47 protein-coding genes, 1 tRNA gene and 1 pseudogene (2 of these 49 only partly in view) are annotated in these 57671 nt (G+C 41.2%); 17 read left to right on the forward strand and 32 right to left on the reverse strand.

Going from position 1 to position 57671, the window contains the following annotated elements:
- From CJ305_RS01605 to CJ305_RS01620, 4 genes are all read right to left on the reverse strand, one after another.
- Positions 1-381, reverse strand: partial view of a ligase-associated DNA damage response DEXH box helicase gene (locus CJ305_RS01605; RefSeq protein ID WP_099644485.1) — the beginning only. 2088 nt of this gene lie to the left of the window's left edge; only the first 381 of its 2469 coding nucleotides appear in the window; the start codon lies at positions 379-381; its stop codon lies beyond the left edge, outside the window.
- 122 nt (positions 382-503) lie between these two features.
- Positions 504-869: an endonuclease domain-containing protein gene (locus tag CJ305_RS01610; RefSeq protein ID WP_099644486.1), complete on the reverse strand. Its 366-nt coding sequence runs from the start codon at positions 867-869 to the stop codon at positions 504-506.
- Positions 870-1020: 151 nt separating this feature from the next.
- A complete protein-coding gene (locus CJ305_RS01615; protein WP_099644487.1) occupies positions 1021-2631 on the reverse strand; it encodes an ATP-dependent DNA ligase in 1611 nt (536 codons plus the stop codon).
- 51 nt (positions 2632-2682) lie between these two features.
- Positions 2683-3708, reverse strand: coding sequence for a ligase-associated DNA damage response exonuclease (locus tag CJ305_RS01620; protein ID WP_099644488.1), 1026 nt, complete (start codon positions 3706-3708; stop codon positions 2683-2685).
- Positions 3709-4239: 531 nt separating this feature from the next.
- Here CJ305_RS01620 and CJ305_RS01625 point away from each other — a divergent pair.
- From CJ305_RS01625 to CJ305_RS01640, 4 genes are all read left to right on the forward strand, one after another.
- Complete coding sequence (locus CJ305_RS01625) at positions 4240-4665, forward strand: tellurite resistance TerB family protein (RefSeq protein ID WP_099644489.1); 426 nt, start codon at positions 4240-4242, stop codon at positions 4663-4665.
- A 113-nt stretch (positions 4666-4778) separates the two neighbouring features.
- Entirely contained in the window at positions 4779-5267 is a 489-nt protein-coding gene (locus CJ305_RS01630; protein WP_099644490.1) for a GNAT family N-acetyltransferase, read from the forward strand.
- A gap of 3 nt (positions 5268-5270) precedes the next feature.
- Positions 5271-6524, forward strand: a complete 1254-nt coding sequence (locus CJ305_RS01635; protein ID WP_099644491.1) for an aspartate kinase — start codon at positions 5271-5273, stop codon at positions 6522-6524.
- A 133-nt stretch (positions 6525-6657) separates the two neighbouring features.
- On the forward strand, positions 6658-8490 hold the full coding sequence (locus CJ305_RS01640; protein ID WP_099644492.1) for a GNAT family N-acyltransferase: 1833 nt from the start codon (positions 6658-6660) through the stop codon (positions 8488-8490).
- Here the strand turns inward: CJ305_RS01640 and CJ305_RS01645 are convergent.
- The 16 genes from CJ305_RS01645 to CJ305_RS01720 all read right to left on the reverse strand — a co-directional run bounded on the left by CJ305_RS01645 (position 8477) and on the right by CJ305_RS01720 (position 23035).
- Positions 8477-8968, reverse strand: coding sequence for a GNAT family N-acetyltransferase (locus CJ305_RS01645; protein ID WP_099644493.1), 492 nt, complete (start codon positions 8966-8968; stop codon positions 8477-8479). The genes CJ305_RS01640 and CJ305_RS01645 overlap by 14 nt on opposite strands.
- A 38-nt stretch (positions 8969-9006) precedes the next feature.
- A complete protein-coding gene (locus tag CJ305_RS01650) occupies positions 9007-9612 on the reverse strand; it encodes a MarR family winged helix-turn-helix transcriptional regulator (RefSeq protein ID WP_099644494.1) in 606 nt (201 codons plus the stop codon).
- An 80-nt stretch (positions 9613-9692) separates the two neighbouring features.
- Positions 9693-10631, reverse strand: coding sequence for a 2-hydroxyacid dehydrogenase (locus tag CJ305_RS01655; protein WP_099644495.1), 939 nt, complete (start codon positions 10629-10631; stop codon positions 9693-9695).
- A 9-nt stretch (positions 10632-10640) separates the two neighbouring features.
- Positions 10641-11048, reverse strand: coding sequence for an acyl-CoA thioesterase (locus tag CJ305_RS01660; protein WP_099644496.1), 408 nt, complete (start codon positions 11046-11048; stop codon positions 10641-10643).
- A gap of 70 nt (positions 11049-11118) precedes the next feature.
- Entirely contained in the window at positions 11119-11409 is a 291-nt protein-coding gene (locus CJ305_RS01665) for a type II toxin-antitoxin system RelE/ParE family toxin (RefSeq protein ID WP_189319358.1), read from the reverse strand.
- Complete coding sequence (locus CJ305_RS01670) at positions 11402-11668, reverse strand: type II toxin-antitoxin system ParD family antitoxin (RefSeq protein ID WP_099644498.1); 267 nt, start codon at positions 11666-11668, stop codon at positions 11402-11404. Before CJ305_RS01670 ends, CJ305_RS01665 begins: the two co-directional genes overlap by 8 nt.
- 114 nt (positions 11669-11782) lie before the next feature.
- On the reverse strand, positions 11783-13132 hold the full coding sequence (gene mgtE / locus CJ305_RS01675; RefSeq protein ID WP_099644499.1) for a magnesium transporter: 1350 nt from the start codon (positions 13130-13132) through the stop codon (positions 11783-11785).
- Positions 13133-13291: 159 nt separating this feature from the next.
- On the reverse strand, positions 13292-14146 hold the full coding sequence (gene rsmA / locus CJ305_RS01680; RefSeq protein WP_099644500.1) for a 16S rRNA (adenine(1518)-N(6)/adenine(1519)-N(6))-dimethyltransferase RsmA: 855 nt from the start codon (positions 14144-14146) through the stop codon (positions 13292-13294).
- 48 nt (positions 14147-14194) lie between these two features.
- Positions 14195-14521, reverse strand: coding sequence for a DUF4286 family protein (locus tag CJ305_RS01685; protein ID WP_099644501.1), 327 nt, complete (start codon positions 14519-14521; stop codon positions 14195-14197).
- 18 nt (positions 14522-14539) lie between these two features.
- Positions 14540-16324, reverse strand: coding sequence for a tetratricopeptide repeat protein (locus CJ305_RS01690; RefSeq protein ID WP_223248774.1), 1785 nt, complete (start codon positions 16322-16324; stop codon positions 14540-14542).
- 142 nt (positions 16325-16466) lie between these two features.
- Positions 16467-17738, reverse strand: a complete 1272-nt coding sequence (gene serS / locus CJ305_RS01695) for a serine--tRNA ligase (protein WP_099644502.1) — start codon at positions 17736-17738, stop codon at positions 16467-16469.
- Between the two features lie 86 nt (positions 17739-17824).
- The gene (locus CJ305_RS01700) at positions 17825-19174 is read right to left on the reverse strand and encodes an HTTM domain-containing protein (RefSeq protein ID WP_099644503.1); all 1350 of its coding nucleotides are present in this window, start codon (positions 19172-19174) and stop codon (positions 17825-17827) included.
- Positions 19167-20102, reverse strand: a complete 936-nt coding sequence (locus CJ305_RS01705) for a bifunctional riboflavin kinase/FAD synthetase (protein WP_099644504.1) — start codon at positions 20100-20102, stop codon at positions 19167-19169. Before CJ305_RS01705 ends, CJ305_RS01700 begins: the two co-directional genes overlap by 8 nt.
- A gap of 1 nt (position 20103) precedes the next feature.
- Positions 20104-20724: an aminoacyl-tRNA hydrolase gene (gene pth, locus CJ305_RS01710; RefSeq protein ID WP_099644505.1), complete on the reverse strand. Its 621-nt coding sequence runs from the start codon at positions 20722-20724 to the stop codon at positions 20104-20106.
- Positions 20725-21428: 704 nt separating this feature from the next.
- Positions 21429-22067, reverse strand: a complete 639-nt coding sequence (locus CJ305_RS01715; protein ID WP_099644506.1) for a 50S ribosomal protein L25/general stress protein Ctc — start codon at positions 22065-22067, stop codon at positions 21429-21431.
- Between the two features lie 26 nt (positions 22068-22093).
- On the reverse strand, positions 22094-23035 hold the full coding sequence (locus CJ305_RS01720) for a ribose-phosphate pyrophosphokinase (protein WP_099644507.1): 942 nt from the start codon (positions 23033-23035) through the stop codon (positions 22094-22096).
- A gap of 193 nt (positions 23036-23228) precedes the next feature.
- On the opposite strand from CJ305_RS01720, the gene CJ305_RS01725 reads away from it, so the two are divergent.
- Positions 23229-23308 (forward strand) — tRNA-Leu (locus tag CJ305_RS01725).
- A 312-nt stretch (positions 23309-23620) separates the two neighbouring features.
- Here the strand turns inward: CJ305_RS01725 and CJ305_RS01730 are convergent.
- From CJ305_RS01730 to CJ305_RS01755, 7 genes are all read right to left on the reverse strand, one after another.
- Entirely contained in the window at positions 23621-23926 is a 306-nt protein-coding gene (locus CJ305_RS01730; protein WP_099644508.1) for a hypothetical protein, read from the reverse strand.
- Complete coding sequence (locus CJ305_RS01735) at positions 23913-24773, reverse strand: hypothetical protein (RefSeq protein ID WP_099644509.1); 861 nt, start codon at positions 24771-24773, stop codon at positions 23913-23915. The genes CJ305_RS01730 and CJ305_RS01735 overlap by 14 nt, the downstream gene beginning before the upstream one ends.
- Before the next feature lie 19 nt (positions 24774-24792).
- Complete coding sequence (locus tag CJ305_RS01740; protein WP_099644510.1) at positions 24793-25602, reverse strand: DUF2971 domain-containing protein; 810 nt, start codon at positions 25600-25602, stop codon at positions 24793-24795.
- Positions 25603-25759: 157 nt separating this feature from the next.
- Positions 25760-26197, reverse strand: coding sequence for a hypothetical protein (locus CJ305_RS01745; protein ID WP_099644511.1), 438 nt, complete (start codon positions 26195-26197; stop codon positions 25760-25762).
- A gap of 26 nt (positions 26198-26223) precedes the next feature.
- Positions 26224-26541 carry a hypothetical protein gene (locus CJ305_RS01750; RefSeq protein ID WP_143469333.1) on the reverse strand — a complete coding sequence of 106 codons (318 nt, stop codon included), beginning with the start codon at positions 26539-26541 and terminating at the stop codon, positions 26224-26226.
- Positions 26542-26623: 82 nt separating this feature from the next.
- Positions 26624-26779 carry a hypothetical protein gene (locus CJ305_RS19375; RefSeq protein WP_189319359.1) on the reverse strand — a complete coding sequence of 52 codons (156 nt, stop codon included), beginning with the start codon at positions 26777-26779 and terminating at the stop codon, positions 26624-26626.
- 390 nt (positions 26780-27169) lie between these two features.
- Positions 27170-27583 (reverse strand): helix-turn-helix domain-containing protein, encoded by a 414-nt coding sequence (locus CJ305_RS01755; RefSeq protein ID WP_099644513.1) that lies wholly within the window; start codon positions 27581-27583, stop codon positions 27170-27172.
- A gap of 226 nt (positions 27584-27809) precedes the next feature.
- Here CJ305_RS01755 and CJ305_RS01760 point away from each other — a divergent pair, with 226 nt between their 5' ends.
- A complete protein-coding gene (locus CJ305_RS01760; RefSeq protein ID WP_099644514.1) occupies positions 27810-29030 on the forward strand; it encodes a HEPN domain-containing protein in 1221 nt (406 codons plus the stop codon).
- Between the two features lie 721 nt (positions 29031-29751).
- Here the strand turns inward: CJ305_RS01760 and CJ305_RS01765 are convergent.
- A complete protein-coding gene (locus CJ305_RS01765) occupies positions 29752-30501 on the reverse strand; it encodes a hypothetical protein (protein WP_099644515.1) in 750 nt (249 codons plus the stop codon).
- A gap of 136 nt (positions 30502-30637) precedes the next feature.
- On the opposite strand from CJ305_RS01765, the gene CJ305_RS01770 reads away from it, so the two are divergent.
- From CJ305_RS01770 to CJ305_RS01805, 8 genes are all read left to right on the forward strand, one after another.
- Positions 30638-31884 (forward strand): IS3 family transposase gene (locus tag CJ305_RS01770; RefSeq protein ID WP_394340037.1). Its coding sequence is split into 2 segments (ribosomal slippage): positions 30638-30977 and positions 30977-31884, totalling 1248 coding nucleotides; the frame shifts between segments, so codons are not numbered across the junction.
- 65 nt (positions 31885-31949) lie between these two features.
- Positions 31950-33626, forward strand: coding sequence for a DUF6377 domain-containing protein (locus tag CJ305_RS01775; RefSeq protein ID WP_099644516.1), 1677 nt, complete (start codon positions 31950-31952; stop codon positions 33624-33626).
- Positions 33627-33935: 309 nt separating this feature from the next.
- Positions 33936-36878, forward strand: coding sequence for a SusC/RagA family TonB-linked outer membrane protein (locus CJ305_RS01780; RefSeq protein WP_223248776.1), 2943 nt, complete (start codon positions 33936-33938; stop codon positions 36876-36878).
- Positions 36879-36885: 7 nt separating this feature from the next.
- Positions 36886-38511, forward strand: a complete 1626-nt coding sequence (locus CJ305_RS01785; protein ID WP_099644881.1) for a RagB/SusD family nutrient uptake outer membrane protein — start codon at positions 36886-36888, stop codon at positions 38509-38511.
- A 16-nt stretch (positions 38512-38527) separates the two neighbouring features.
- Positions 38528-39673, forward strand: coding sequence for a SusE domain-containing protein (locus CJ305_RS01790; protein ID WP_099644517.1), 1146 nt, complete (start codon positions 38528-38530; stop codon positions 39671-39673).
- Positions 39674-39715: 42 nt separating this feature from the next.
- On the forward strand, positions 39716-41158 hold the full coding sequence (locus CJ305_RS01795) for an alpha-amylase (protein ID WP_099644518.1): 1443 nt from the start codon (positions 39716-39718) through the stop codon (positions 41156-41158).
- An 84-nt stretch (positions 41159-41242) separates the two neighbouring features.
- Positions 41243-43093 carry a glycoside hydrolase family 13 protein gene (locus CJ305_RS01800; protein WP_099644519.1) on the forward strand — a complete coding sequence of 617 codons (1851 nt, stop codon included), beginning with the start codon at positions 41243-41245 and terminating at the stop codon, positions 43091-43093.
- Between the two features lie 10 nt (positions 43094-43103).
- Positions 43104-45221 (forward strand): TIM-barrel domain-containing protein, encoded by a 2118-nt coding sequence (locus CJ305_RS01805; RefSeq protein WP_099644520.1) that lies wholly within the window; start codon positions 43104-43106, stop codon positions 45219-45221.
- Between the two features lie 131 nt (positions 45222-45352).
- On the opposite strand, the gene CJ305_RS01810 is transcribed toward CJ305_RS01805, so the two are convergent.
- The gene (locus tag CJ305_RS01810; protein ID WP_099644521.1) at positions 45353-45985 is read right to left on the reverse strand and encodes a helix-turn-helix transcriptional regulator; all 633 of its coding nucleotides are present in this window, start codon (positions 45983-45985) and stop codon (positions 45353-45355) included.
- Positions 45986-46070: 85 nt separating this feature from the next.
- Here CJ305_RS01810 and CJ305_RS01815 point away from each other — a divergent pair, with 85 nt between their 5' ends.
- Positions 46071-46679, forward strand: a complete 609-nt coding sequence (locus tag CJ305_RS01815) for a superoxide dismutase (protein ID WP_099644522.1) — start codon at positions 46071-46073, stop codon at positions 46677-46679.
- Positions 46680-46853: 174 nt separating this feature from the next.
- On the opposite strand, the gene CJ305_RS01820 is transcribed toward CJ305_RS01815, so the two are convergent.
- Positions 46854-47423: a transporter gene (locus CJ305_RS01820; protein ID WP_143469335.1), complete on the reverse strand. Its 570-nt coding sequence runs from the start codon at positions 47421-47423 to the stop codon at positions 46854-46856.
- A gap of 50 nt (positions 47424-47473) precedes the next feature.
- On the opposite strand from CJ305_RS01820, the pseudogene CJ305_RS01825 reads away from it, so the two are divergent.
- Positions 47474-47689: pseudogene (locus tag CJ305_RS01825) on the forward strand (SDR family oxidoreductase); the annotation flags it as partial.
- Positions 47690-47765: 76 nt separating this feature from the next.
- Here CJ305_RS01825 and CJ305_RS19575 read toward each other — a convergent pair.
- A complete protein-coding gene (locus CJ305_RS19575; protein WP_099644524.1) occupies positions 47766-51791 on the reverse strand; it encodes a catalase in 4026 nt (1341 codons plus the stop codon).
- Between the two features lie 385 nt (positions 51792-52176).
- A complete protein-coding gene (locus CJ305_RS01835; protein WP_099644525.1) occupies positions 52177-54786 on the reverse strand; it encodes a cellulase family glycosylhydrolase in 2610 nt (869 codons plus the stop codon).
- Between the two features lie 133 nt (positions 54787-54919).
- Between CJ305_RS01835 and CJ305_RS01840 the strand changes: the two genes are divergently transcribed.
- On the forward strand, positions 54920-57671 hold the 5' portion of the coding sequence (locus CJ305_RS01840) for a hybrid sensor histidine kinase/response regulator transcription factor (RefSeq protein ID WP_099644526.1). It continues 1325 nt past the right edge of the window; only the first 2752 of its 4077 coding nucleotides appear in the window; its start codon is at positions 54920-54922; the stop codon falls past the right edge of the window.

Here is a 57671-nt window from a genome sequence, read left to right on the forward strand (position 1 = left end):
GGGCATTTTGCGTTTTTGCTTTGCCCGTTCCGTCTGAGGCGTGTCACCGGTTCGTATGCCTACCGTTAGTTGGGTTTCCAAACCATCTGCAAAACGCGCTGCCGCCTGCGCAATTTCCACCGAAAGTGCCCGCAAAGGCGTAATCCAAATTGCTTTAAGTCCCGGTTTATGTTTGGTTTTATAATCAGGATTGTTTTTGATGTAATCCAAAACAAATGCTACCCAAAGGGCGTAGGTTTTACCGCTTCCTGTAGGCGCGTTAAGCAGACCATTTTTACCTTCCAAAAACGCTCCCCAGGTCTCTTCCTGAAACGCAAAGGGTTTCCATCCCTGATTTTTAAACCAGGATTGCGCGAGTTTATGGAGTTGGTTTTTTGTCATATGGGGCTACGAATCCTTCCGTTTTTGCCTTCGGCAAAACCACCTTCCCTTATCAAGGGAAGGAGCTTAAAAGCTCCCCTCTTAGTATAGGAGGGGTGTCCCGATTTTCGGGACGGGGTGGTTTACTCCTTTTTAAAATTATCTTCAATCTCATTCAATACACTGGGTAAAAAGTCAAACACCATTTTGTTTTCAAAACGTATGACGTTAAAGCCCAGTTCATTTAATTTTTCAGTTCTGTACGCATCATATTCTGCAACGTCCGGATTTTGATGATAATGACCGTCTAACTCTACAATCAGTTTTTCTGAAGGACAGTAAAAGTCAACAATAAAGTAGGTGATGCTGTGTTGTCTTCTAAACTTTCTACCCGCAAGTTGAGATTTTTGTAAGTGTCTCCATAAAAAAGCTTCGGCAGGAGTTAGATGCGACCGCAAATACTTCCTTCTGCTCTCCAGTATTTTTAAGTTGTGTATTTGTTTTTTCATAAACTAGCGGGATCACGAACCACCTCTTTCTTTGCCTTCGCCAAATTCATTCTCCTCCTTAAAAAGGAGGAGAGCTTTTTAGAGCTTTTGATTTCAGTCCAATTTACAAATAGTACCTTAATCAACATTTAGCTTGCATCATAAGATTCCTTCAGCCGGCTCTGCCCGGCTTCGGAATCAATTGCTTAAGATCTTCTAAAGTGTTGGCATCTTCAATCTTTTTGTCTTTACGCCAGCGGAGCATACGCGGGAAACGGGTGGCGACACCGCTTTTGTGACGCTTGCTGAGGGCGATTCCCTCGAAGGCGATTTCAAAAACGTGATGCGGTGTCACGCTGCGCACGGGCCCAAAGCGTTCCAAAGTATTCTTCTTAATCCATGCATCCAGACTGCGAAACTCGGCGTCTGTTAGGCCGGAGTAGGCTTTGGCAAAAGTTACGAGTTCCTCTTTGTTGTCATCCCAAAGTCCAAAAGTATAATCGGTAAACAGATTGCTACGGCGGCCGTGACCGCGCATCGCATAGGTGAGCACCGCATCAATAGTGAGCGGGTCAACCTTCCATTTCCACCAGTCGCCTTTTTTACGACCTACCAGATACGGCGAATCTTTCCGCTTGAGCATCAAACCTTCAGACATCACCTCGCGGCTGCGTTCCCGTTCTGCGGCAGCTTCTTCCCAATTTGAAAACGCGATAGTTTCAGAAAGGTGTAGCGGTAACTCATCCGTCTTAACCTCAGTATATAATTTTTCTAATAGTTTCCGCCTTTCGGCGAAAGCCAGATCCCGAATATCCTTGCCTTCCCATTCCAGAATATCGTAGGCTTTGAGAATCACGGGTGTTTTTTTCAGTTGGGCTTTGGTGATATTTTTACGCCCGATGCGGGTTTGCAAATCGTTGAAAGTACCAATCATCCCTTTCTTAAACGGAAGGATTTCACCATCGAGCACCGTCCCGTTTGGGATAGCCTCCACGAAGGCTTCAAACTCCGGGTATTTATCGGTCACCAGTTCTTCACCTCGGCTCCAGACAAACAGCTCGTCTTCGCGAATGATGACCTGTGAGCGGATGCCGTCCCACTTATGCTCGGCAAACCATTCGTTGACATCGCCCAGATCTTCCGGAGTGTCTTCAATGGCATAAGCCAGATAAAAAGGATAGGGCTTGCTTAGGAAATCGGCTTTATTTTCTTCTAAAATGAGTGTTTGAAAACTGATGGTTTTGGGATCCCAATCGCCCATCAGTTTGTAGGCCAGCACGTCAACATCAATATCTGTAGCCTTTGCCAGCGCACGGGTCATCAATTTTTGACTTACGCCAATGCGAAAACTACCGGTGATGAGTTTGCTGAACACAAAACGCTCGTAATAGTTAAGGCGCGTCCAGTTCTCATGCAGGTATTCACGTTTTTCGTCTTCGGGCTTTTTTTTGAGGGCGATAATTTCTTCACAGAATTGCGTAAGGCTTTTATCGGTATGTTCTTCGGAAGCGGGAATAATCAGCGCAATGGTTTCTGCCAGATCGCCTACAATGTGATAGCTTTCTTCAAACAGCCACAAGGGAATCTGAGCCAGTTCGGTAGCCCAGGTTCTTAATAAGGTAGTATTGACCGGCCGAGGCGGACGGCGATGCGACAAAATCGCAATCGTCCAGACCTTGTCTTTGGGTGGCGCTTCGCGAAAGTATTGCGTAAGCGCATCAACCTTGATGTTAGTCTTGTTTGTACTGTCAATTTTCCGAATAAGTTCTGCAAAGGCCCTCATCGCTCTCTATCTTTCGTACATCTTTCTCCTAGGGAGAGAATGCCTTGATTTCTATTCGTTTTCATTTGCCTCTTCTTTTTTATTTTCTTCTCCGAGTTCGCCCTCGTATTGGGTGGCTTCGGTGCGGGCGTCGTAGCCTTGCTCCAGTAAAAAGCGGGTAAAAATATCGGTATAGCCGTGGGTGCTGATTATTTTTTCGGCGCCGGTGGCTTTGATGCTTTCTAGAAGTCCCTGCCAGTCGCAGTGATCGCTCAGCACAAAACCTTTGTCTATGGCGCGTCTTCTGCGCGCTCCGCGAAAGGTCATCCAGCCGCTTGCCGAAGCGGTCACATACGGCACCATTTTGCGAATCCAGGTGCTGCCGTGGGCGCTGGGCGGCGCAACAACAATATTGCCTTTGAGTTCTTCTTTTTTGGTTTCGCGGGTTACCCGGGTGGTTTCGGGCATTGGGGTGAGTGGCCTGATGACTTCGGTCATATTTTCGATGGCGCCATGGGTGTAAATCTTACCAATGTCGGTATCGAGATAGCGCAGCAAGCGTTGGGCTTTGCCCAGAGAATATCCAAAAATCACCGAGGTTTTACCTTCGGCTTTATTTTCTGCCCACCAGTTGTTGATATCGGTAAATACTTCGCTTTGCGGACGCCATTTAAAAGCCGGAAGCCCAAAAGTACATTCGGTGATAAAGGTGTGGCATTTTACGGGTTCGTAGGGAACGGCGATGCCATCATCTTCGGTTTTATAATCGCCGGTAAATACCCAGACTTCGCCTTTGTGCCCTACGCGTATCTGCGAACTGCCAATGATATGTCCGGCGGGATGCAGGCTGAATTTGACGTTGTTGATTACAAACGTCTCACCCCATTCTTTACCGGTAACGTTGATGTCTCCCAGCCGGTGCCTGATGATGGGGATATTGGTATGATGGGTGATGTAGGCCTTGTGTCCCCAACGGCTGTGATCTGCATGACCGTGTGAAATGATGGCTTTGTCTACCGGTCTCCACGGATCGAGATATACGTCTGCAGCGGCACAATAAATACCTTTGTCGTTGAATTGTAAAAGTGGTTCTGCGATGATTGTAGCGTTTTCCTCGATAATCGAGATTTAACAGATTTAGGACTTTTCCAAATTGAAAATTTCAGAGAAGACCTTTTGCTTATGATTAAAATTACAAAGGGTGATAGAATGTGGTTGGGTGATTAAGAAAACATTAGCTTCGGTACAGTTTTTTGGCAGAGCCAAAAAATCACTCACCTTCCTTTTGGAAGTAAGTAGTCTCAGTGGGTAGTCGTCCAAATTTGAGATTCAATGTTGAACATTCAAGATTTGGATAGAAAACATCTTCTCTTCTTTTCCTCTTCGATTCCATCGCAAACCGTAAACGGAAAACAAAAAACCTACTCTTTACTGAAAACTGCTACTGCCAACTTGCTGCTGCCCAATGAGAACTGGAAACGGGATAGGGATAGGAGCGGGCTACCGTGTAGCGCGGATAGCCCGGTGCCTGTGCGGCCTTGTTGCCGCGCAGGCAATCCCCCAAATTATTGTTATTCTTTTTTGTTAAGATATAGGAAATAGTATCTTTGACGACTTAAAATTACAACCATGTCTTTTACAGATTTATTTGATAGCGGCGAGCACAGACGCAACCTTGGGCACTTCGCAGCAATCGCAAATATGGCCACCGTTGACGGTGAATTGAATGCCGAAGAAATCAAACTTTTAAAGCGCTTTGCAGTTAAACTGGATATAGACCAGGATGAGTACGTTGATATCGTAGAAAATGCACGCAGATACCCGATCAATCCGCCAAATACTTCAGAAAAGCGTTTAGAGCGTTTGCACGATTTGTTTAAAATGATTTTCATCGATCACGAGATTGATGATCACGAGCGTTTTCTGATTGAGAAATATGCGATAGGACTTGGTTTTAGTGCTGAGCAGTCTAAGAAGTTGATTGAGCGTTCTATCCAGATTTTTCAGGGTGGCGTTGACTTTGAAGATTATGTTTATCTTTTAAATAAAAAGTAAAAAACCAAAGCGATATAAATTAACCCACTGCCGCCGGTAGTGGGTTTTTTGTTTTTAGGATGCCAACTTATGCATTCTGAAAACTGTATATTTAGCAAGGAAAATACGCATTTATGAACGCAACAATACGAAAAGCTGATGCCAATGATATGGCTCAGGTTTTACGCCTTATCAAAGAACTGGCTGCTTACGAGAAAGAGCCTGATGCGGTTGAGGTTACTGTAGATGACCTGATCGCTTACGGAACCGGTGACGACGCTCAGTTTACCTGTTTTGTGGCCGACCGGGATGGTGAAATTTTGGGCATCGCCCTGGTTTATTACCGCTTTTCTACGTGGAAAGGGCGTACCATTCACCTGGAAGATCTTATTGTGCGCCAGCAGTACCGCGGCCAGGGTCTTGGGATGGCATTATATACCGAAGTGATCAAATACACACACGAGTTGGGTCTAAAAAGACTGGAATGGGTGGTGCTAGACTGGAACAAATCTGCTGTTGATTTTTATGAAGCATCAGGCGCCAACGTGATGACCGAATGGAACACGGTACAGATGGATGCTGCGGCGATGAAAGCTTTTCTTGCTCAAAAAGGCCTGCTGTAGCCTATGGGATTTAAAGTCTATAAATTTGGCGGGGCTTCGGTTAAAGATGCCGAAGGAGTGCGCAACGTGGTACGAGTAATTCAGGAAACTCAAACGACAGATGCGGTAATTGTGGTCTCGGCAATGGGTAAAATGACCAATGCTTTTGAGGCACTCGTTAAGGCGTATTTTGAAGATCGAAGCATTACCGAGGCATTAGAACCTATAGCGGCATATCATCACACGATAGCCCTTGATCTTTTTGGGGATCTGCAGCATCCCGTTTTTAAGGCATTACGCGCTCTTTTCAATGAGATTGACGGCTTTTTAAAGCGCAACAAGTCGCCAGACTATGATTTTGTCTACGACCAGTTGGTGGTTTACGGCGAGTTACTGAGTACAACCCTGGTTAGTAACTACTTTAATGAAGCAGGTCTTGCCAACACCTGGCATGATGTGCGTAATGTTATTAAAACCAACACGCGTTATCGAGAGGGGAAAGTAGAATGGGAGCTTACGATGCGCAATATCAACCGGACAATTCCCAAAAAAGGATTGCAAATCACTCAGGGTTTTATAGGTTCTGACCCTAACGGATTCAGCACCACTCTGGGAAGAGAAGGTAGTGATTATACCGCAGCGATTATCGCGTATTGTCTCAATGCAGAAAGCGTTACCATCTGGAAAGACGTTCCCGGAGTGATGAGTGGCGATCCGCGTTATTTTGAAAATGTTGTTCTTCTAACAAGCGTATCGTATACCGAAGCGGTAGAACTTGCCTTTTACGGGGCTTCGGTCATACACCCCAAAACCCTGCAGCCTTTGCAGCGTAAAGAGATACCGCTTTATGTGAAATCCTTTTTAAATCCGGCTGATGCGGGGACGCAGGTTTGTCTTGGTGAAGCCATTCAGCCTAAAGTTCCCTGCTATATTTTAAAACGGGATCAGGTATTGCTTTCGTTGTCTTCGCTTGATTTTTCATTTATGGATGAGGATAATATCGGGGAGATTTTTAAACTTTTGGGTCAGTATAAACTCAAGGTTGACCTCATACAAAACTCGGCGATCAGCTTTTCGGTTTGTGTAGAAGATAAATACCGAAATCTTCAAAAACTGGTATCGCGCCTAAAAGCAGATTATAAGGTGACTGTCTATGAGCAGGTTTCCCTCTATACCCTTAGGCATCCTGATCAGAAAGCGGTAAATCAGTTAGAAGAAAATAAAGAAATCCTGTTAAAGCAGGTGACCCAAAATACGGTGCAGCTGGTAAGCCTGTAAGCACCTCAAGTCGTTTTTTGCTATATTTGCCGGTATACACCATCGATTTTTTGACCAGATTAAAATCGATTTTTTGATATCAAACCCAGATTGGCCTGCCTTCTCGTAGCTCAATCGCTTTATTTCAATATTCATGGGATTAGTTACAGCAAAAGAAGTTGCGCGGGCAATAAAAGTTGATAAGTATGGCTTTGCGGGTACTTTTTTAGGTTGGTCCCTGATGAAGGTTCTCAAAATTTCGAAAGCAAACGAGATCTACGACCGCAACAAGCACCTGAGTGATCTGGAGTTTTTAAACGCGATTTTGGGTGAGTTTCAAATCAATTTTGAAATCCCCGAAGAGGATTTAAAGCGTCTGCCTAAAACCGGGAGTTACATTACCATAAGCAATCATCCGCTGGGCGGAATAGACGGGATTTTGTTGCTGAAACTGATGATTGAGCAGCGACCTGATTTTAAAATCATCGCAAACTTTCTGTTGCATCGTATAGAGCCGCTAAAGCCTTATGTGATGCCGGTTAACCCGTTTGAGGAGCATAAAGACGCCAAGTCTAGCATTGCCGGGTTCAAACAGGCGATACGGCATATTCGAGACGGGCATCCGCTTGGGATATTTCCGGCGGGTGAAGTTTCTACTTACAAAGACGATAAGCTCATCATAGACAAACCCTGGGAAGAGGCGGCTATGAAGCTCATTAAAAAGGCTGAAGTTCCCGTAGTACCTATTTATTTCCACGCAAAAAACAGCAGGTTATTTTACCAGCTTTCGCGTATAAGTGACACTTTGCGAACGGCCAAACTGCCTTCGGAATTGCTCACGCAAAAGAACCGCGTCATTCACGTGCGGATAGGTAATCCTATCAGTGTTAACGCCCAAAAAGAGCATGAAAGCCTCGAGGACTTCACCGATTTCCTACGGAAAAAAACCTATATGCTCGCCAAGACTTTCGAGAAAAAGTCGATTTTGAGCACCATTCCGCAGTCTTTAAAAGTGCCTAAGGAACCCAAGAAAATAGTCAAGGAAATTAAAGGCGAACTCATTGAGCAGGAAGTGGACAAGCTTCGGGAAAATGACCGGCGTCTGTTGCAAAGTAAAAACTATGAGGTGTTTTTGGCTTCCGCCGAAAACATTCCAAATATCCTAAAAGAAATAGGGCGCTTACGCGAAATTACCTTCCGCGAGGTAGGTGAGGGAACTAATGAGCCAACTGATTTAGATCCTTATGATCATCATTATCATCATCTCTTCTTGTGGGATGAGGATACCAAAAAAATTGCCGGGGCCTACCGTATGGGACTGGGCTCGCATATTATGCCCGAGCACGGTATTAATGGGTTTTACCTGCAAAGTCTGTTTCGCTTTGAGCCCGAATTGCATAAAATGATGGGCGAAAGCATCGAGATGGGAAGGGCTTTTGTGATTAAAGAATACCAGCAAAAACCAATGCCGCTGTTTTTACTGTGGCGCGGTATTGTACACACCACGCTGCGTTTTCCGGAGCATAAATACCTTATTGGCGGGGTAAGCATCAGCAACCAGTTTTCCAATTTTTCCAAATCGCTGATGATCGAGTTTATGAAGTCGCATTATTACGATCCTTATGTAGCGCAATACGTGAGGCCGAAGAAGGAGTTTAAGGTTAAACTGAAGGATGCCGATAAGGAATTTGTATTTGATGAGACCGAAGCAGACCTGAATAAGTTTGATAAAATCATCGAAGAAATGGAAACCGGAAACCTGCGTCTCCCGGTTTTGATCAAAAAATACATCAAGCAAAATGCGAAAGTGGTCGCGTTCAATGTAGATCCGTTATTCAACAATGCGGTAGACGGACTCATGTATATCAAAATTGCAGACCTTCCGGAAAGTACGGTAAAACCCGTGATGGAAGAATTTCAGGCGGAGCTGGAGCTCAAACTCGAGCAGTCTAAACGGGAGGAAGAAGATGCAGCTAATAGATCTTAGCACTTCGGCGCTCTAGAAAGGTATTGTCCTGCCAGTTGCCATTGCGCCTGGCGATTTTTTCGTGTACCCCCAGAATGCGGAAACCCAACTTTTGATGCAAGGCCAGGCTCGCTTTATTCTGCGGAAAAATATGCGCCGTCAGCGTCCAGAAACCTGCGTCTTCGCTGGCATCAATAAGTGCCGAAAGCAACCGAAAGCCAACTTGTTTGCCCTGATGAAGCGGCGAGACGTAAAGCGTAACTTCTGCCACTCCGCTATACACTTGTCGCTTAGAAACCGGACTCAGTGCAGCCCAACCAATAACCTTGTTGTCTAAAACCGCGACCAGTCTGCAGGATTTATGAAACCTCAAATCCCAGTCGCCATAAGTAGGAGCCTGTACTTCAAATGTCGCAATACCGGTATCAATACCCTGCTGGTAAATCACCGCAACCTCGGGATAATCTGATTCCTGAAACGGGCGTACACTGATATTCATACGGGTTGAAGTTTTGAAGATTAAAGGGTTTTAGAGTATTATTTTTTCGGAATGTACTCCGGGCAATCAAGCCTTCGGTTTTCAGGAGGCAATTGTACGCGTAATTGCATACAAAAGGCATAATTCAGCGGGTCTGAGCGGTATGCCTGGCAATCGAGACACGAGCGGTTTAGCGTGGCGAGTTGAGGTTGATTGAGGCGACCCAGCAAATTATACAGCGATTTGTATAGCTCCTTGAGGTTCTCTTCAGAATCTTGCGCTAAAGCCTTTTGCAGAGGTTCAGAAAAGTCGGTTAAGCCCTTTAGCTTTTCTTCGCCCTGAGCGGTAAGCTCAATGTAAAACCTGCGGTTGTCTTTGTGATTGAGCTGTTTGCTGAGCCATTTTTTGGAAACCAAAGTGCTGATGCAGTCGCTCACGGTAGCTTTAGTAAGGTTAAATTCCTGAACCAGGTTGCTTACTGTGTTTTCTTCCGGTTTATGGCTGGCTACAAAAATTAAAAGCTTTTGCTGTAACGGCGAAAGCTGATGTTCTTTTTGACTTTCCCAAAGCAGTGTTTTAAAAACGTCTGCCAGTTTATCGAGCGCAGCGGTTGTGCGCAAGGCGAGACTTTGATTTTGGTAAGCAGGATCGTAGAGGTGTTGCATATCTGGGTCTTAGGTTCTTCTAAAATACTAAAAACCTTGCAAATAGGCATCTCCTTCCCTAAAGTCAGGAAACCGAAGTATCAGGGCATCGCTAAAATTTTATCTACAATAGTTTGCGCCAGCTTGATTTTGCTTTCTACCGTCCACCCTGCGATATGTGGGGTGAGCACCACATTTTCAGCAGTGATCAGGTATTTAAGAGGTTCGGGCATTTGTGTAGTATCTGTGAAGAGGTTTTCAAACGAAAGCTTCTCATACTCCAAAACATCGAGACCCGCGCCCAGAATTTTTTCGCTTTTTAGGGCTTCAACCAGATCAGCGGTAACAACGCTTTTTCCCCGGGCAGTATTGATAAGCCAAAACGACTTTTTAAAGCCCTTTATAAAATCGGCATCAACCATCTTATCGGTGAGTGGTGTCCAGGGTGTGTGCAGGCTTAAAACATCTGATTTTTCCTGTAATTCTTCGAGCGATACCTGGCGTGCGTTGGCATTACCCAGATTAGGTCTGATGTCGTAACAAAGTACCTCACAATCAAAACCCTGTAATTTTTTCGCGAATGCATTACCCATATTGCCATAACCTATAAGTCCTACCGTTTTGCCCTCGAGTTCCAAACCTCTGTTTTTCTCGCGGTTCCACTGGCCGTTACGTACCTCGGCATCTGCCTGTTTCAGTTTATTGAATAACATCAGCAGCATTCCCAGAGCGTGCTCGCCTACGGCATTTCTGTTTCCTTCGGGAGCGGCGATGAGGTGTACGCCTGTTGATTCGGCGTACGGGATGTCAATACTTTCGAGCCCGGCACCTACGCGGGCGATGAACCTGAGGTTTGTTGCAGCATCCAGAAATTGCCTGTCAATCTTAAACCTGCTGCGAATGACCACACCCTCATAATCGGCGATTTTTGCTTCGATCTCCTCTTTGGTAGAAGTATAATCCTCGTGATTGATATGACCTGCAGCGGCCAGTTGTTCAATCATGAGTTCGTGGTTGCTGTCGATGTGGAGTATTTTCATTAGAATAGTTTATTGGTTCACTTCTTCGTAATACGCGGTAAAGGATGCCGGTACACGCAGGGGTTTTCGGGTTTGCATATCGAGCAGGCACCAGTTTGTTACCGCTGTGGCCAGCACTTTCTCATCTGCCGGTCTGTGAATTTTAGTATGCCGAATAGAACGTACGCCTTCAAACTTCTCAACCCAGGTTTCAACTATAATCTGTTCGCCCTCAAAAGCAGGCGCGTGGTATTTTATGGTGTGTTCCAAAGCAACCCAGGCGTATTGTTTTAGCATTTTTGGGGTTGAATTGTGCTGCCAGTGTGCTTCGGCCACGTCCTGCACCCATTGCAGATAGATGACATTGTTTACGTGACCCAAACCGTCAATGGCTTCGGCGGGAATGGTAACATCAAGGGTAAAAGTTTTCGCATTCATTTTTCAAAAATAGGAAACAAAAATGGCGAAGCGGATAGAAGACCGGATTTTGAGAATTATTTGGGAAGGTCTAGAGGTGTGCTTCAAAATCCATTTGCTGACCCAATATGCGTACGATGAGAATCGATTTCTTTTTGGGAATAAAAAAGAGGTAGTGCGATTTAAACGGAAACATTCTTAAATCATTCTGAATTACTGACATGTCCTGACCTATTAATGGATTTTTTGCCAATAAATTAAGGCAGGAAAGGAGATCGTTCAGGTATTTTTCAGCTTGTCGCTCACCCCATTCCAGATGCGTGTAAAAGGAAATGTCCTCAAGGTCACTTTCAGCTTCACGTGAAATCTGAATGCTAAGCATTTTCACGCTTCTGATTTTCCTCAAAGCGCTTTTTACCCGCATTCCAGATTTCTTCAACGGTTTTAGAGCTTAAACCACTTTCCAAACCTTTGTCTATCTTCGACTTTAAATTTAAAAATTGCGAATTATTGCGCTGTTCACGGCGAATGAGCGATCTGATGTACTCACTTTCATTGGTAAAATCACCTTTGCTGATTTGCTCCTTAATCCAGTCGTCCTGCTTTTCAGTAACGGTAATGGTTTTGCGTACGGTACCCATAATTAACGTCAATTATCATACTATTGATGTAAATATAGTTCAATTCCGCTTACATTTAATTGAGGTGTAAGGAGTTTATGAGAACAGATACTTGGGATTGGGAAATAAAGGTTTTTAAAACCCTAAAATAAGTTTCGCCAGGCTGAAGTAGATAAGAATACCAAAAATATCGTTGCTGGTGGTGATAAAAGGTCCGGTTGCAATAGCCGGGTCAATCCCGCGCCAGTCTAGTAAAATAGGCACAAAGGTACCTACCAGCGCTGCTACAATAATTACGGAAAGCATCGCTACCGCTACGGTTGAACTCAGCAGCCATCCAAAACCAAAAATAACTCCAAAGCTTACTACCAAAATACCGAGCGCCAAGCCGTTTATAAGCCCAATGCTTATTTCTTTAAGCAGACGCAGCCACATACTGCCGGTCACATTGTCGTTCGCAAGACCCTGCACGATAATCGCGCTTGACTGTACCCCTACATTACCGGCAACCGCGGCAACCAGTGGCGTGAAGAAAAACAGTTCGGGGTGTACTGAAAGTGCTCCTTCAAAGCTTTTCATAATATTCACTGCACCAAGACTTCCCACAAGACCCAAAACCAGCCAGGGCAAGCGGGCACGTGTAAGTTCCCATACCGTATCATCGGCCTCAACGCCCTGCGAAAGACCGGCGGCCATACGGTAGTCTTCATCAGCCTCATCTCTAATGAAATCGAGAATGTCATCAACGGTAATTCGGCCGAGCAGTATCCCCGAATCGTTGACTACCGGCACGGCTTCCAGATCGTACTTTTGCATCAGTCGGGCGACATCTTCTGCGGTGTCGTGCACGTTAACCGAGTCTACATTGGGAATATAAATGTCAGAAATTTTCGATTTGGCATCAGCAGTAAGCAGGTCTTTGAGTGAAAGCCGGCCTATCAACCTATCGGTGCGATCTACCACATAAACCGAATGTACCCGGGTCACATTTTGGGCCTGCGCCCGCATTTTGCGCACACAGCCTGCAACCGTCCAGGTTTCGCGAACGCGCACCAATTCTTTTGCCATAAGCCCCCCGGCAGAATTGTCGTCATACCGAAGCATCTCAACAATATCCCGGGCGTGGTCCTCGTCTTCAATGGCGTCGATTACCTGCCGCTGAATTTCTTCATCCAGTTCTGACAAGAAATCTACTGCGTCATCGGTGTCGAGTTCGTTAAGTTCGTCTGCAATTTCCTGTGGAGAGAGGTTGTCCAGAATTTCTTCCCGATAGTCCTCGTCAAGCTCCATAAGGGCTTCCGAGGTTTTTTCACTATCTAAAAGCTTAACCAGATAGGTGGCCTCTTCGGTAGTGACCTCGTCCAGAATCTCGGCGATATCAGCGTGGTGCACATCTTCAAGAAGATTAAGTATGCTTTGATTGTCGCCTACCTCGATCAGGTTCTCAATTTGCTCTATCAGGTCTTCGGTAAGTTCAAAAGCCATGGTCGCTACTGTATCGGGGTTTGTACTCGTTTAAGGTCGTGCAAATATAATCAAACTAGGCCTTGCGCTCTGTCGCTTTAGCATAGATTTACAGAGGGGCGGGATCTCATAGCTCTAAGTAAGGGGCAAACAAGTTAGGTTTCAGTATTTGCAAGTCTTTTACTTCACTTGAAGATCATTCTGAATCGCTCGGGTAAGCTCTATAAAGCGGTTAACGCTGAGTTGTTCAGGTCTAAGGTTGAAAATTTCGCTTTCGCGAAAGGCTTCACTGAGTTCAAGTTGTTTCAGGCTGTTGCGCAGGGTTTTACGTCGCTGCTGAAAGGCCATTTTGACCACCTTGTAAAGCGCTTCAGGGCTGCAGGCCAGATCTTTATAGTTTTCTTTTCGCGTAAGCCGTAAAACGCCGCTGTCTACTTTTGGCGGTGGATTAAAGACCGAAGGAGGTACGGTAAACAGGTATTCGGCATCGTAAAACGCCTGGGCTAAAACCGAAAGAATTCCGTAGGCCTTACTGCCTTCGGGCTCACAGATGCGCTGGGCAACTTCCTTCTGAAACATCCCGGTAAACTCGGGCACCTGATCGCGCCACTCGAGCATTTTAAAAACGATTTGAGTCGAAATATTATACGGGAAGTTTCCCGTGATTGCAAAAGGTTTGTCGCCAAAAAAGGTGCTGAGGTCTACTTTGAGAAAATCGGCTTCCACCACCTCGAGCTTGCAGCCTTCCATTTGCTCAGCATACTCCAGCGGAAAGCTGTGGTTGAGGTACACGATAGACTCGCTGTCGAGGTCCATCGCGGTGATGTTGATGTCTTTCCGCAGTAAATATTTGGTGAGCACTCCCGTACCCGGGCCAATTTCCAAAATATCGGAATAGCCACTGTAAGAAAGCGTTTCAGCAATTTTACGGGCGATGTTTTCGTCCTTTAAAAAGTGCTGCCCCAGATGTTTTTTAGCTTTTACGGGATCATCAGCCCGGTGTTGATTTTCGGTCTTTTTAAACTTTTTCTTCATTACCCGTAAAATAGCGATTTGAGAAAAACTAAAGCTTCCGGCTTCGGTTTAATGCGGATTAAATTCGGTTTGTTCGGTAACGATTTCCAATTCGGTTTTGAAAAACAACACCTTATCGCCGTACTTTCCGGCCTCGCCGTCCAGACGATTTGCATCTTCCTTATAAAAACGCGCCAGGGCATCTTTACTTTTGGCCGTGTATTGTATGGAATAGCTTTGCCCGCCCATTTCTTCCTCTACGAGTACTTTGGTCATCAAGGCTTTAATAAATTTTCCGGTTGCGAGCATCTCGGGGATGTGCTCATTGCGTATCCAGTACAACCAGTCGCTGTGTACGCTGTCGTCTACATTTACGGTGACGTTATAAATTATCATAGGCAATTTTGTTAGTGATTAGTTGATGGAATCTCCCCGCAATCTGCGGTATTTTTGCTGGGCGTCTACATAAAAAATGCTGTCTGCAAAGTTAAATAGGATTTGCTCGTACTGCTCTTTTGCCTTTTCGGGCTGGTTGAGTTGAGCGGCATAGAGGTTTGCAAGCCGGTAATGGGCATCATCTGCGAGAATATCGCTACCATGGCTTTCCAATATTTTCAGGTAATTGTCTGCTGCTTTTTGATATTCTTTTTTGTCCTCAAAAAGCAGGGCTTGAGCCAGTAGGGCTTCGTCTTCAATTTTTTCGCCCGCGAAATCCTTTAAAACCCGGTCGTAGATGGCAATAGCATCTTCATCGCGATTCTGGTAGCTGCGTAAATCGGCCTGCGCGTAGGTTTTTAAAGCGATTTGGGTCGAATCGTTAACGGTATTGTCTGTGATAAGCAGGTACAAATCCTGAGCATCGTTTGCAATAAGTTGTTCTGCGGAAGATTTAAGAACCTTCAACTGGGTTTTGGCCCATTCAAAATCGCCTTTATAGTAACTGGTTTTGGCCACTTTAAAACGAGCTTCCTGAGCAATGACGTTGTCTTTCAGCTTTTTCTGAATTTGCGAATAGTAAATCAGCGCGGCATTAAAACGCTCTTCAAGTACGAGAATATCGGCCAGTTCCATTTTGATACGGGCTTCCTGAAAGTTATTAAGTGGAAGGTTGAGCGCTTCTTCCAGCAGGTTTGTTGCCTGTTCTTTTTTCGCAAAGCGGAAGGCTAAAAAGTGGGCGTAATCTGCCTGAACCTCTAAGGTTAAAGCCGATTTACCATAGGTTTCAAGCAGGGAGGCATACTGCGCGTCGATATCCTTTAGTTCTTCAGGATTTGCAGATTTGAGTTTAAGTTCCAGGTATTTTTGACGGGCAAAAAGGCGCTGTTCCTCGTCGATGGTTTCGTTAATCAAATACTCCAAAATGCCAATAGCCAAAGTATCTTCTTCATTCTGTTCGGCGACAATGGCGAGGGTAGTGATCCCCGAAAAATTACCGCTGCGCTTTGCGATTGCTTTCTCCTGTATAAAAGCCTTGTCGTATTCTTTTTGTTGAATAAACAGCCAGCTGAGCATACGATTGTAGAGCAGGTCTGGGTTGTCCTGCATACGCGTTAATATAACTTTGCGCAGGGTTTGATTGGCGAGGTTTGTATTGTCGTCGGTTATAAATCGGCTGATATTGCGCTGAGCATTTAGGGTTTGATTATCACCCTGCTCCAGCATATTCAGGTTCATTTGAAACATGGTTTCATAATCTCCAAGCTCACCGTATAATGAAGCTAATTGATAATCAAAACGGTTTGCGGGATTAATCTCCTGCGCGGTTTCATAAGACTTTATCGCTTCTTCCAGCAAACTGTATTTTTGAAAAGTGCGGGCTACGCCACTGGCATAACCCGGGTTTTCAGCTATGCCCGCGATGGCCTTATTGTAAAGAGCCTGCGCTTCGGTCTCCTTTCCCTGCAGCTGTTTGTTGTAACCCAGTTCAACCTCAAGAACGGGTTTGTTTCGGGTATTTTCCAGTGTGTTAAGCAGCAGACTATCTGCTTTGGAATAGGCTTCCGTTTGCTGATAAGCTTCAACCAGACCGGTTACAAAGGTGAAGTTACCCGGCGTTTCTTTAACCAGACTTTCAAACACGGTAACGGCTTTGTCATAGTCGCCCTGCTCCATATAATTACGGGCAAGCAGCTCGTTTTGTGCGAAAGCACTAACGCCTGAAATCAGAATTACCGCTAAGAGAACAACTTTACGCAACACGTTTTTTTATTTTACCCCGAAAAACCGGGATTGATGTCAATGGCAAATTGGAGGTACAAATTAAAAGCACCCGATTAAAGATACTAAAGATGTGCCAGAACACTTCTGTACTAAACGTAATACCTGTGTAAAACGTACGCGGCTAGTCTATTTTATCAAAACCACAATACGGAACCAAAACCTCAGGGATTTTGATGCCGTCTTCGGTCTGGTAATTCTCCAGAATTCCGGCGAGAACGCGGGGCAGGGCCAGAGCGCTTCCGTTGAGAGTGTGTGCCAGTTGCTTGTTGCCGTCTTTGTCTTTGTAACGCAGTTTTAAGCGGTTAGCCTGAAAGGTTTTAAAGTTAGACACGCTGCTGATTTCGAGCCAGCGGTCCTGTGCGGTTGAGAACACTTCAAAATCGTAGGTAAGGGTAGAGGTGAAGCCCAGGTCGCCTCCACATAATCTCAATATACGATAAGGCAATTTAAGTTCGTCAAGAATACCTTTTACGTGTTCAACCATTCCGTCAAGGGCGGCGTCGCTGTCTTCTGCGCGTTCGATGCGTACGATTTCGACTTTGTCAAACTGATGCAGACGGTTAAGTCCTCGTACGTGAGCCCCGTATGAACCGGCCTCGCGACGGAAACACGGGGTGTAGCCCGTACATGTGATTGGCAGGTCTTTATCTTCCAGCAACTCATCGCGGAACATATTGGTCACCGGTACTTCGGCAGTTGGGATGAGGTATAAATCATCAAGACCTACGTGGTACATCTGGCCTTCTTTATCAGGCAGCTGACCGGTACCAAAGCCGGAAGCTTCATTTACCAAATGCGGCACCTGATACTCGGTGTAACCCGCAGCGGTGTTTTTATCCAGAAAATAGTTGATCAAAGCCCGCTGTAAACGCGCGCCTTTGTTTTTATAAACCGGAAAACCGGCGCCGGTAATCTTGTTACCCAGCTCAAAATCGATGATGTCGTATTTCTTGGCCAGTTCCCAGTGCGGCAGGCTGCCTTCAGCCAAAACGGGAATGTCACCTTTTTTAAAGACCTCTTCGTTGTCGGCATCGCTTTTCCCTGCAGGTACACTCTCTTGCGGGATGTTTGGGATGGTGTACAGCAATTGGTCAAGGGCGGCGATGGTTTCGGTTAGGGTTTCCTGAAGATTTTTGGAGTCTTCTTTCAGTTTACCGGTGCGCTCCTTAAGGATGTTTGCTTTTTTGGGTTCGCCGTTTTTAAACAGCATCCCGATTTCTTTAGAAAGTTTATTGCTTTCAGCCAGCGTATTGTCTAGCGAAGCCTGTGTGCTACGGCGTTTTTCGTCAAGTTCAAGTACCTGATCAAAAATGGCGGAAGCCTCAAAATTCCGTTTTGTAAGTGCTTGAATATAGGCTTCTTTGTGTTCACGAATGTCGTTAACGTGTAGCATAGCTTAAATTTTAGACGGCAAAAATACGGAATTGGGCTTTAAAAGAGTGTTTAAAACGACATGTCTGCACTTAAATAAGTGAAGCATTAATCCAGGACGTGCTCTTTAACCTCTCGTTTACTCAAATCAGGTGAAGGCATCAGCCAGTCGTTGTGCCAGAAATAATCCCATTTGGCATCAGCCATATCTACCTCGGGATTGATCAGAGTGTGATAGGGGCGGGCGTTGACGCTTACTTTACAATCTACATAAATCGCAACATCGGTGCCTTTTGCGGCATAATCTTTTTTTACGCGCTGGCAAAACTGCCAGATACAATCCGGTTTCGTACTTACGCTGCGCAGTTCTTTACGTGAAAGCCAGTCGCGGTGGTTAAAGGGAAGTGCTTTCCCTGTGCTTTTATCTACAACTTTAAAATGAATTCTTCCGCTCTTAGAACGCAGCATCATACGCCAGCTGAGGCGATGGCCTTCTTCAGTCCAGAGTACATTGTCCTGTATAAACCAGTGGCGCAGGGGTAGCGTTATTTGTACCAAAAAGTACAGGCCAAAAACCATAAGAATGGGTTTATAATTTTTAGGTCTGATGATTTCACCGGCATCGTAAAAGCTCTTTTTGGGCAGAAAAATGTGTTGTACGGTTTCCGCCGGAAAGAAAAACAGCGTAAATGCCAGTGACAAATACGGAAAAATCCCAATGTGGAAAATAAACGAATTGAACAGGTGAAAGAAGATCGAAATGATAAATGCCGTCTTTCGGGTGCGTTTCCAAAGCAGGGCCGGGATGATGAGCAGATCAAAAAAGATCCCGAAATACGCGATGCACCAGTGCACCCATTTTTGCTGAAGCATTTCGCCCACCAGCCAGTAATCGGCTTTTGACTGCATAAGCTGACCGGCAACGCTGGCGTCAAGCCAATCAGGGTATAATTTGGCCACCGAAGCATAGGTATAGACAATCCACAACTGGGCGATGATGACGATATACACCCAGCGGGGCATATGATTCTGTTTAATCTCCGGGTTTTGCTTTGCATCAAGCGATAAATACCGATTCGCCGGAAAGCAGGCCATAATGCCCAAAAGCAGCATCAACAGGTAATAATGGTTGTTGTAGGAAGACTTTTGCATCAGGTACACGCAGGTCCACATCACGCCGTAGGCAAGTACACTAAAACGGTATTTGTAGCCCAGCATCACGAGCACACCGAAAAAACCCATCAGCCCATAGTAGTAATACATCAGGTCGCCGGGAAGTGGCTGTAAAAAGTCAAGGCCTATAAAGTTGAAGGTAAACTGCGGTTCAACGAGTGTGGTACGTATCCAGCTTGTCGCGATGGCACCCCAGGCCTCACAGGTAATCAAAAACCCAAACAGGACCCTAAACACGACCAGCGCGCTGTTGTCAACCTGCTTATAGAGCCATTGATTAAGCATTTAATTTTGCGATATAATCCCGGGAAAAGACTTCGTCTTCCTGCATTGCAGCGATGAGCTCATCAACTCCGTTGAATTTTTTTTCATCCCTGATGCGGGTAAGCAGCGTAATCTCCAGATGCTGCTCGTACAGGTCGCCTTCAAAATCAAAGAAGAAGGTCTCAATGCTGAGATCACTGCCGCCCACGGTAGGATTAGTGCCTATGCTCATCATCCCAAAAACCATTCGGTTAGCAATAACAGACTGTACCACGTAAACCCCTTTTGCCGGAATGATTTTATAGTCCTCTGCGATTTTTAGATTTGCTGTTGGGTAATTAAATGTACGTCCCAGGCCTTTGCCACGGGATACGATTCCGCTAAGCATAAACGGGTAGCCCAAATATTCGTTGGCACGATCGAGATCGCCTTCAAGCAGGGCTTTGCGTATTTTGGTCGAACTCACCGCCACATCGTCCACATCCTGCTTGGAAATTTCTTCCACCTCAAAATCATACTGTTTTCCGAAGGCTTTTAAATCTTCTATATTGGCATTTCGGTTACGGCCAAAACGATGATCATAACCTATGATGACTTTGCGGGCTTTGAGTTGATCAACCAGAATATCCCTGACGAATTCTTCTGCGGTAAGCCTTGAAAATTCCTGCGTGAAGGGGTGAATCACCAGATGGTCAAGACCGGTGGCTTCAAGTAAAGCGATGCGCTCGTTAATGGTATTGATGAGTTTGATCTGCGCTTCTTTTTGCAGGACCATTCTGGGATGTGGGAAAAAGGTGAGTACCACAGATTCCAGGTCGTTGCCGGCCGCACTGGCCAGCAGACGCTTGATGATCTTGCGATGGCCTAGATGCACCCCGTCAAAAGTGCCAATGGTGACTACCGTACCTTTTGTACCGTTAAATTCTTGTGCTGATGTATGCTGTCTCAAACTATTTGCCGTTATACGCGTTCATCGTATTTGTAATCCCCGAAGCTATAAAACTTTCTATAACCTTGCACGAGATATCCAGTCTTTCGGGCATGTCTTTTTCTTCTTCGTTGTCCCACTCGCCTAAAACGTAATCGATTTGTTTGCCTTTGCTAAAACGGTCGCCTATGCCAAACCGAAAGCGGTTGTAGTTTGAAGTGAGCAGCTGGTTTTGAATGTCTTTTAGTCCGTTATGACCGCCGTCGCTGCCTTTGGTCTTTACGCGAATGGTGCCAAAATCGAGATTGAGATCGTCTGTAATAATGAGCAGGTTCTCCAGGCTTATTTTTTCTTTTTGCATCCAGAATTTTACTGCCTTGCCGCTCAGGTTCATATACGTATTGGGCTTAAGCAAAATCACGGTTTTACCGCGCACTTTAAGCTGGCTGATATCTCCGAGTTTTTCGGTAGACCAGGTTTCTTCTTTTTCTGCCGCGTAGGCGTCCAGAATTTTAAAGCCGATATTGTGGCGGGTGTTGTGATATTTGGGGCCAATGTTGCCCAATCCCACAATGAGGAATTTTTTCATGGGGTCAATGTTCTCTTGTTTTGTGCCGAAAAGTTTTTCGAAAAATGAAATCATACGGTATTGCGGGTATGAAGTGCTTACATCCTAATTTTTGTGCCCGCGTCACGCCCGAAGCATTACGAGAAGCGACCCGGTTTTTAGGCACGCTGCAAAGTTACTATTTTGAATGGTAGCCGGTCTTAAGGAAATTAGAAATAGTTTTAGTGAGTAGGCAGTCTCAGTTTTCAGTTGACAATTATGAGCGAGAAGTAGTAGGTTAGTTCGGAGTTGATTGAACTCTGAATTCCGCATTCCGCATTAGTAGGCAGTCTCAGTTTTCAGTTGGCAGGTAAAAGCTAAAAAGTCAAAAAACTCAGCATTCCGCATTCTTAACTAGTCAGACAGTCATTTCGAAGGAGCCCTAAGCAACTGAGAAATCACATCAGACTGGAGTTGCCGATATATCTCTTCCTGGGAGTAGGCGATCTTCGAAAATTAGAAATCAGAAATTTTGCTTTACGTGACGTATGGTGTTTGCTTTTGCACGATTGTATCGCGCGGTTTGGGTATTGTTTTTATAGAGGAAGCCTGTGCGAATGACTTGATTTTCCGTGCGTGAGGGACAGTAGTGGAAATCCCGCAGTCCCGAAAGATCGGGACGAGGAATTGCAACGGATGGCCCGACCCTTGTGGTCACGCCCAAAACACGATTAGTATAAAGCAAAAAAAAAGAGGCTGCCGATGCGGCAACCTCTTTGATTTGTAAAAGGAAACAGGGTCTACTCTTCAGCTTTTGCTTCTTCAGTTTCTCCTTCTGCAGCAGCAGTTTCTCCTTCTTCACCTTCTTCTTCCTCGTCTTCAAGATCTTCAACCATGTTACGTGAAGTACGTACCTGACAAACGATGGTGTCTTCCGGGTGCATATATTTCCAGGGACCTTGCTCGATCTCAGAGATTGAACGCTTATCGCCAATTTTAAGGTCGCTGATGTTAACCGTAACGTAATCTGGAAGGTCTTTAGGAAGAGCCTTAACACGTAGTGTACGGTAGGTTTTACGCAATACACCCCCGTTACGTACCCCGCGAGAGTTACCCTCGTAGTGTACCGGTACGGTCATAGCTACTTCTTTACCTTCAAAGATTTGATAGAAATCGATGTGAAGTATGCGATCTGTTACCGGGTGAAACTGGATGTCCTGAAGGATCGCCATATAGGTGTTTCCGTCAAGCTCCAACGTCGCGGTATGCGCATCTGGAGTGTAAACCAAATCTTTAAACGCAATTTCCGGCGCGTTAAAGTGCACTGGTTCATCCCCTCCGTAAAGTACGCAAGGAACCTCTCCAGCATTACGTAGGGCTTTAGTTGCCTTTTTGCCCACGCTTTCTCTTTTAGATCCTGTGATCGTGATTGACTTCATTTAAATATATATTAAGTATTAATAAATTACATTAAGAATTTTGACGCGATTGAGGTGTTGCTGTGCACCCGGTGCATCACGTCTGCAAATAAATCTGCACAGCTTACGATGCGCACTTTATCACTTTGTTGTTTTGGAGGAATACTGTCTGTAACAATCAATTCCTGCAATTTGCTTTTTTCGAGTCGCTCATAGGCGTTACCACTTAGCAGGGCGTGTGTACAAATCGCACGTACGCTCAAGGCACCACGCTCCATCATCAAATCTGCTGCTTTGGTCAGGGTGCCGGCGGTGTCTACCATATCATCTACCAGAATAACATTGCGTCCTTCTACGCTACCTATCAGTTCCATATAGCTGATGACGTTTGCCTTCTCGCGTTGTTTGTAACAGATTACCACATCACAATCTAAAGCTTTTGAATAGGCATAAGCCCGTTTAGAACCTCCCATATCGGGTGATGCGATGGTGAGATTGGGCAGGTTGAGTGAGCGCAAATACGGCAGAAACACCGTTGATGCAAAAAGGTGGTCTACGGGGCGCTCAAAAAAGCCCTGAATCTGATCGGCGTGCAGGTCCATCGTAATAATACGTGTCGCGCCTGCGGTCTCTAATAAATTGGCTACCAGTTTTGCAGCGATAGGTACGCGTGGCTTGTCTTTACGATCCTGGCGTGCCCAACCAAAGTAGGGAAGCACCGCGGTAATATGACGTGCCGAAGCGCGTTTTGCTGCGTCAAGCATCAGGAGCATTTCCATCAGGTTTTCACTGCTGGGCATGGTTGAACCTATAATAAATACCCGTGTGCCGCGTATCGATTCTTCAAAGGAAGGCTGAAATTCGCCGTCGCTGTAAGTAGATGTGATGATTTTGCCCAGAGGTTGCCCGTAAGCTTTAGCTATTTTTTCGGCTAAATCCCGGCTTTGTGTGCACGGGAAAATTTTGGCTTCAGGCGTTGATACTGACATGGTTATCTTATGTTTAGAGTTCCTCAATTTATAAGAGGGTGCAAAAGTATAAATTAAATTGGCTTTGAGAGATTTATTTGAGGTCTTTTTTGCTTGGTAAAATAGAATTTTTAGTATTTTTGCCCTCCAATTGCCTCGGTGGTGGTCCCGAATTAAATCGGGAGGTAGATTCACTGAGATTTAAATTGAAAATGCCTCGGTGGCGGAATTGGTAGACGCGCTGGATTCAAAACCCAGTTCTTACGAGTGCGGGTTCGATTCCCGCCCGGGGTACTTAAAGGGCTTAGGTGAAAACCTGGGCCTTTTTTTATTACTCAGGTACAACATAGGTACAACATTATGCTGATTTCTTTGTAGTAATAAAATCTAGAATCCTTTGGATGTTTTTAATTTCAATATTTATTTATATCCTGAAATTACTCACACTCCTCCGTCGCCACCATAATGATGTATTAATCCTATTTTGCCAGTGCTGCTTCAGATAATGCTTTGAATAGTGTGATTGATTTTTAATTATAACTATTCAAAATTTTAAATAAAAAACTGTTTTTAGGAAGTCTATTAAAGTGGAAGCATATACCAATATTATTTGTGATCACCCCTAAAAGTTGAATTCCATAATTCAATTATATCAGATTTTAATTCAGGTGTTAGTTCTGATTCGTTTCTAAAGCCAATAAGTTTTTTACCATTGATACTATTGGGTGCTATATAATTTTCAACGCTATTTTTTTCTAACGATTTATTTGCAAAAAAGGACTGATGCTTTTCATTAATTTTCAATAATCCATTTATAAATTCATCCTTATTTTCTCTATTTTCTAACATTCCAAACTCAAAATAATCTGAAATTTTTCTCTTTAAATCTACCATTTCTTTAATATTTGACATAAGCTTTCGCCGTTGATATAATTTTATCGATTAGAGGTTGCAGGTAGTATCGTCTACCTTCTATTTTTTCAAAGTCAATCGTATCTTTATCTCCATAATGCCTTACCTTAATAAAATAACTTAAGCCATTACCTGAATTATTATCAATAAAGGTATAGTTGTCAGTTATTCCTTTTTCAAATGCATCTTCCCAGGCAATTGTCATTTTATAACCTTTAAAGCCATAAATCGTTGAGCGATTTAAATCTTTCATATGGATAAAAATTTTGATTGAATTATTTTGATCATCTATAGCTTCTGTTTCCTTGCCAACAATAACTTCTTCATATTCCTTCTGAGCACTATTAATTTCTTTATTATCACTATTGTAATTAGGTAAATAAAATATAATATCAGTATTAATACCTTCTATACTTACGCTCTGCAAACGATGAATACTTACGACATTAAAAATTTGAGGATTTGGCACAACATAATCAATTCTAAACTCCTTTATACCATATTTTTTTCTAACATCTTTTAAAAGATTTCTATCCCAAGTATTACTTGAAATACTTTGCAAAGTACCATATTCATATGCTTTCAGAGGATTATTTGAAATTTCGATCGCTATTTCCTTTAATCGTAAATCTCGATATTTTAAATTTTCTAGCCTATTTAATTCATTCTGCGCATTTGCAATTTCTAAAGCACCATAATCAATTGTCTTAATGGTTTTGTATTCAGACACACTACCATTAACATTTATATTCTTATTTATATTTGCGTTGATAGTATAATATCCAGAATATTGAGCATTTAAATCAAAACAGCTTAATATTGTAAATAGTAATATTGAAATTTTCATTTTTGGCTGCTGAGGTTTATTAGAATAAAATTCTTTTTGGTTTTAATCGAAATGAATTCTTCATTTTTTTCATTTTGTATAGCTCAATGTTAGATAAATTTACTTTACAGAAATTTTTAATCCACTTCTCATCATTTTCTTCTACATTGATGCCTAATATAATTTTAAAAATTGCCCTTTTATCAAATTCAAAAATCATTTTTTTATGATGGTTAAAAGTCAGGTCAGTAAATAAGACCCGCACTTCTTCTTCGTAATTCCAGAGTGATGATTTCGTTCCAACCAAATGGTGTATTGCATAATCTTTATTTTGTAAATAATCAATGGAATCAAATTTCTCTGTGTATTCAATTTCAACTAATGCTAATTTTCCAGGTCTCAATAAACTGAGGCTTAAGTATAACTTCATTATATCAAAGCCAATACATACTCCTTTATGAGAATATGTATAATGAGACCACATTAAGGAGTTATCGCAGTTTTTAGAAAAACAGGCAATTCCAAAGGTATCAAGTAAATTGGGTAGTACCAGTTTTTTATAAGTCTCTTTAATCTTTTCAGTCGTCAAATTCTCGTAATCAATATATCTATTAGGCTGAGAAGAATTAAACTGTTCGATAGATTTTTTTAACCTCTCTTTCTTAGCAGAATTAAAATTTATAAGTCGTAAATCACAGTCATAAGGGTCATTGAAGGTTAGGGGATTTTTAATCATTAAAGTCATTTCCTCTAAGAGAGCTTTTGCTCCTTCCATTGACGAATATTGATAAATCACAGGATTTTCCTGCAGTAATTTTTGAAAATGATCAATTGTTACTATTTTATTCAAATCTTAATTTGCTTTCCTGCCAACGGTCCCGGTTAACGACAAGTGGAGTGGAATTATAGAAGTGGATTTGTCGGCTGACGGTTTGGTTTTTTACGTAAACTAATTTAGTTCTTTTATATGAAACCCGCCATCTGTGATAACCGTTGTTAGCAGGCTCTTACTTTAGAACTCCATAAATTACTAGAAGTATAATTGATAAGCTTGAACTCAAAAGGAAAACAATTTCAGCTAATTTAAAATACCATTTACGATTAATAGGAATAGTTATTAGATTATCCGTTTCGCCACTTAGCCGTCTATACAATGCTATCCTTTTGTTTTTACTAATTTGACTTAATTCATCAATACTTTTATAACCAAAAACTACCCCTGAAAAAATGCCAATTCCTATTGAAATTAATATTGCTGAGAAAATAATTTGTAGATAACCATTTAAATCATTTGTCGCACCAAATGCAACTAAAACTGATAATAAAGCAATAAGAATGGTTACAATATGTTTTACCCAATCAATTAATTTTGTTGAATGTTCACTTTCTTGATCAGAAATTTCATTAATTAGATTTGAATAATATTCATATTCATTTTGATCCATATTTCTACCCAAATTTATTTTTCAAATTAAGATTTTTTCTTGATAACGAATTCTTTTGGAAGTTCTTGACATAGTTTATTTACTTCTTCAATGCAAGTTTGAATTTCTTCTTTATTTGATAAAACAACCTTTGGATATGAGTTTTCTCTAAGGATTAGGAATTCCTGAATTAAATTTAAATATTCTTTTTTCTCATTTTCAGACAATCCTTCTTTTTGAAAGTGATCTTTGGTTCTTATTTCTAGCTGTAATTTTTCAACCTCACTTTTTCTATTTTCAACAAATTCATTGCGAATAAATCTTTGGTCAAAATCAGCTTTGTAAAGTTGAATTAATCTATTCAAGTCAGTCACAAATTCTCTAGATAAATATTGGATTCTCGGATTATTTGAGAATTTAAAAATGGAAAAAATATTCTCTTCGTGATTATATTCTAACTTTAGTATTTGTTTTTAATCGTTTATTGAAATCTTGTAAATTTTTACTTGCAATTTCAATATATTTTCTATGTGGTTTTTTTAAAACTACACCATCTTTTGTTGTTGTAGAAATAATTAATCTGCTAAACTCTATATTTTCCATAAATAAAAATGTTTTCTAACATGCTTTAAAAACACTAAACATATACATTTCACCATTAAATTTAAGGAATATGAAAACTTTAGAGTTATGTTTATAAAAATAAACATTTGTCTTAAAATATTTTACAGAATCCCGTAATCTCCAAAAATGTATAGTTATTTCAGGATTAAGAAGCCGGGATGTATAGCAATACTCGGATTAAGACTTTAATTATAGAGAAAAAAGAGGCAAAATCAAGCCTCAGGCAGGGCAACTCCCACTCAAAGGCATAGCAAAGCCTAGGATAGAGTATGAAAACGAGTTTGAAAAAGGCTAAATTTAAGATTTTGTTAACAATGTGGCGAATGCTCTATTTTAATAGTAAGCAGTTTTAAAAGGTAATTTAAGAGGCTATTTCTTCTTAAGTAACTCTTCCAAATAAGCCACTTTATCTTTCTCCGCCTGAAGTAATCTCTCATAAAGTTTTTCCTTTTCTTCGTAGGCTATAATTAACTTATCTAAAGGATTAAAGGTGCAATGAAAATTTGTTAAAGGTCCATTATTTACACTGTTATCATTAAAATTATTGATATTGTGGAAGATAGACTCTTCCGAGAAATTCTGAATTCCTTCTTTAGTAACCCCGAGCACTTTAGCCACTTCTTCCAACTTTATATCATCCAAAGTTTCGCTTTGTTCAATATGCGAGACACTTTGCTGGCTGATTCCCAGTTCGTGTGCCAGAGCTTCCTGTTTCATCCCACGCAATTCGCGAATGCGGGCGATCTTTCTTCCGATGTGGTTGGGCTTGGTTGTAGTGGTCATAATCCTGGAATTTATGAAGTGTGCATGTTGATAAATCGTAGACAAGGTAAAACTTTATCTCCAGTTTTATAAATCCTTATGGTATTTTTCAGTGCTATACCTTTAAAAAGGTTTATCCCTCATAGTCTCCTGGTAACTTACCAATCTCGATGGGTCAATTACTATTAGGTTTGGTTCGGCACCGTTGGTACTGTCAGTAACATCCTGTACGTTAAAAACATCGGTTATGACCACTTATTTGAATATTCCGCAGGATTTTCAGCACAAAGAACGCTTAGCGCAGTTGCTGCATCGTATTTTAAATGCAATTGTATTGGATTCATTTTATCTGTCCAGATTACAGCAAGAGGATGATTTGAGTTATTATTTTCTTACCGGTTTTATCGACGTGAATATAGACCCGATTCCCAATGAAGTATTGACTCTGGTTTCAAAAATGCAGCAGGACTATCTGGAATTCAAAATTCGGTTGTACACCGAAGAGCAGGCTCAAACCGAATTAGAGCGTGGAAGTTTGTATTTTATTGAACACTGCAGCCTTGGGGATTGTGTGTATGCCAACCCTGAAGGGGAGAACTTACTGATGTATTCAGAATTACCATTGGATAATTTAGTAAGATACGCTCAGAGACATTTTAAACGGGAGCAGTTAAAAGTACGGGCCTTTGAGAGTGCTGCAGATGCTTTTGTAAAAGAAGAGCATTTTGGTCTGGCGGCTTTTAATTTTCATCAGGCTTTTGAATTGCTATTCCGCTCTATAGAACGCCTATGTATTGGCAAGAGTAAAATAACCCACAGCATTTGCAGTCACATCAACTACTGTAGAGCCTTTTTTCCTCAGGTAATCCCTTTCTCCAATACTCCCGAGGACAAAGAAGTGCTGATTCTTTTAGAGCACGCCTATAGTGCCGGGAGATATGAAGATGAATATCTTATTGATCAGGGACAACTCGAAAAGATAAAAAACGAACTTACCTCTTTTCACACTAAAGTAGAAGGTCTGTATACCCAACACCTGCAGTATTGCCTAAAGCGTATTCATGGAGATCCCTTGGAAGTAGCGGAAGAATCACAATCGACTACTTCTGAATCAGACATGGCAGATAAACCAAATTTGGAAAGCAACGAAAAATTAAAAAAGCTTATTGAAGAAAAAATAATCAAACGAAAAGAAGCAACACAAACAGGTTACCGTTTAAACTTGGAATTACAGGGCATAACCGATGTTCTTTTCACCATTAGCGGAATACTTAAAGTTTGTATTCTCGCCTGCAATTATGCAGAAGGTCGTTATTCCCGGATCATACCACAACCCAATATAAACATACAAACCGCTCTGGAGCATATTTACGAACTGCTCCCTTTTGAAGAAATGGAATGTTTGGAAGAAATTGTAAAAAATCATCCTGATTTCATTAAAAATACTACTCACAATCAAATGTCTTAAACTAAAACATTTACTTATTTCATCTTGAGCAAGTCCTTTTTTGCTCCGAAGAAATAGTATTGTAGATCAAAATGCATATGGGTTTTGGTTGTTTCATTTACTTCCTCCAGAGCCATCGCATTACCTTTTTGATAGGCTATCTTTTCGGGATTTTAAATTAGAAGAGGGCTATAAATAGGAAGGCGCAGCCGACCGGTTTATGCGCCCGACTAATTTAGAATCCTGTATTTTTTCTATCAAAAAAGGTATGCTGTCTGGAGTGGATCAAAAAGAAAATAAATCACGAAAGTAAAAGATAGGGCCATTTCAAGTTAGAATGCCCGGCGAACTCAGGTCAAAAAAATTCCTCCCCATTTAATAAGATACTAATTGAATTTTTTGGCCTGTGTTCAAGACTTTCTGGACGAACCTCTTTCCCCGAAACCTAGTGTAGGGGAATGTGGTGAGGACTACCTAGATTACCTTTCATTACCCCTATCATATTGGAATTTGTCGCAAAAATTGGCCTGTTTACAGGGCTTAAAAGCGCATTTGTCGCAAATTTAAACCTACAAGCCACCAAGAGAGATAAATTAGATACTGAATGTCAGTAATTTAAAATTGAAAATGTGTACTGTAACATCGCGCAGCGTGTTACCCTCTTGCTACACATTTTTCTCCGCTTTGCTCTTAAAAAATGCTATTCATTTGCTCTTATACTTCTAGGACACAAATTTTGTAATCATAAAACAAAAAATTTCGATTTATAAGTTTTATACCAATCATTTTCCCACCCAATCCCCTGATTTAGGGTTTTCAAACTGGAGTATACATATTTCCCGCGATCGTTTAAATTGTCCGTATCCCCTTCATAATCTGCGTAAAGATACTTAAGTAAAATGTGTTCAGACCTTGTAAAGGTACTTCCTAATATTCTGTAGTATTTTTTCAATGACTCATTCTTTAAATTACTTGGGAATTGAGTATTAATATAATTTACAATTGTAAATAAACTATTTAAATATGAATTTACAGCTTTTAAAAAATCAGTACTGTCTTTAAGAAAAATTGAGGATTGGCCTTTCAAAGAGATATCTTCTGTTTCATTTTTTTTATATTCTTGATAGATCTCCTCCATTTTCATTTCAACAAAGAGATCTATGACTTCTATGCCAGTTGCGCCATTTAATCTCAATCTGTCAAAAGTTCGTTCGTGTATCTCAATCAATTGAAAAAAATTAGCATCAAACAGCTGTTGATTTTGAAAAGCTGAACTATTATTTATTTCATTAAATTGAGTCCAAATAGTTAAGATTAAAATAATAATACCAGCTGCTCCAAATATTGCATTAGCGAGACCGTACGAATCTCCAAAACTTCCCCGATCTTCTCCGGGTAAATAAAAAGTTATCAAGGTATTAAACAATAAAATTACTATGGTAGCTACAATAAGGCTTACTAATATTATTTTTTGCTTTTTTGACAGATTCATTAGAACGATATAATTAAATATGAATAAATTCTATAAAAACTAAAAATAAGGCAGAAGTTGTTAAAATCTAGGTTTCGGATCTGGAATATAAAATTTGTCCCGTCCTGGAATAAGTTGACACAAATTCGACTTATTTATGAAACATTCAGAAAAAGCAAGTACTAAGCGTACTCAGCGAGATTACAATTTAGGCTTTAAATTAGCGGTTGTATCTCAAGTAGAAAAAGGCGAGATGACTTATAAGCAAGCCCAAAAAGCTTATGGTATTCAGGGAAGAAGCACTGTTTTGGTTTGGTTACGAAAACACGGTACCTTAGATTGGAATAAACCTAAGTCAAGGCTTACTTACATCAAAATGAAAGAAACACCTGCTCAAAAGATCAAGAGGTTAGAAAGAGAATTATCGGATGAAAAGCTCAAGAATAAGATTCTCAATACGATGATCGACATCTCAGATCAGCAATATGGCACTTCCATCAGAAAAAAGCATTTACCCAATCAATCCAGCGAATCCGGCAAGAACACTGGCTAAGCCTGTCGCGTTGTTGCAGATTGTTTGGGATAAGCAGACAGGCTATCTATCAAGCAGAAAAACGAGCAAAGACAAGGATTGATGAGCTTACCCTGATTAAGCCGCTGATTTTAAAAGTGCGTCAACAAATGCCAAAGCTGGGTACACGTAAATTATATTATCTGCTCAAAGTTGAATTTCAAAGGATCGGGATCAAAATAGGCAGAGATGCCCTGTTTGATTACCTGAGGTCCGAGTCAATTCTTATCAAGCCAAGAAAGAATTATACGAAAACAACGGATTCCAGACATTGGTTAAGAAAGCACCCCAACCTGATGAAAGATGTTATACCGGTAAGACCAGAGCAGTACTTTGTAAGTGATATTACTTATATCAAAAGTAGAGAAAGAACTCATTACCTCTCTCTGGTCACAGACGCTTTTAGCAGAAAGATAATGGGATATCACCTAAGCGATGATATGAGTGCTGAAAACGTGGTTCAAGCAATGAAGATGGCCAATAACAACAGAATCACATCTGAAGAGCTAATACATCATTCTGACAGAGGCCTGCAGTATTGCTCCTCGTTATATCAAACCGAATTGAAGCGTTCTAATGTGACCCCCTCAATGACAGATGGGTATGATTGTTATCAAAATGCTTTAGCAGAACGAATAAACGGAATATTAAAGGGAGAGTTCTTGATTAATAAATGTAATACAGGTCAGGAACTCAAAATATTAATTCAGCAGTCAATAAAAACCTATAACAATGAAAGACCACATTTAAGCCTTAAGTACAAAACATCTAATTTTATACACAACAAAAATCCCTCGAAGATAGCTTCGAGGGATCTATTAAATGTTTATTAAAACTGTCAATCTATTTTAGGACGACTCAGATTATATTGTCTAGAATCTTAATTATTAAGTATAGCATGACTACATATAACACTGCATTTTTATACAGCATACTCTTTTTGTTGATTTCAAATGTTTTGTTGGGACAGAAGAATGAAGCCTTAGAGGAGTTGCTTAATACTATTGAGAATTCTGAAGAATACGATCGCACTAAGATCGCACACATTAATAAATTATCTCGGCAACTTAGCGCACTTGATAGTTCGTCTATACAGCGAAGGTTTGACGTTAACAGATCCCTTTTTTATGAATATCGAATTTTCAAACAAGATTCGGCCTTTAAATATGGGGTGCGTTCTAAGCAACTTGCCGAGCAATTAGGCGATGCGCGTTTGATTGCAGAAACCACACTTGATATGGCAAACGTCTGTGTTTCTGCAGGAATGTTTAGTGAGGCTCTGGCGTATTTAAATGGGATAGATCTCAATGAAATACCAGAAGATATACGATTTTCCTTATACGGTTTGCTGGGACGCTGTTATAGCGATATGGCAGATTACAGTACCATAACCTATTTTTCAAAACTATACCGAAAGAAAGCCAAAGAATACCATCAACAATCTCTCGAACTGGCCACACCGGGCACCTGGGATTATATTATGTTGAGAGGTTATCTCAATAACAAATACGGTAATCCCGAAGAAGCTTTAGAAGAACTCATTCCTTCTTTAGATATGCGGAAGGATTTGCGGTCGCAGGCCGTTGTAAATTCAGTTTTGGGAGATATCTACGTGCAGCTGGGCGATAGAGATCAAGCGATCTCACACCTTGCTCAGTCCTCAATCGCAGATATTAAATCTTCAGCAAAAGAAAATTTGTCTATGATACAGCTGGCGGAATTTTTATTTCAGCAAGGCGATATCAAATTGGCTTCAGAATTCATTAAAAAGGCAAATGAAGATGCAGAAGCCTACGGAGCGCAGCAACGTAAAATACGCGTAGGCGCGATCTTACCGCTTATAGAAGAGCAAATTATCACACAGGTTGAAACGCAACGAGAGCGCTTATCCCAACAAAATATACTTCTTATGGTCTTGCTGGCAGTCTTGCTGATGCTTGCTGTTGTGACCTATATACAGTTGCGCAGATTAAAACGCGCCAGAAAGGCCCTTTTAGTCGCACACAAAGATCTTCAGGTTAAAAATGAGCGAATCGTTGAGGTGAACGAGACTATCTATTTAAAAAACGAAGAGCTCAATAGGGTTAATAATCTATTGCTCGAAGCAAACAAGATCAAAGAAGATTATATAGGTTTTTTCTTTACTCAGGATGCTGATATTTTTGAGAAGTTCAAAGAATTTAAAACCCGAATTGATGCAAATGTTAAGAAGAGTAATTTAGACGGCATCAAATACCTGTCGCAGAGCTACGACCTTAAAAAGGAGAAAAAGAAACTTCTCGAAAGTTTTGATAATGCATTTATCAAGCTCTTCCCCAATTTTACAGCAGAATTCAATTCACTTTTAAAGGAAGGTGAGCAAATTAAACTCAAAGAAGGTCAGTTGCTCAACAAAGAGCTTCGCATTTTTGCGTTAATACGTCTCGGAATTAAACATAATGAAATAATAGCTCAGGTTTTAGGCTATTCTGTCAATTCTATCTACGCATATAAGACTAAAATCAGGAATAAATCATTCTTAGATAAGAAGGATTTTGATGAAATGCTACTCGAAAAGACCCGTCTTAAGCTCTAGAATTGGACAGTTTGTGGTCTTATTTTCTATATAAAAAAAGCATTTATTTTTAAATAAAACGCTACAAAACAACTAGTTGTGTGGTTTTGTGACGCTATATTTTCTATATGAATTTCTAGAGGTGTTGTGAGCGCACGTAATTTCTTGATTTTTGTGGTGTATGTGGATTCTTAACCTAATCCAATACAGATTTAGCATTTGATCCAAATGTAAAACAGCTCGTCGATATCGAAATAGTAGTACAATTCGATATACATACGAAAACGTTTGCAGGAGGGTTTCGGCTAAAAGCCACTTAAAATTCATTTAATGAACGAGAAATTTATGAGAGAATTATTCAAAAGCTTGAGGCTGCTATTTTTTATACTGCCTATGAGCTTTTTTGCTCAAAATGCGGTAACCGGTGTAGTTACTGAAGCTGCTACGGGTATGCCCATTCCCGGAGCTAACATTATTGTAAAGGGAACAAGCAATGGTTCTACAACAGATTTTGATGGTAATTATACTATCAATAATGTTAAAGAAGGAGATGTGTTATTATTTTCTTTTCTAGGTTTTCAAGAACAGCAAATTGCTTTTACCGGTCAGAATCAAATTAATGTAGCTCTAGAGGAAAGTCAGACGAGTCTTGATGCTGTAGTTGTAATCGGTTACGGTACGGTAACAAAAAAGGATGCTACCGGTGCTGTTAATCAAGTATCTACCGAAGACTTTAACAAAGGTCAGGTCAATACTGCGGGTCAGCTGATCACCGGTAAAATTGCAGGTGTGACCGTAACTTCTGGCGGGGGAGCTCCCGGAGAAGGTCAAAACATAAACATACGCGGTATTGGTTCTATTTCGTTGAACAGCTCGCCGTTATATGTAGTTGATGGGATTCCGTTAGATAACAGCAATGTAGGTGGTTCACGCAACCCACTAGATTTTATCAACCCTGCAGATATCGAGACCATGACGGTGCTTAAAGATGCCTCATCTACAGCTATTTACGGTTCACGTGCAGCAAACGGGGTAATATTAATTACGACCAAAAAGGGTAAAGGAAATGAATTTAAATTCAATTACTCAGGGTCTTCAACAGTCTATCGCCCTACCAATTATGTAGATGTGATGAATGGTGATGAGTTTAGAACACTTGTGAACAATGTAGGCAATGCTGCCGCAATTTCCCGCTTGGGTAATGCCTCTACAGATTGGCAACGTCTAATTTACAATGAGGCGATGGGATCTGAGCATAACATAAGCAGTACAGGTAACATAGGCGGTTTTATGCCGGTGCGTGCCTCTGTAGGATATACTGATCAAGATGGTGTTTTAAGAGGGGATAACTTCTCTCGTACCACCGGTTCAGTAAGTTTAAGACCGAGTTTTATGGATGGCCACTTAAAGATGGAAATCAATGGTCGTGGTATGTATACCGAAAATACATTTGCCAACCGTGATGCTATTGGTGCTTCAGTAGATTATGACCCTACAAAAAGCGTTTACAGTGCAGATTCTCCATTTGCCAACTACAACGGATGGTACACTTATAATGCAGAAGCAGATCGTTTTATACAAAACAGCCTTTCCCCCACAAACCCAATTGCCCTGATCAATGAGAAAGATGATTCTGCTGAAGTAAGAAGATTTATTGGTAATGCAAAAGTTGACTATAAGCTGCACTTCTTTCCAGATCTTACTGCGACGGTAAATATAGGTTTAGATAAAACCAACAGTCACGGTCGTACCATTATTTCAGACCAGATGCCATCTTCTCAATTAGACTGGAATGGTGCCTACTCTAACTATATCAACAGCGCGACTAACAAGCTTTTTGATGCGTATTTGACGTATGATAAAGACTTTGGGAAAAGCTCTATAAATGCGGTTGCAGGATATTCTTACCAAAGTTTTGAATATGATAATTACAGCTTTGACAGCGAGGCGCAAGAAGAGGGTAATGATGCAGAATTTATAGATAAATGGCGCAGTACGTTACTTTCCTACTTTGGTCGTGCAAACTACAATTACGATGATCGTTATTTGTTAACAGCAACAATGCGTGCTGATGCTTCTTCAAAGTTGAACCCGGATGATCGTTGGGGCTATTTCCCATCTTTTGCTGTAGCGTGGAATATTAATAACGAAGACTTTTTCAATTCTGAAACTATTAACCAGCTGAAGTTACGCGTGGGTTATGGGGAGATCGCAAACGTAAACGGTCTGGGAGACTACTTGTTTTTAACTAAATATACCGGTAGCCGTTCTAATGCTAACTACCAGTTTGGCAATACCTATTATCAAACCTATCGTCCAGATGCGTACAATGAAGATTTGCGCTGGGAAGTAGGAAAGACATTAAATGCCGGTATTGATTATGCGTTGTTTAATAACAGAGTAACCGGTTCTTTAAACGCTTATTTAAAGAAAACCGAAGACTTAATTAGTTTTGTAACGGTTGACCCTTTTACCAATTTCTCTAATAAAATTGACAAGAATATTGGTGATATGGAAAATAAAGGGATCGAATTTGAATTGAATGTTACTCCGGTGCAATCCGAAAATTTCACCTGGAGAATAGGGTACAACATTGCGTATAATGATAATGAGATCACAAACCTTCCTGATCAAGTGGAACAAGGAGGAATATCTGGAGGTACCGGTAACACCGTTCAATTGCATAAAGAAGGCTATAGCCCTTTTTCATACTATGTATACAAGCAGGTTTACGACGCAAACGGCAGACCAATAGAAGGTGCTTTTGTAGATCGCAATGGTGACAACCAGATCAATGATGATGACCGTTACTTATATAAAGATCCGTTTGCAGATGTTACAATGGGGTTAAATACCAACCTAAACTATAAACAATGGGATCTTGCTATTGTTTCTCGCGCGAGTTTAGGCAACTATGCATACAACAATATGGCTTCAAGCAGATCTTATGAAGTGCGTGCAACCGAAAACAGCATTCTTACCAATTTGCACAGGTCGTATTACGATACCGGTTTTCAATCTATAACCGAAGCTAGCCTTCAAAGTGATTATTATGTGCAGGATGCGTCTTTCTTCAAGTTAGATAATATCACACTAGGCTACACATTTGGTGAGATCTTTGAAGATTCAGATTTAAGAGTTTATGGTTCTGCTCAAAATGTTTTGACCATTACAGACTACGACGGTCTTGACCCGGAGATTAGCGGGGGTATTGATAATAACTTTTATCCCAGACCTAGAATTTACACGTTTGGCGTTAATCTAAACTTCTAAAAAAATGATGAAAATGAATTATATAAAAAAATTAATCCTGATCGTCCCTACGTTACTCATTGTATCGTGTACAGATGATTTAGATCAGACGCCTATTGATCCGGACAGTTTTACAGAAACTAATGTTTTTGCTACTGCAGATGAGGCCAAAGGCGCACTTGCAAAACTTTATGCGAGTTTAGCGTTAACCGGTCAGCAAGGTCCTGCAGGTCAGGCTGATATTACGGGTATTGATGAAGGTACTTCTCAATATTCACGCTTGTTATTCAGTTTAAATGAATTGACTACAGACAACGCTGTGGTAGGTTGGGGAGACCCGGGTTTGCCTAATTTGCACGCGATGAACTGGGGCGCAGGTAATGATTTTACTACCGGTATGTATTACCGTCTTGCGCAAGAAGTTTCGTTTGCAAACTCTTTTATTGAGAATGCAGCAGCTTTAAATGACAATGCAGAGGTTGAAGCTTTTATTGCTGAAGCGCGTTTTCTTAGAGCTTTTGCTTACTTCAATTTGTTAGACCTTTACGGTAATGTTCCCTTAGTGACGGTGATTTCTACAGAGTTGCCGGAGCAAAGTTCAAGAGCAGACATCTTTAATTTTGTGGAGTCTGAATTGTTAGAAATTTCAGATGTGCTTAAAGAAAGCGGTGCTAATGAATATGGTCGTGTAGATCGCGTTGCAGCCTGGGCACTACTTTCTAAGTTGTATTTAAATGCAGAAGTGTGGGCAGGAGAAGACCACTATACTGATGCGATCACCTATGCAAAACTAGCGATCAATTCTAGCTACAGCATCAATACGAATGATACCAACGGAAACGGTTCTGCTTATGACGAACTTTTCTTAGCTGATAACAACTCTAACGGAGCTCAAAATGAATTTATTTTCGCTCTTAATTTTGATGGAAATAATTCTAGAACCTACGGAGGAACAACATTCTTAGTACACGCTGCGATAGGTGGTTCTATGGATGCTTTTAACTTTGGGGTAAATGGTGGATGGAGTGGTTTACGTACCACCAAAGCACTAGTAAATAAGTTTGATTATTCAGTTACTACTACAGATGCAGATGGTAATCCTACCGAATGGGCAGACGCACGTGCGATGTTTTACACAGACGAGCAAAACTTAGAGATCAATACCATCTCAAACACTTTTACCGATGGATATGCGATCACTAAATTTAAAAATATAGATTCTCAGGGTGCTGCGGGTAGCGATGCCGGTGGAGACTTTGTAGATACAGATTTACCTTTAATTCGTGTTGCAGAGATCTATCTTACCTATGCAGAAGCAGTACTACGAGGCGGTTCTGGAGGTGATCTCAGCACTGCTACCGGTTATGTAAATGAATTAAGAGCACGAGCTTTTGGTTCTACTGCAGGAAATATAGCTTCCGGAGATCTTTCGCTAGACTTCATTCTAGACGAGCGTGCCCGCGAACTTTATTGGGAAGGGCAACGCAGAACAGATCTTGTTCGTTATAACGACTTCACCACAGGAAATTACCTATGGCCTTTTAAAGGAGGTTCAAAATCAGGAACTGCGGTTGATGATTTTAGAAAATTATTTCCATTACCTAGTAACATCATTTTGATTAATCCTAACCTGACCCAGAATACAGGCTATTAATAAAACATCTAACACAATGAAAAAAATAACTTTTATATTCATCGCGTTTATCGCACTAGTAAACTTCACAGCCTGTTCAGACGATGATGGCTTTACATTTACTGCAATACCTGATCCTGATGGAGTGTTTTTTACAAACGCTACGTTAGAGACTTACAATTTGACAGCTTCAAATTCTGATAACCTTGCAGAACGTTTCGTATGGAATGAAGTTGACTTTGATGTACAAACACCTGTAAATTATGAGGTTCAGGGTTCGGCTTCAGAATCTTTTGAGACGTATTCTGTTCTAGGAGATGTTACTACAACCAATCTTGCAGTAACTGTAGGAAATATGTTATCTCTTGCCAAAGAAGCAGGTTTAGATAATGATCCAACTACAGCAGAGCCAAACACAGGTATGATCTACTTTAAAATACGTGCTTACGTAGGTGCAGGAGCTGCTAACGTAGTAGAGCAATATTCAGATGCTTTGGCAATTTCTGTTACGCTACCTGAGGCAGCAGAAGAAGAAGAAGAGCTTGATTTACCTAAGCTTTTTGTGGTTGGTAACTTCCTAAATTCGGGCGGGTATGGTTCAGACTGGACTCCTGCTGATGCAGTACCACTAGCGGCTTCTGCAGATGGTAATACAGATTATGAAGGGTTTGTAAATATCAACTCGGCCGCTCCAGAATATAAATTCTTACCTACTAACGAAAGTTTTGATGGTGATTATGGAGACACTGGCGATAATAATGGTGATTTCTCAGGGACTATTGAGCAAGAAGGTGAGGTAAATGCAGGTACTCCTGACGGAACCGGCGGTTATTTCTTAGTAAGCGTAGATACAGAAGCCTTGACGTATAACCTTACTAAAACGAGCTGGGGAGTAATAGGTAATGCAACTCCTACAGGATGGGATAGTGATACCGATATGGTTTATGATGCTGCTGCAAAAACTTGGAGTGTGACGCTTGATCTTACTGAGCAAGAAGCTCCAAACAATGGTATCAAATTCAGAGCAAATGATGCTTGGGATTTAAACATTGGTGATACTGGTGCAGACGGCAGTGCTGAGTTTAATGGGGAGAACATAGGTATTCCTGAAGATGGGAATTATACCATCACCTTAGATCTTAGCAACCCAAGACAATACAAGTACTCTATATCTAAAAATTAATAAAAAGGCTGCCCTGCGCAGCCTTTTCTAAACTTATATTATATGATACAGAAATTTATTAGAAATCCTTTTTTCTATCTTTTTGTACTCTTATTCATTGCGAGCTGCTCGTCTGATGATACGACTACAGAAACCGGTGGAGAAGAAGGCGAGGGCACAGATCCTATCGCATATTCGGCATTAGATTTACGCAATTACGACAATGGAGACAGGGTAATGATGCAGGCTTTTTATTGGGATGTAGAACCGCGTTTTGAGTGGTGGAATACATTATCCGGTAAAGTTGCCGGTTGGAGTGAAGCGGGTATCAACCGCATCTGGCTGCCGCCGGCAAGTAAGGGCCAATCTGGCGGATACTCTATGGGGTATGATGTTTCAGATTATTTTGACTTCGGAAACTTTGAGCAACACGGTACGGTGGCGACACGCTTTGGTACGCGTGCAGATCTTGAAAATCTTATTGCAACGGCTCACGATAATGATCTGGAAGTGATCGCAGATATTGTGTTAAATCACAACTCAGGTGGTGGCTTAGAGTACAACCCCTATCGCGGTTATGATACCTATAGCCTTTTTGATGAAACCCACGGGAATGCTTCAGGAATGTTCAATAGAAACTATGAAGATTTTTACCCTAACAGTGTGAGTAATTACGATCCGGGTAGTTTGTTTTACGCAGAGACCAATCTGGATCACCACAGAGAGCGTGTTCAAAACTGGTTGTGGAAAGATGAGAATTCCGTAGCAAAATATTACAAGAATGTGATGGGTTTTGATGGTTGGAGATTCGATTACGTTTTAGGGTTTGAGTCTTTTGTGATTAAAGATTTTCTGGCAGAAGTAGGTGGTTTTTCAGTTAGTGAATTATGGGATGGCGATCCAGATCTAATTCGCGCTCATATTGAAGCTACCGGTAGTGGAGCATTTGATTTTGCTGCTTTTTACAGAATGGAGCAAGCATTTGATCGCTATAGTGACTTGACTTATTTGACCAGAGATCAGGTTTGGCAATCTCACCCGGATAAAGCAGTGACGTTTACTGCAAACCACGATACAGAGAAAGATGGTAACATAGATAATTATATCGAGTATGCTAACAAGCTTAAAGCGTATGCTTTTATAATGACGCACCCTGGTTATCCTACCGTTTTTTACAAAGATTATGAGAATGAAGAGTTTCAGGCGCAGCTTAACAAGTTGATCTTGATTCACAATTCATTAGCTACCGGTGATCTTGAGGTGTTGTATGCAGATGAAGATGAGTATATCGCAAAGCGAAAAGGTGCCGGTAACAATCCTGGTCTTATCATTTACATCACCACAAACAGCAGTATTAAAAGACGCAGTATAGCTACGGGGTGGAATGATAGTATGTTGATGGATTATTCTGAAAATTCTACCTATACTACAATGACAGATGCAGAAGGAAGCGCGCAGCTAGAAGCACCTGCAAACGGTTATGCAGTATGGTCTGTAATGCAATAAACGAGCATTTATTTTTTTTGAACTAGACTAATAAACAGCCGAAGCATTCTCATTGAATTTTCGGCTGTTTTAATATCCCTTACTATGATCAAAACGATTAAGAATTTGTTCCTTTTAGCTTGTTTCTGTCTTTTAGGTTTCAGCGGAAATGCACAGCTCAAAAAAGTAGAGCCGCCGTATTGGTGGGCAGGTATGGAAAAATCTGAGATACAAATCCTTTTCTACGGAAAAGATATTGCAGATTACAAAGTGTCTTTGCAAGAAGATGTGCCTATAACAGGCATTCGCAAGACTGAGAATCCCAACTATCTTTTTGTAAGTATTGAAACAGCACAAGCTTCAGCAGGAATTTTACATTTTGATTTCAGTAAAAAAGGAAAGGTCAAGTTTACCAGAGATTATGAGCTAAAGGAGCGAACTGCAGATTCAAAGAATCGTGAAGGATATGATAGTAGCGACGTGATGTATTTGTTGATGCCCGATCGTTTTGCCAACGGAAACCCCGATAATGATTCAGTTGATGGCTTAACTGATACCTACAATCGAGAAAAAAACGGTGGCAGACACGGCGGGGATATTAAAGGGATTGTAGATCATCTGGATTACCTCGAGGAGTTAGGAGTAACTACACTTTGGAGTACACCGCTTTTAGAGGACAATGACCCCGGATATTCATATCATACCTATGCGCAAAGTGATGTGTATAAGATTGACCCGCGCTATGGTTCTAATGAAGATTATAAAAATCTAGCTTCAGAATTGCACAAACGTGATATGAAATTGGTGATGGATTATGTGACCAATCATTGGGGTGCAGAGCATTGGATGGTAAAAGACCTGCCTACGTATGACTTTATCAACCAATTTCCCGGTTATGCTCAGTCTAATTATAGAATGGAAACGCAGTTTGATCCGCACGCGGCACACCGCGATCATCACTATTGTGCAGACGGTTGGTTTGTAAAAACAATGCCAGATCTCAATCAGAAAAACCCATTGGTGCTCAATTATCTGATTCAGAATGCTATCTGGTGGATCGAGTATGCAGATCTTGATGGGTTGCGCGTAGATACCTACAGTTATAATGATAAAGAAGGCATCTCAAAATGGACAAAAGCCATTATGGATGAGTACCCCAATTTTAATATTGTAGGTGAAGTTTGGTTGCACGATCAAGCACAGATCGCTTATTGGCAAAAAGATAGTAAGATAGGAGCGATTCAAAATTATAATACTTATTTACCGTCGGTGATGGATTTTACCTTGCACGACGGCCTGACTTCTATGTTTTCTGAGAAAGGAGGCTGGGACACCGGGATGAAGAAAGCGTACAACAATTTTGTAAATGATTTTTTATATCCGGATACCAATAATCTTCTCGTCTTTTTAGAGAATCACGATACCGGCAGGTTTAACGAGATCTACGATCAGGATATCAATGCCTATAAATTAGGACTTACCCTTATTGCTACAACGCGTGGTATTCCGCAACTTTATTATGGTTCAGAAATTGGGATGCGCGGCGATAAGGCAAAAGGTGATGGCGATATACGCAGAGACTTTCCCGGAGGTTGGGAAGGTGACGCGCTAAATGCCTTTAAAGCTTCGGTAAGAACGGAGCAACAAAATCAATTTTACGACTTCACTCAAAAGTTACTCAACTGGAGAAAATCAGCAAAGGCGATCCACTCCGGAATCCTAACGCAGTACATTCCAGAAAATAATGTTTACGTTTTCTTCAGAAGCCTAAACGATGCTCAAGTTATGGTGGTGCTCAATAATAATGATGAAGTGCAAACGCTTGATCTTTCTCGTTTTTCAGAAAGTATAAAATCAAGTACTGCAGGTGTAGAAGTGCTGAGCGGGAAACAAATTGCATTAAAACAAACGCTTACAGTACCTGCTAAAACCCCAATGATAATAGAATTAAATTAGAATAATAACAATGAAAAAATTCACCCTACTTTATATTTTAGCATTAACCGCGTGTTTACCGGCGGTTTTTGCACAATCTTCAAGTCTTGCAGAATCTGGCGTGGCGGTTTTTTACCCTGCAGATTTTGACTCGATTAACACCTTGCCTTCCTTGGCGATAATTAAAGATTTGCCAAAGCGCGATTCGCTACCGGGAGATTGGGCAATCAAACCTGAGTTTGTTACTCAAGACGGAAAAACTTCGGTACATTTTGATTTAAATGCCAACATAGATCTTTATGGAACCGGTGAAGTCATCGGCGATCTGCGTCGTAACGGTGCCGATGTTACTTTATGGAATACCGACAACTACGAGTACGGAAAATTTGATGGAAAGCAGCTTTATCAAGCGCATCCTTGGGTTTTAGGAGTACGTCCAGACGGAAGCGCTTTTGGTATTCTTGCAGACAATTCCTGGAGACAAGAAATTCGCTTAGATGTGGGAGTCGATATTATAAGTGAAGGTCCTGCCTTTCGTGTTATTGTGATCGAGAAGAATAGTCCGCAAGAGGTTATGAAAAGTCTGGCCGATCTTACCGGTAAGATGGAAATGCCTCCGCTATGGGCATTGGGCTATCAGCAATCTCGGTATTCCTATTTTCCGGACACGAATGTAAAAGAGCTGGCAGACGGTTTTAGAAGCCGAAATATTCCTGCAGATGTGATCTGGATGGATATTGATTATATGGACGGCTTTAGAGTGTTTACCTTCGATCCTGAAGGATTTCCTGATCCTAAAAGTTTGAATGATTATTTGCACGCTCAAGATTTTAAATCGGTTTATATGATAGACCCGGGTGTGAAGCAAGATTCGCTGTATAGCGTCTATCAAGAAGGAAGCGCCGGCAATCACTGGGTTTTAGATTCGTTAGGTAAAGAGTATAACGGTGAAGTTTGGCCCGGGCAGGTTGCGTTTCCAGATTATACAAGACCTGAAACGCAAAAATGGTGGGCTTCTTTGTACACCGATTTTATGAATCTGGGCATTGACGGTGTTTGGAATGATATGAACGAACCGGCGGTTTTTGATGGTCCGGGAGGTTCTATGCCAGACCATAACATACACCGTGGAGGTGGCGATTTGCCAAAGGATATTCATTTAAGATATCATAACGTTTACGGGTTGTTGATGGTGCGCTCCAGCCGTGAGGGAATTATAGATGTTAATCCAGACAAGAGACCTTTTGTACTCTCTAGAGCCAATTATATTGGTGGACAGCGATATGCTGCCACATGGACGGGCGACAACTCGGCTACTTGGGATAATTTAAAAATGTCGATCCCAATGTCGATCAATCTTAGTCTTTCTGGGCAGCCTTTTAACGGGCCGGATATCGGCGGATTTACCAAGAGCCCGTCTGCAGATCTATTCGGAAACTGGATCGCTTTAGGAGCGTATTATCCGTTCAGTAGAAATCACACCTCTAATGAAACTGAGCCTCAGGAACCTTGGGCTTTTGGCGAAGAGATCGAGAATGTAGCGCGCACAGCGATCAACCGTCGCTACCGTTTACTGCCGTATCTATACACCTTGTTTCACGAAGCGGCAACCACAGGAATGCCAATTATGCGCCCTACGTTTTTTGCAGATATTGAGGATGAAAACTTACGCGAAGAGCAGCAAAGTTTCTTATTAGGTGAAAATCTATTGATTATTCCGCGTTGGGCTGAAGATGTACAAATGCCTGAAGGAGACTGGCAACAAATCCCATTTGAAGAGACGGATGATACGTATCAGGCGATCGTAAAATTAAGAGATGGAGCGATCGTGCCTATGGGACCTGTAATTCAAAGCACAGAAGATTATAGCACCGCTAAGATGACATTATTGATAAATACAGATGAAAATGGTCACGCTACCGGAAGTTTATATGACGATGCGGGCGAAGGTTTTGAATACCAAAACGGAGAATTTGCAGAGCTAAAATTCACAGCAAAGCAAAAAGGAAACAAAAAAGTAAACGTAAAAATCGAGCAGGTTGCGGGAGCGCAAAAGGCTGCACGTGAATTTAGAATAGCATTAGTAAAAGACAATCAGATCATCTATTCTGATTGGTCATCAGATGATGAATTGACCCTGAAGTTTTAAGTAGTTTAGTTGAATTTTGGTTTGAAAAAGGCTTCCGTATTGGAAGCCTTTTTTAGTACTGTTAATGTAATGCTTAAGCTGAGTAAAAAATACGCGACTTTGATATTTTTTTATCCTTTGAGTCTTTCTTATTAGCCAATCGGGGTAATTTTATATGCACAGCGTTTTGCACCGGTTAAAATATGACTGGTACGTTCAATAGCTACTTGATCTCCTAATACGTTTTTAAAGGTGCGCAATTCCGACTTACAGAAACCTTGACAGGATTTAGCAGCATCACAAATAGGGCAGTGGTTTTCTACTAAAAGATACCCATCTTCTTCCTTAGAAATATGTGCCATATAGCCTTCTTCGGTACGTATAGAAGCAAGCTCATTCAGTTTTTCTTCTAGTGATGCATCGCGATTTATAGCAGCATTGTATTTAAGGATATTGTCGTCACCGGTAGCAAAAATGATGGCATCGAGAGCTTTTTCGCCCAGTGTTTCTTTTATCTTTTCGATCAATTTAATGGTGATGCCGGCGTGCGCATTAGGAAACTGAGCGTGACCTTTTTCAGTAAGTGACCAAATTTGCTGAGGTCGACCTCGCCCTTGAGATTTACTCTCAGATTTGACTAAACCTTCTCCCGACAATTTTTGAAGCTGAAAACGAGCGCCTTCAGTAGTAATTGCTAAGGCCGAAGCCAACTGTTTAAGCGTTTGTGTGCCTTCTTTTTTAAGGATTTCAAGCGTTGTATTATAATCCTGACTTAAATTATTCATAATAAACCAAGTGTTTATTTTTTTTATTAATCAAACTTACTACCTTTGTAAGGTAAATAAAAGATTAATATTAAAATATAACGTTATGAGTTATCAATTGCCAGAATTACCATATGCTTATGATGCTTTAGAGCCTCATTTTGATGCAAAAACTATGGAAATTCACCATACAAAACACCACCAAGGGTATACTACAAAATTAAATGCTGCTTTAGAAAGTGCAGGAATTACTGAAGATCTAGAAAGCTTATTTTCTAAAATCTCGACATTATCGCCTGCGATCAGAAATAACGGTGGCGGATTTTACAACCACAAATTATTCTGGTCGGTTTTAACGCCAGACGCTAAAGAGGCTCCGGAAGGCGCATTGGCTGAAGCGATTACTAATACTTTTGGTTCGCTTGACGCGTTGAAAGACGAATTCAACCAAGCGGCTGCAACACAGTTCGGTTCAGGTTGGGCTTGGCTTGTGGTTGACGCTGAAGGAAACTTAAAAGTGACTTCAACGCCTAATCAGGACAACCCATTAATGGATGTTGCTGAGGTAAAAGGAACTCCTATTTTAGGACTTGACGTTTGGGAGCATGCTTATTATTTGATCTATCAAAACAAGCGCCCAGATTATATCAGTGCATTTTGGAATGTTGTGAACTGGGACGAAGTTTCAGCACGCTACAGCGCCGCAACCAAATAAAAAATTAAGGCGAAATCAACCTTTTGTAAATAAAAACCACCGAAAGCATTGCGCTTTCGGTGGTTTTATAGTTTATAAACTATAATTTAAATGAATGCCCAAACGGTATTTGGCTTCTACCTTTCCTGCATTGAGCTCTTGATTCACCGGAAGCATTACATTAACTCCGGTTCCTTATTTTCCGAAAGAGATTTCTGAACCCAATCTTGCAAACAAGACATTGCCTTGCGTGTCTGCCACCGGCAAACCATAATTTTTATTTTCAGCATAAACTTCTCCTGCTAAACCTGCATACGGAATGATCTTGTCAATCTTTATCGTGTTATACACTTTTGAAAGATTAACGCCATAGGTAAATTGATCACCAAAATGATACTGCGCATTATTTTCGGTTTTGATGGTGTAATTGGCCAAGACACCTAATCCCCAATTCTCATAGCCTATAGAATAATTTGCGGCCAAAACATAATCCCAACTTCCTGTTCCTACTTGAAAACTTGGGTTCACACTGCCTTCATTATTGGCGCGATCGTAAGCACCTGTAGGTATTTTTACACCACCACCAATCTCAAGCATATGTTTGAACTTGGTTTGTTGATTGGCATAAAGTCCATCCATTTTTGGAGTGATTAAGGAGTAGAATGCGAGAATGCTCAGGTCTCCCAAACCGTCGATATTTTGGGAAGAACCATCAATAAAATTACGGTTATGAAAATGATAGGGTAAAATTGCAGTGATGCTCAATTTTTCGGTCACCGGAATTTTCCCCCAAAGTTGTAAGGTGTTGAAATTTTCTTCAACTTAACGGAGTCGCACCGGGGCCTATCTGGACTCCGCTGATTCCGGCTACCTTTGATGATGTGAGTGATTTTGGACAGGATGTGCCTTTAGGAAGAGCCGGGCAGCCCAGTGAAGTGGCTCCTGCCTACGTATTTCTGGCTTCAGCAGATAGCAGTTATATTACCGGGCAGGTGATTCACGTAAATGGGGGTGAAGTGGTAGGTGCCTAGACTTAGGGATACGAAACAGGTATAAAAAAAAGGCTGTCAATGACAGCCTTTTTTCGTTACGGAATGTTCCTCTTCCCTAAACAGCAATCGCATCGGTATGTTTCATACGATCCCAGTTTCTGTGCTGAGCAATACCTTCTATGAATTTATTCGATTCAGCATTTATAAATACCGCTTTATCCTTTTTGTAATTGGGAAGGCCTGCGTTTTTAAGTACTTCTTCGCCCGCTCCCAGTGCCGCTATGGCTTTACAGTGTTTAAAGGCTTCTCTTATAAATTTGGTAAACTTACCGGTCTTAAGCAGGGTTTTAACCGATGCATCTCCACCCGGGATCAGCAGGGCATCAAACAAAACACTTTCGGTTGTCATGACCGAGGCAGTAACCATATGTTTCATATCCTGATCACATTTAATGCTGCCGCCGTGAGGTGCCACAATTTTAACTACGGCTCCTGCTTTTTCAAGAGCATCCTTGTAGGGCTTAAAGGATTTCATATCAAAACCATCTGCTGCGAGCACTGCAATCTGCCGCGTGGCAATACTCTCGAATTTGGTTTTGGCCTGACTCAGTGCCGGGTCTTTCTTAAGGTATTCTTTTTTAGGCCGGGGTTGGAAATCCTCAATATTGGCATCAGCACCTATGGCCTGATTGACAGGCTGCTCGATGGATTTCGGAATTTTAAGGCCTAAACCACCTGCGACCTGCTCCGCTAATTGCTGATCGATCTGGCTGATAACCCAAAGCATGCGCTCCTGAATTTCCTGATGGTTGCATTTACCCAACTCAAAGGTGTAGGCATCTGCCACATGTTGCTGCTCCCATTTGGCCAAGCTGCGGTAAAACAAGGCCGGTTGTGAGTAGTGATCACTAAAACTTGTACTGCGGGAGCGTATTTTATGAGCGTCTATGCGTTCCTGATGGTGGGTAAAACCGCCTTCGGCCATCTTAGCCAGATGCGGACATCCCATGCTCAGCGAATTTGGAAAATAGGCTGTTTGCCCTTTTGGGATTTCGGTCTGCATGTGCCCATCACGCTGGTTGTTGTGACTGGGTACCACGGGTCTGTTGATGGGGATCTGGTGAAAATTAGGACTGCCCAGGCGCGATAACTGCGTATCACGATAAGAGAATAAACGCCCCTGCAGCAGCGGATCGTTTGTAAAATCGATGCCCGGTACGATATGTCCGGGTAAGAAAGCTACCTGTTCGGTTTCTGCAAAGAAATTTTCCGGATTCTTGTTGAGGGTCATCTTCCCGATGATTTCTACAGGAACCAGTTCTTCCGGGATGAGTTTAGTAGGATCAAGGAGGTCAAAATCGTATTTATGCTCGTCTTCTTCCGGGACCACCTGAATACCAAATTCCCATTCCGGAAATTGACCGTCATCGATGGCATCCCATAAATCCCGACGGTGAAAGTCGGAGTCGGCCCCATTGATTTTTACGGCTTCATCCCAGGTAACGGAGTGTACTCCCAATACCGGTTTCCAATGAAATTTTACGAAATGGGATTTACCTTCCTTATTGATGAATCGAAAGGTATGAATGCCAAAACCTTCCATCATCCGGTAACTGCGGGGAATCCCCCGGTCGCTCATCACCCAGATGTGGTTGTGCAAGGTTTCAGTAGCACGAGAAACAAAATCGTAAAAGGTGTCGTGTGCCGAAGCTGCCTGGGGAATTTCTTTATTAGGCTCGGGCTTAACGGAATGAATGAGGTCTGGAAACTTCATGGCGTCCTGAATGAAAAAGACCGGCATGTTATTACCTACCAGATCCCAGGTTCCTTCTTCGGTATAAAACTTTACCGCGAAGCCCCTTACGTCCCGCGCAAGGTCTGGCGAACCTTTAGATCCGGCAACGGTTGAAAAGCGTACAAAAACAGGAGTTTTACGCTGGGTATCGGTAAAGAGGCCGGCTTTGGTATACTTTTCCATGTTTTTATACAAATTATAATAGGACCCTTTTTGCTTAATGAGTTCGTGGTGATTTCCTATCTCAATGATTTTCCCCTGATCAAGCACGACGATTTGGTCTGCATGACGAACGGTGCTTAATCGATGTGCAACGACAACTACCGTTCGATCTTCAAAAAAGGAATTGAGCTTTTCGATTATTGTTTTTTCATTATTAGCATCTAATGCAGAAGTAGCCTCATCAAAAAATAAATATTTTGGATCCTTGTAAACAGCCCGCGCGATTAAGAGGCGTTGTTTCTGACCTGTACTTAAACCCACGCCTTCTATTCCGATCTTCGTGTTGTAAGATAAAGGTAAAGACTCTATAAAGTCTTTAATGTTGGCGATATCGACAGCTTTTCCTAGTTTATTTTTATCAATATAGTCTTCACCAATAGCTATATTGTGAGCTATGGTATCGTTAAAAATATAGCCTTCCTGCATTACTACTCCACAAGCAGATCTCCAGGTTTTTTGAGAAACATTTTCCAATTTATGGGTTCCAAGAAGCACATCTCCTTCAATGGGGGAGTAGTATTTCATCAGTAGTTTGATGAGCGTAGATTTACCACTACCGCTCACCCCAACGATAGCGGTTACTTTCTTTGCAGGAATCAAAAGATCTAAATCTTCAAGAACCAATTTATCAGAACCCGTATATTTGAAAGAGACACGCTGTAATTTTAAGTCGGACTTGTAGTTGATATCACTAATCTTTTGAGCAGTATCCTCTTCGTTTTCTTTATTATGGATTTCACCTAGTCGGTCGAGCGATATCTTAGCATCGTGATACTCGCGAACAAAATTAATAAGCTGAGAGATTGGAGAATTTAATTGTCCTACTATGTATGAGATGGCCAGCATCATACCCAAAGTGATATCGCCCTTAATCACCAGAGTTGCAGATAATACTGTTATAAGAATGTTTTTGAGCTCGTTAATAAAATTTGACCCCACCTGTTGGTACTGTTCCAATGCCAGACCTTCCACCGAAATTTTAAACAATCGGGCCTGTAAAAACTCCCACCCCCAGCGTTTTTGTTTTTCAGCGTTATGCAGTTTGATTTCCTGCATCCCATTGATGAGCTCAATGGTTTTACTTTGCTCCTGACTAACCTGAGAGAACCGTTTATAATCCAGGTCAGCACGTTTTTTAAGGAAGAGTTTTATCCATAGGAAGTAGAGAATACTACCACCAAGAAATACGACAAAGATCCAAAGATTATAATAGGCTAAAACAATACCGAATATGATCAGGTTTACAAAAGAGAATAGTACATTTAAGGAGGAAGAAGTGAGTATGCGCTCTATCCGTCTATGGTCATTAATGCGTTGCAATATATCCCCGGTCATTTTGGTGTCGAAGAATGCAATGGGTAGGTTCATTAATTTGATGAAAAAATCAGAAATAAACGATATATTAAGTCGTGTACTCAAATGTAAAAGAATCCATCCCCGTATTACTTCGATGGCTGTTCTACCTAAGAAAAGGAATATCTGAGCAATAAGTATTAGGTAGATGAATTGTATGTCCTGATTTCGTATCCCTACATCAACAATACTTTGCGTTAGAAATGGGAAAATTATTTGAAGTAAACTTCCAGCAATTAAGCCGATAATGAGCTGAACAAGGAATCTCTTGTATTGAAAAAGATATTTTGAAATAAACTCAAATCCAAACTTATGATCCTCTTCAAAGCCTGAGTCATAGAGTTTTGGAGTTGGTTCTAAAAGTAGAGCGATTCCTTCTTCGGTATGGTCATTTGCATTATTCCCTATCCAAGACTTTATAAAATCTGATTTTGAATATTTTAAGAGTCCGTGAGCGGGATCAGATATATAAAAAGTATCATTCTTTATTTTGTAAAGAACGACATAATGATTTTTATTCCAATGTAAAATGCAGGGTAATGGAGCTTCTTTAAGCTTTTCCAAATTGATACAGACACCAATAGACCGAAAACCAATTTGCTCAGCAGCTTCACTGAGCGATAGAAGATTACTACCAGACCGTGTGGTCTCACTAATACTTCTTAACGACTGGATTGAAAAACTTTTCCCATAATGCTTGGCAATAATTTTAAGGCAGGTAGGGCCACAGTCTTTGGAATCAGGTTGCCGGTATGTTGGAAAACGTTTCAAACCTTAATTATTACTATTAAATATAGGGTTTAAAACCCTGATTATCAGTAAGAATTAATTTCTAATCTAATAAGTTTTTTTTAGTTTTGGAATTTGTGACACAGATCGAATGCAATTTCAATTCCAGATTTAAATACTATTTTAAGCTTTAAATGAATTATTATATTGTTTCAATCTCTTTGGGACCATTTGATCTACTTTAATCTTAGAGTTTAGTGAACCTGATTAATAGCAGGAATTACCTTTTTAATTTTTTAGTACAGTAAGATTAAATTTATTTTGAAATTTCACTTTATGTTTTTAATGCAATCTCACACAGAAATCTTGACTTCATATAAGGCATTAATCTTTTTTAAATTAAGCAGCAATAAATCTAGATCATCTATTATTCTAGCCATAAACTAATTATTGATAGGCCATATTCCTCTTTTAATTCTTTTTCGTTCAATCCAGGTCCTACCGAAAATTGAATGCTTTCAATTCTGTTGATATCAAAGTTTTCAGGATTATTATGTTCAAAATAGTAAGGCAAAAAGCTGGGATAAGGCCTGGGCAAGGTCACCGTTTTTACTGGTTTAAGACTAGATAGTTCAAGTGCGTAGGTCTCGGTTTTAGGGGTAAGGGTCACTATGCCACCGTACGCTGAGCCATCATCAAGTACTAATGCAATCTGTAAAGGTGTGTTCCTGTCTCTTAAAGCCCTACCCTTGAAAACGATAGATTTTTTCGCATCTAAATCTGATTTTCTACCTTCTATGTCGTCCAAAATATAGTGTTTGAAGGTGTAGTCGTATATGGGCTCGGCGTTTAGATTTTCGTTATCAGGAACAAAAAGGGGACCTATATCCATCAGGTATTCTGCTTCATTGGCATGTTCTGTAGGCTTTAGACTAAAACCTCTACGCCATTGGCGTACCAGTAAGTCTACATCTTCATCCGCGTTAAAAAGATAAATAGGGTTTTCTTTAGGGACCACTCTGATTTCGTAACTGTCACGATCATAAAAATCCCATTCAAACGGCCTTCCTTCGCGGTTGGCAGGATAGGTCCTATAGGTTTCATCGGCTAGCTGGGCGATGAGGTTGTAGTTAAGGTAACCTGCATTCATTTTGTTGGCGGGAATGGTGGCTACATAATCAAAAGTGCCCTGAATTCTTTCCATCTCGACCACCTCCCGATCAAAGCCGTTTGCGGCCACAAGTTGGAGGCTTAGAGGGGCTTTTGGAGCGATGAACTGCGCGCTTATGACTAGTGGCTCCTCCGCAGAAGCCTCTTCCACGGGCTTATGCTTGAGCCAAGGCTTTTCCACATTTCCCTCGGGGGCGTAATAATCGCTCAGCTTTCCATTTTCAAAAGTATCATCAGCGGAATGATCTCCATAATTACCTGTGTTACTGAGCAGATAGGTTCCTGGCACGATGCTAAAGCTGTTTTTATTGATTTTGGGCACAAATTTGTTGCCGTTATTGATGGCTTTCAGAGATAGGTTTTTTATCCCTTCCCACGTTAATTGCATGGTGTGTTCATTCCATTGTACTACACCTACGGTTTTTTTTGGACTATTTGTCCCAAAGGGATTAGATACCCATACTGCATCTGGTTGCATTTCAAGCCTCCACGTATTCTCATCTAACTTATCCAGAAAATAAGCGCCTGTTCCGCTATATTTCACTAGTGGGGAATTACCAACCCCGGCAATTTTAATAAGTTTTTTAAGGTTTTTTGGAGTTTTGTTAGTGCTATTGGTATAAATGAAAGTGTTTTCGCTATTATAAACGGCCAGGTCCTCTTCATAGCTAATGGTCACATTATCGAAAGTATTGTTTTCGGGGTATGTGCCATAATCGGTGTACATGGGTGATTCATGAAATACCTTGCCTGCAATCATTAGGGCGAGTGCCTTTGAAGGAGTAAAGTTAAGGTTCATATAATGTGTGTTGTACTCGGTATTGTAGGGAGCGAGGTAGGTAGGATCGTAGGCAAAATGGGTTCCTATCTGTATACCGGCTTCCCTAAAACTTCTTGCTATGGCTGGGTAGATGTAAGAGCGTCCCACATTTGCTGCATCAAATTCGTAGACTAATTTTGCTCCCTCATTCGCCTTAAATTCATCATCGAAGGGAATGTTATAGTCATTTACATTAGGCAGCAGGTTGCCCGGTATTTCCTTGCCATAACCTAATCCTGTAGGATACCACTGAAAGGTACCTCCCTGAATGCCACCGTCAAAGTAGGCTTGAGCAAAATGAACGCCGTGACTGGTGTTATAAAAGATGGGTTTTTCGGTGCCGGTTGTTCGCATAGCATCTACCATTTTCTTTACATATGCCGTGACTTTGTCAGCTTCACCACTATGGTGAGGTTCATTACTAATTTCAAAGGCTATAATATTAGGTTCATTTTTATAGGCAACTCCGGTGTAAGGGTTTATGTGGTTTAAAAACTGTTCTAAATAGTTTTCTGCAGCCTTTATGGCTCCAACATTATCGAGGCTATTGCCCTTTCCGTATTTGGAAGAAAATCCAGGAGAATCGGTATCTGGTTCAGGCCAGCCGTTGCCCCAAAAAGCGATGGGTGTGATCACATAATTGATGTTATTTTCTTTTAGTTTTTTTAATAAATAGTCAAAAGCATCAAGGTGTTCATTTTCGATAAGGTTACCCAGTGTGTCACTAATTTCAGTATCCCAAACATGAAGGCGGTATAAATCAAATCCTAATCTTGAAAAGTGGTACACATCATTATCAATGGCTCTTTTTGGGTCAATTCCCATTCGCTCAGCCGAGCGGTAGGCATGGGCAAAGGGAACTGAGTAGTTTACCCCAAATCCTTTTACTTCCTCCTTGGTTTTGCCCCATCTCATTACACCTTCATTGTCAACATATACATTTCCCCTATTTTGAGCTACACTATTGAGGTGTAAAAGCATCAAAAAGATTAGTGCAATAAAATAATTAATGTTTTGATTGTTTTTTTGATTTTTAGATGAGTTCATTCGGTTGAATTTGTATTAAAATCTTTATTAGAACAATAGTACTGAGTAGTGGTTTTTATAGTAAGGTTAATAAACGTATTTGTTACGCTTATTATTTTACTATATTTATCCCAACAATTTTAAGAATTTGCTAATGAAAATAAGGGGTACATATTCATCAATTGCAGTACACATAATCTGTTTATCTGTCGCCCTGTCTTGCTTTTCACAATCCCGTCCTATTTTTGAAAATATCGACCAGAGCAGTGGTCTTTCAAACACCCGGGTGACAAGTATCGTTCATGAAAACGGTGGGTTTGTGTGGATGGGAACCAAAAATGGCCTCAATCGCTATGATGGTAAGGATATTAAAATATATAATAAGCAGAATAGCGCCCTTAGTGCCAATGACATTGCAGATCTATATCTGGATCAGGATGGAAACCTATGGATTGCAACGCTGGGTGGTGGCCTCAACCGCTATGATGCGCTTCAAAATTCTTTTGAGGTCTTTCGGCATAATCCTAACGTTGAAAACAGTATTCCTTCCAATCAGGTCAATGCCATACTGGAAGATAAAAAGGGCAATCTTTGGCTGGCTACTGAAAACGGTTTGGCTCTTTTCGATAAAGAAAATAAAGCTTTTCAACGCTTTAATTTAGGACCAGGGAAAAAAGGTCCGGGTAGCCTTAGCAGTTTGTTTTTGGCTAACGATAATATCTTGTGGATAGGAAGTTTTGGCAACGGCTTGTTTCGTATGGACATCGCTACAGGTAAGGTAGAACGGTTTGTTTCAAAGCAGCCCTACTTTTCAAATTTCATACACGACCTGTTGCAACTTCCCGATGGTAATCTGCTTATAGGCACCAGCGGGGGAGGCCTTTTGCACTTTGATCCCCAAACAGGGCTGTATTCCAACTTCTTGGCCTATCTGGGCTATGATCAGGAAATAGCAATTGTCCGCAAGCTGATTTTAGATGCTACGGGAAGCCTCTGGGTAGGTACAGATGGCAATGGTGTGCTCCGTGTGATGCACTTGGATCAACCCAATCAACACGTCTTTCAATATACCTACAATGCCAATCAGGAATCTTCTCTTGCCGGTAATGCCATCTATGAAATCTATCAGGATCATGATCATATTGTATGGGTAGGCACGGCGTGGAATGGAGTAAGTGTTCTGATACCAGACCGTGACTTCACCTACCTATATGGTGATATTTTGGGCAATAATCCATCTCCAGTGCTTTCCGTTTTCAAGGACGGTGAAACACTTTTTCTGGGACTTGACGGGCAGGGCCTCACTGTTTATGATCAGAATATCGATGAGGTTACTTATTATAAAAAAGAGACGGGGACCTCTCTGGGGGGTAATTATATTCAATACCTGATGAAGGCCCAGAACGGGATTTATTGGATGGGTACTTTTGCCAATGGTCTTTTAAAGTTTGACCCCAGGACCGGAAATAGCAAACAATATAAGCACCGGCCGGGTGATTCGCTTTCGCTGAGTTATAACGATGTGCGTTATATCATTGAGGATGAATCTGGTAATCTTTGGATTGCTACCTGGGGCGGTGGGCTCAATTATTTTGACCCACAGAAGGAAACATTCTTGAGTTATAGAGCAGATCCTTCTGCTCTTGGTGATACTTTGTTTAAAGGAATAAGCAGCGATAATGTCATCGCCATGGTGAAAGATGGCCCTGTATTATGGCTAACTACATTTGGCGGGGGGTTAAACCGTTTTGATATCCAAAAAGGAACTTTTGAACATTTTGTTTACGGGGAAATACCAAAATCAATTGCGAGTAACAACCTCTACACCATTTTTAAGGATTCAAGAAATAATTTGTGGATAGGTACTTCCGGGGAGGGTGTGAACCGCATGAATCTTGAAACGCAAATAATAGAACGCTTTGAAGATAAAAATTACTTAAGGTATGCTACTGTTACCGGTATAGTGGAAGATGAGGAAGGGGCCATCTGGATCAGTACCAAGCAAGGCCTTTTTAAATACGAGTATGATTCTAATGTTTTCTTTTCATTTCCAGATCAATATGGAGAATTTCATATCAATGCAGTATTTAAGAGTGATAGCGGGCGGCTATATTTTGGTGGTATAAATGGCCTGCTCACATTTGAACCTTCTCAAATGAAGTTAGATACAACCCAGCCGCGCGTGACATTTACAAATTTTAAATTGTTCAATAAGGAAATTTCGGTTAGTGATCGGGATATTTTAGATAAAAGCATCAACCATGTTCGAGAGGTAAGGCTGGAGCACGATATGGATGTCATCACATTTGAATTTGCTGCATTGAACTTTCCTTTTAGCGATAATACCGAGTACGCGATAAAGATGGAGGGATTTGATGAGCAATGGCGAGAAATAGGCAAGGATCGCACGGCTACTTATACCAATTTATCCCCTGGATCTTATGAATTTAGGGTTAAGGCCAGGGAAGAAGGTAGTTCCTGGGGTGAGGCATTTACTTCGGTAAAGGTGACCATATTAAAACCGTTCTGGTTGACCTGGTGGGCCTTTGTGATTTATAGCCTGCTGGTCTTGGGGCTCTTTTACATTTTTAGAAAATACATCGTTGCCTGGGAGCAGATGAAATCAAACCTGAGGCTGGAGCGACTTACTCACGAGAAGGATACGGAACTTTACAACCTTAAGCAGCGGTTTTTTACTAATATATCACACGAGATTCGCACCCCGGTTACCTTAATCCTAAGTGCTATAAATAGATTGGGGGAGCGCAAGGAACTTATGGATGAAGCGATCAGCCCCGCTGTTGCTTCTGCAAAAAAACACGGAAATCACTTGTTGCATCTGGTCAATGAACTTCTTGATTTTAGAAACTTGGAAGATCAGTCCAAAAAGTTGAAATTAGCTCATA

The organism is Leeuwenhoekiella nanhaiensis, from assembly GCF_002744755.1.
Taxonomy (GTDB): Bacteria; Bacteroidota; Bacteroidia; order Flavobacteriales; family Flavobacteriaceae; genus Leeuwenhoekiella; species Leeuwenhoekiella nanhaiensis.

Excerpts from the sequence above, each read along its gene's own strand:
- CJ305_RS01660 (WP_099644496.1), bottom strand. The coding sequence starts at position 11,048 with ATGAATGCGAAAACTTTTACCCTTGATGTTACCATTCCCGCCGAAGCC.
- CJ305_RS01635 (WP_099644491.1), top strand. The coding sequence starts at position 5,271 with ATGGGATTTAAAGTCTATAAATTTGGCGGGGCTTCGGTTAAAGATGCC.
- rsmA (WP_099644500.1), bottom strand. The coding sequence starts at position 14,146 with ATGAAGAAAAAGTTTAAAAAGACCGAAAATCAACACCGGGCTGATGAT.
- CJ305_RS01795 (WP_099644518.1), top strand. The coding sequence starts at position 39,716 with ATGATACAGAAATTTATTAGAAATCCTTTTTTCTATCTTTTTGTACTC.
- CJ305_RS01645 (WP_099644493.1), bottom strand. The coding sequence starts at position 8,968 with ATGAATATCAGTGTACGCCCGTTTCAGGAATCAGATTATCCCGAGGTT.
- CJ305_RS01630 (WP_099644490.1), top strand. The coding sequence starts at position 4,779 with ATGAACGCAACAATACGAAAAGCTGATGCCAATGATATGGCTCAGGTT.
- CJ305_RS01760 (WP_099644514.1), top strand. The coding sequence starts at position 27,810 with ATGACCACTTATTTGAATATTCCGCAGGATTTTCAGCACAAAGAACGC.
- CJ305_RS01615 (WP_099644487.1), bottom strand. The coding sequence starts at position 2,631 with ATGAGGGCCTTTGCAGAACTTATTCGGAAAATTGACAGTACAAACAAG.
- CJ305_RS01655 (WP_099644495.1), bottom strand. The coding sequence starts at position 10,631 with ATGAAAATACTCCACATCGACAGCAACCACGAACTCATGATTGAACAA.
- CJ305_RS01640 (WP_099644492.1), top strand. The coding sequence starts at position 6,658 with ATGGGATTAGTTACAGCAAAAGAAGTTGCGCGGGCAATAAAAGTTGAT.
- CJ305_RS01610 (WP_099644486.1), bottom strand. The coding sequence starts at position 869 with ATGAAAAAACAAATACACAACTTAAAAATACTGGAGAGCAGAAGGAAG.
- CJ305_RS01735 (WP_099644509.1), bottom strand. The coding sequence starts at position 24,773 with ATGAAAATTTCAATATTACTATTTACAATATTAAGCTGTTTTGATTTA.
- CJ305_RS01790 (WP_099644517.1), top strand. The coding sequence starts at position 38,528 with ATGAAAAAAATAACTTTTATATTCATCGCGTTTATCGCACTAGTAAAC.
- pth (WP_099644505.1), bottom strand. The coding sequence starts at position 20,724 with ATGATTTCATTTTTCGAAAAACTTTTCGGCACAAAACAAGAGAACATT.
- CJ305_RS19375 (WP_189319359.1), bottom strand. The coding sequence starts at position 26,779 with ATGGAAAATATAGAGTTTAGCAGATTAATTATTTCTACAACAACAAAA.
- CJ305_RS01715 (WP_099644506.1), bottom strand. The coding sequence starts at position 22,067 with ATGAAGTCAATCACGATCACAGGATCTAAAAGAGAAAGCGTGGGCAAA.
- CJ305_RS01805 (WP_099644520.1), top strand. The coding sequence starts at position 43,104 with ATGAAAAAATTCACCCTACTTTATATTTTAGCATTAACCGCGTGTTTA.
- CJ305_RS01730 (WP_099644508.1), bottom strand. The coding sequence starts at position 23,926 with ATGTCAAATATTAAAGAAATGGTAGATTTAAAGAGAAAAATTTCAGAT.
- CJ305_RS01810 (WP_099644521.1), bottom strand. The coding sequence starts at position 45,985 with ATGAATAATTTAAGTCAGGATTATAATACAACGCTTGAAATCCTTAAA.
- serS (WP_099644502.1), bottom strand. The coding sequence starts at position 17,738 with ATGCTACACGTTAACGACATTCGTGAACACAAAGAAGCCTATATTCAA.
- CJ305_RS01775 (WP_099644516.1), top strand. The coding sequence starts at position 31,950 with ATGACTACATATAACACTGCATTTTTATACAGCATACTCTTTTTGTTG.
- CJ305_RS01685 (WP_099644501.1), bottom strand. The coding sequence starts at position 14,521 with ATGATAATTTATAACGTCACCGTAAATGTAGACGACAGCGTACACAGC.
- CJ305_RS01625 (WP_099644489.1), top strand. The coding sequence starts at position 4,240 with ATGTCTTTTACAGATTTATTTGATAGCGGCGAGCACAGACGCAACCTT.
- CJ305_RS01670 (WP_099644498.1), bottom strand. The coding sequence starts at position 11,668 with ATGGGTACCGTACGCAAAACCATTACCGTTACTGAAAAGCAGGACGAC.
- CJ305_RS01800 (WP_099644519.1), top strand. The coding sequence starts at position 41,243 with ATGATCAAAACGATTAAGAATTTGTTCCTTTTAGCTTGTTTCTGTCTT.
- CJ305_RS01720 (WP_099644507.1), bottom strand. The coding sequence starts at position 23,035 with ATGTCAGTATCAACGCCTGAAGCCAAAATTTTCCCGTGCACACAAAGC.
- CJ305_RS01700 (WP_099644503.1), bottom strand. The coding sequence starts at position 19,174 with ATGCTTAATCAATGGCTCTATAAGCAGGTTGACAACAGCGCGCTGGTC.
- mgtE (WP_099644499.1), bottom strand. The coding sequence starts at position 13,132 with ATGGCTTTTGAACTTACCGAAGACCTGATAGAGCAAATTGAGAACCTG.
- CJ305_RS01665 (WP_189319358.1), bottom strand. The coding sequence starts at position 11,409 with ATGCTTAGCATTCAGATTTCACGTGAAGCTGAAAGTGACCTTGAGGAC.
- CJ305_RS01815 (WP_099644522.1), top strand. The coding sequence starts at position 46,071 with ATGAGTTATCAATTGCCAGAATTACCATATGCTTATGATGCTTTAGAG.
- CJ305_RS01745 (WP_099644511.1), bottom strand. The coding sequence starts at position 26,197 with ATGGATCAAAATGAATATGAATATTATTCAAATCTAATTAATGAAATT.
- CJ305_RS01755 (WP_099644513.1), bottom strand. The coding sequence starts at position 27,583 with ATGACCACTACAACCAAGCCCAACCACATCGGAAGAAAGATCGCCCGC.
- CJ305_RS01835 (WP_099644525.1), bottom strand. The coding sequence starts at position 54,786 with ATGAACTCATCTAAAAATCAAAAAAACAATCAAAACATTAATTATTTT.
- CJ305_RS01785 (WP_099644881.1), top strand. The coding sequence starts at position 36,886 with ATGAAAATGAATTATATAAAAAAATTAATCCTGATCGTCCCTACGTTA.
- CJ305_RS01780 (WP_223248776.1), top strand. The coding sequence starts at position 33,936 with ATGAACGAGAAATTTATGAGAGAATTATTCAAAAGCTTGAGGCTGCTA.
- CJ305_RS01650 (WP_099644494.1), bottom strand. The coding sequence starts at position 9,612 with ATGCAACACCTCTACGATCCTGCTTACCAAAATCAAAGTCTCGCCTTG.
- CJ305_RS01765 (WP_099644515.1), bottom strand. The coding sequence starts at position 30,501 with ATGAATCTGTCAAAAAAGCAAAAAATAATATTAGTAAGCCTTATTGTA.